Consider the following 56,054-nt stretch of genomic DNA (forward strand, 5'->3'; position numbering starts at 1 on the left):
CTCGCCACTGCGCAAGCTGCTGCGCGTACACCCCGTTCTTGCGGCACCAGGCGCTGCGCGCCGTCTCGTCCATGGCTGCCGTCGTGATGACCGCCTCCAGCCGGGCCGCAGCCGTCCAGATGCGCTCGCGCGCCGGCTTGGCCAATGCCTCGGAGCGCCAGCGCTCCAGCGTGTCGGCGTTCACGCCGATCTCCCCTGCCACGGCTTCCACCGCGGCGCTTTCGGGCGGCAGCAGCCTGGCCACCGCGCGATCCTTGAATGCTTGTCCGTATCGAGCCAATTCGTCCTCTTCAACGCCCCCGTGCTTCAAAAATCGGTGGGAAGGCGAGGCTGTGGATTTGTGGACGATGCGCTTCGCGCACCGGCCAGCTTGCCGTGGACAACGCTGGTGCGTTGCCCACCGCGCAGGCCTTCGCCCACAAGCTCCACAGCCACCTACCACCAAGGTAAGAGTCTTGAAGTCAGAGACTCAAGAATCTATCGGGGCGACAACTATTCTGACGCGGGGGGGTTCGCTTGCCAGAGCAGATACTACGTCATGAAAATGATTCTTATCCGCTTTATCCTGCGCATTTACGGCAAGCAGCCGGAAACACCGCAGCACACAAAGCTCGTTAATACCTTATTCACATTAATTATCGGCGGCTCGATAAAATATAAAACGTAATAGCGAGACACCATACGTTTTCTTGTGAGCCCGTCTCACATCAGGCCCTTCCAGGGCCTGAGAGCCCCCATGCGCCCGGTCGCCTCTCAACGTTGTTGCTTCCGAGCCCGTAAGATTAAGCACTTGGCGAGCACAGTCTTACAGTGGGTGCTGCACAACCTCAAAGTTGCGGCCACCACCCGGCCACCGCCTCAAAGTTGTCGCGACAAGTCGGATGTCTTCGTTTTCGGGACGACCCTCACCCGGAGACACTGCCCCTGAGAAGTACAAAAAGCGCCCCTTCCTCTATCCGCTGCGACCGGAAGACATTGATAGAGAGCGGCGTTGTGGGTGGATGGTCTCATCGCGCAATTTGAAGTCATTTCCGCGGTAGCGCACTGCGAAAACTAAAGACTGCGGCGGGACCGTCGATACTTCACATTGACCACCCGCGCCCCAGATTCATGACCGAGACCGTACAAGTGGAAGGCATCGCTCCTTCCCGACCTGAGCTTTTTACTGCCGCAGCGGTTTCGGCGGCCATTGTTGCCTTGGCATCTTTAGCCTTCAGCTACGCACGCGTCCTGCTGCCGGAAGTCAGGCCGTTCCTCCCTATCTTCCTCACGACGGTCGTCATCTTTGAAGGCTTGACCGGCTATCTTCTCCTGCAACGCGCCCGCTTGACGGGAGCCCCCTTCTACGGAGCACTTGCTGGCGCCTACGTGTTTGCTGCGGCCGGGGCCGCAGCGCAGCTCCCCACTTTTCCGGGCGTGTTTTCAGAAGGAGGCTTGCTCGGCGCCGGCGCCCAAACAGCCGTGTGGCTGTGGACGTTCTGGCATTCCGGCTATCCCCTTTTGGTGTTGCTAGCCGGACTGAGCCGAGGTCTCTATGCGCGCGCACAGCCGCAAACACGTATGTTCCCTGACGTTCAAGCTGTGCGCTGGGTCGGCCCAATCGCGGCGGCAGTCGTGGTGCCGCTTTCCATCTGGGGCACGAGCGTTTTGCCGCAACTCATTCAGGGCGGAACCTACGCAAACCTTGTTCACACTCTTGGCTTGCCCGTAATTGGCGCGAATGCCGCTGCCCTTGTCGGCTATGTCGTGCTGACCCGACTACGCCGCTCGGTGGATGTATGGGTTTGCGTGGCACTCGTGGCCAGCCTTGCTGACGCAGTACTGACCCTGCACGGCGGCGCGAGGTACACGTTAGGCTGGTATGCAGCCCGACTCCTGAGTGTTCTGTCATCGGGCGTGGTGCTCACAATGTTGATTGCGGAAATCACTCGCCTGTACCGCGCGCTCATTACTGCCAATCGGCAACTCGAAAAACAGGCACTCCTGGATGGTTTGACGCAGATAGCGAACCGCCAAGCGTTTGACACGCGTTGGGAAACGGAATGGCGGCGGGCCGAACGAGATGGAACTCCGCTGTCGGTTCTGATGATCGACATTGACCACTTCAAACGAATTAACGATACCTTCGGCCATGGCCGCGGCGATGCCTATCTGGTGGCGGTCGCGAGCATCCTCTCAGGCGTCGCCACACAGCGTGGGAGCGACTTCGTTGCCCGGTATGGCGGTGAAGAATTTGTCGTGCTGCTCCCAAACACCGAGCGCTCCGGTGCGCAACAGGTTGCCGAGAGGGTACGCAGTGATGTAGAGGGTGCGGCCTTGCCTGCGCCGTCTGCGGGTCGCGTTGTGACGATCAGCATTGGAGTAGCGACCTACATTCCAACCGAGCGCGACGTGGCCGGCCAGACTTACCAAGGCACCGCCGCACGGGTTACAGCAGAGGTCCTCGCCCGAGCTGATATGGCGCTCTATGACGCCAAGCGCGCAGGCAGGAACGCCGTCGCCATTCGCTAGAGCGAACGCGCTTCACAGCACTTTCCGCATGGTGCGCGACCTTCAAGGGTAGCCGGCACGATATTCAGGGCCTGGCAGGCCGACATCGTTCCCCGCAAAGCGCGGCGCATTTCTCTACTTCACAGATAAGCGCACATGCTGCAGCGGGTGCAACACAGCGCTCCATCGCCGACGAAAGACAAACTTGGCTGCAGGATGCTCGTCGACCGCGCTGATTGCCGCTGGCACGTCGCAGATATCGCTACATTCGCGGGCCGCTTGAACGATGTGCGCCGCCACGCTCGGCAGCAGTGCGAGGCATTCGCATTCCTGCGCGCGCCCTAAAAACGAGCCGACACCTAGACACCAGGACGGGCTGCGCGCCCGGAAGAAAAGTCCTGCGCGAAAGACATGGCGTGAAAAGAAACGTTCGTCAGACGCTCTTTCTTCAGCACCTTCCGCAATTTGCTCGCCGGCCTTGGATTACGTCTGCCGGCTATCTGGCCGCGCGAGAACGCCCCGCGACAGCGCGTCACATCCCAAGTCCGGCAAGGGGGGCTAAACTTTCATAAATTACTGAAAGTTGAGAAAGATCAAAACAATGCAACTCTCCCCCTTGAAACAGCGCTTCGTCCTGCATTTCGGCGAGATGGGCAGCCGCTGGGGCATTAACCGCACCGTCGGGCAGATCTACGCATTGCTCTACGCCGCGCGCGAGCCGATCAACGCGGACGAGATCGCCGAGGCGCTGGGCTTCTCCCGCTCGAACGTGAGCATCGGGTTGAAGGAGCTGGAGTCGTGGAAGCTCGTGCGGCTGTCGCACAAGCCGGGCGACCGGCGCGAATACTTCTCCGCCCCGGACGACGTTTGGACCATCTTCCGCACGCTGGCCGAGGAGCGCCGCAAGCGCGAGATCGACCCCACGCTCTCGCTGCTGCGCGACGTCATGCTCGAATCCCCGACCGATCCGGATGACCGCCACGCCCAGGCGCGCATGAAAGAGATGTACCAACTCATCACGCTCATGACCAACTGGTTTGACGACGTGCAGAAGCTCGACGCCGAATCGTTGCAGCAACTCATGAAGATGGGTGCCAAGGTGCACAAGCTGCTGGAGATGAAGAACAAGCTTGCCGTTGTCGTTGGCGGCAAATCGAAGTAGCCCGTATCAAGAAAAACCATGTCGCTCGATCCCGTTGTCCTGGCGCGCATCCAGTTTGGCGCCAACATCACGTTCCACATCCTCTTTCCCACCATCAGCATCGCGCTTGCATGGGTGCTGCTGTTCTTCAAGCTGCGCTATCGCAAGACCGGTGACGAGGCCTGGATGGCCGCATATCGCCTTTGGGTGAAGGTCTTTGCATTGACGTTCGCGCTGGGCGTGGTGTCCGGCGTGACGATGAGCTTCCAGTTCGGCACGAACTGGCCGGGCTATATGAATACCGTCGGCAACATCGCCGGGCCGCTGCTGGCGTATGAAGTGCTGACTGCGTTCTTTCTGGAGGCCAGCTTTCTCGGGATCATGCTGTTCGGAACAGGCCGTGTGAGCCCGCGCATCCATACATTTGCGACGTTCCTCGTCGCGCTGGGCACGACCATCTCGGTGTTCTGGATCATCGCGCTCAACTCGTGGATGCAGACACCCGCCGGCTACGTGATGATCGACGGCCGCGCTCATCCGCAAAGCTGGCTGGCGATCATCTTCAACCCGTCGTTCCCGTATCGGTTCACGCACATGCTGCTGGCCTCGGGGCTGACGGTGTCGTTCCTGCTGGCGGGGGTATCGGCTTACCGCTGGCTGCGCAACGACCGCGGTGGCGATGTGCGTGCAGCGCTCAAGACAGGCGTGGTGCTCGCCGCCATGCTGATCCCGCTGCAGATTACCGCCGGTGACGCGCACGGTCTCAACACGCTGGAGCATCAACCGGCCAAGCTGGCCGCGATGGAAGGCATCTGGCAAACCGAACGTGGCGTGCCCGCCGTGCTGTTTGGCATCCCGGATGCGGCTTCGCGCAGCAACCGCTACGAGATCGCGGTGCCGAAGTTGGCGTCGCTGTATCTCACGCACTCGCTCGACGGCAAGGTGCGGGGGCTCGATCAGTTCGACCAGCACCCGCCCGTGCTGCCGGTGTTCTTCGCCTTCCGCCTGATGGTGGGCGTGGGGCTGCTGATGCTGGCGGTGTCGTGGACCAGCGCCTGGCGCCTCCGCCGCAATGGTGAACTGCCGAACTGGCTGGCACGCGCCCTCGTCGCCATGACGTTCTCCGGCTGGGTGGCCGTGGTGGCCGGCTGGTACGTTACCGAGATCGGCCGGCAACCGTGGCTCGTCTATGGCGTGCTGACCACCGCGCAAGCTGCGTCGTCCGTGCCCGCGCGGATGATCGGCAGCACGCTGGCGATGTATCTCGCGCTATACGCGTTCCTCATCGCCTCGTATGTTGGCGTGGTCTTCTATTTGGCCCGCAAGGCCGGGGGCGCCATCGATCCGACGGATGCCGACATCCCCGCCAAGCACACCTCCCAACTTTCTGCGCCCGTCGCGAGCCACGCATGAGCACCATTCCTGACCTCACCCAACCTGCCGGCTGGCTGCCGGTGGTCTTCATGGCCCTGATGGGAATTGCCGTGCTCGCCTACGTGGTGCTCGACGGCTACGACCTGGGCGTCGGCATCCTGCTGCGCCGCGCGGACGACGCCGAGAAAGACACCATGATCGCCTCCATCGGCCCGTTCTGGGACGCCAACGAAACCTGGCTCGTGCTCGGGGTCGGACTGCTGCTGGTGGCGTTTCCGGCCGCGCATGGCGAGATTCTGGGCGCGTTGTATTTGCCGGTGGCGCTGATGCTGTTCGGCCTCATCCTGCGCGGGGTGGCCTTCGACTTTCGCGTCAAGGCGCGCGCGCACCACAAGCCGTGGTGGAACCGCGCGTTCTATGCCGGCTCCGTCATCGCCACCGCTGCGCAGGGCCTGATGCTGGGGCTGTACATCACGGGCTTCCAGTACGACGCGGCCAACGTCATCTTTGCGATCTGCACGACGGGCGGCCTGATTGCCGGCTACCTGCTGCTGGGCGCCACGTGGCTCATCATGAAGACGGAAGGTGCGCTGCAATTGCGCGCGGTGCAGTGGGCTCGCGGCAGCCTGTGGTTCACCGCGCTGGGCGTGGCCGCCGTGTCGCTGGCAACGCCGTGGGTCAGTACGCGCGTGTTCGACAAATGGTTTGCGCTGCCGAACATCATCCTGCTGGCGCCCGTGCCGCTGGTGACGATCGTGCTGTTCCTGCTGATCGACTGGGTACTGCGCCGCCTGCCACAGCAAATTGCCAAGGGCGACGAACACCTGATCTGGGCGCCGTTCGTCGGCACCGGCGCCATCTTCCTGCTGGCCTTCAATGGCCTGGCTTACAGCCTCTTTCCGTATCTTGTGGTGGACAGGCTCGACATCTGGCAGGCCGCCAGCGCGCCGGAATCGCTCGAGTTCATGCTGGTGGGCGTGGCCATCGTGCTGCCGACCATCGTTGGCTACACGGTCTATTCGTACAAGGTGTTCCACGGCAAGGCGACGGAGCTGCGTTACTACTGAGCACGCCGCCCGCATGCGGCATTGACCGGACTGCGGGCGGACGTTTAGGCTGGCGCGCTCACCCACACGCATGCACACGCCATGATCACCTGCCACGTCCGCTACATCATCAACCCGGCACGGCTCGCTGAATTCGAAGCCTACGGAAAGATGTGGATCCCGCTGGTCGAGAAATTCGGCGGCCAGCACCACGGCTACTTCCTCCCGTCGGAAGGGGCCAACAACGTCGCGCTGACACTGTTTTCGTTCCCGAGTCTGGCGGCTTACGAGGTCTACCGCGAACGCGCGAAGACCGACCCCGATTGCATGGCGGCCATCCGCTACGCCGAGGAAACCGGCTGCATCGTCAGCTACGAGCGCAGCTTCTTCCGCCCCGTGCTTTCTTGACGCTCGCCTAGCCCTGCGGCCTGCGCTGCGACAGCACCCAAAGCATCGCCCCCACGGCTTCTGCCTGGGAGCGCGTGCAGGTCTTCTCGAAGATGGCCCGCAGTTGCGAGCGCACGGTCGACATGGCGACGTTGGCGTCGGCCGCATATTCGTCGGGTGTCTTGCCGGCGATCAGCGCTTCGCCCACCGCCGCCTCTGCCGCCGACAGACCGAACGCCTGGCGCAACTGCATGGCTGTCACCGGCGCGGCATCGCCCTTGCGCCGGGCCGTGACCAGCATGGCGGCATCGCCAAACGCGGCCTGCGCGGCATTGGCGGGCAATTGGGAAATGCCGAGAAAGATCTCGTGTGGCGCCCCGAGCGCCGGCCGCACGGCAAAGCTCTCGCCCTTGCGTGACTTCGTCACCCGCGCCAGTGCGGCTTGCAGACCGTCGTTGTCGGCAGCAAACGCCGCAGCCAATCGGCCGTGCTCCAACCGCAGGCAAGTCGATGCGCGCAGCAACGCTTCGGCTTGCGCATTGGCAAACAGCACACGCTGGTCTCGCCCGAGCGCGAATACGGCCAAGCTGCTCCATCAATTCGGCGCCGAGTGCTGCATCGCGATGCAGCACGCGTGTATCCCGCCAGAGGTTGATCGTGCGCTGCAGGTGGTCGGTCATGCCGGCCGCGTTGAAGCGATCCTGGTCGGAAAATGGCGTCCGGCCGTGTGCTCGCAACATGCCGAGCAGGATGTCGCTGCTGCCGGGACGCTCCAAGCGCACGCCCATCAGGTAACGGAAGCCCGCCGGAATCTGATAGTCCTGGAAGAATTCGCTGCGCTCAACATACGCATCGGACAGGTGATCCTGGCAGAAGGCAAACTCGCGCACGCCCGCACGTTCGACAAAACTGCGGCGGGGGTCCAATGCGCCGTAGTACCTGTCATACAGTCCGATGGTGTCGTCCAGTCCCCGCTTCGGGGAGTAGACCGAAAGCTGAGGCGCATTGCGCACGGCGTCCCAACTGAACATGTGGAACAGGTCGGCACCAAGCGATTCGGTCACGCCCTGGAACACGTCCAGAAACCCTTCCTGCGTTACCGCAGCTTCGTACAGATCACCAATAAGCTGGTCTTTGAGCACGCGTCCCTCCCCCGAAGGATGGCTGTCTGGCCTTGGCGCCCGCCATGCTCACTCGGTGAGAGCCAAGTGGCTGCGGTCATGTTATGCGCGCAAACGTAACACGTGTGTGCGTTGCTCAACATCGTTCTTTTGGCGACGCTTTCCTCCAAATGAATGATGCGGGCGCGTGGTGCCCCCTTTGAGAATCTCCGTGCCGAATAACGGCGCCGCATGCACGGCGCACCCACGATCCAGCGGAGGACTCCATGAAACTCACCCCCATTGCAATCGCACTGGCCACGCTTGCCCTGTCGGGCTGCGGCGGCAGCGATTCCGGCAGCAGCGCCAGCACATCGCCCGGCACCAACGTTCCGGCAGCACAGACCGTCAGCGGCGTCGCCGCCGCGGGCGCGGCCATGCAAAGCGCGACGGTCACGCTGATGGACGCAGCCGGCAAGTCGGTCGACTGCCCGGCCAACGCCACCACGGGGGCTTTCCAGTGCACGGTCACGGGTCTTGCCGCGCCGTTCGTGCTGTCGGCGGCCGGCAACGTGGCCGACTCGCAAGCCACGCTGATCGCGCTGTCCGCCAGTGCCGGCAGCCAGACGATCAACATCACGCCCATCACCAATGCCATTGCCGCCACCATCGTGGGCGACAACCCGAGCAAGCTGCTGGGCAACACGGGCCTGCTGCAGAGCAAGGTGACCGCGCAAACCGTCTCAAGCACGGTGGCCGCCTATGCCGCCGCCCTGGCCGACCTGCTGGCCGCCACCGGCAACACCGGAGTGGATCTGATCTCGGGCCCGTTGACGGCCGGCGCACCGGGCCTCGACCGCCTGCTCGATCAGCTGAAGGTGAACGTGCTGCCGGACGGCAGCGTGCAGATCAGCTCCGTGGCAGGCGCGTCCAGCGATACGCCTGCGCAATTGCAGCTCGCGCCGGGCGTCGCTCCCCAGCCCAGCGACAAGGCGAGCCTGCCGAGCGTGGCGACCATCAATGGCAACCCCGTCGCCAATCTGCCGACCGCCTCGGACCTGGCCGCGTTGCAAACCGCGCTCAACCAGTGTTTTGCCGGCTCTACTGGCGCGGCGCGCACAGGGGGCAGCGTACCCGTTTGCGGCCAGATCTTCGTGGATGACGTGGCCAATGGCGCGCTCATCAACGGCGTGCCGTCGGCCTACTTGAACAACGGCATGACTGCCGACCAGGAATTCGGGCCCGCATCGGGTGGGGGCAACCCGGGCCTGTTTGCCGATGACGCGATGAACAACGCCAGCTTCAGCCTGCCGGAGATCATCCGCGTGGCGTCCAACAGCGGTGACACGCTGTGGGTCAAGCTCGCCTGGACCCGCGCCGATGGCCTTCGCGACGGCATGCAGCAGCATGTGCAAGTGGCGGTACAACCTGCCTCGCGCGCCAGCGGCGACAACGGCTGGCGCATCGTCGGCAACCAGCGCGCCGTGTTCACAAAAGTCAATGCCAATGCGCAGAAGTGGGACTGGCTGAACAGCGCCACCGCAATGACGGGCACCAACGCGTTTGTCGATTCGATCAACATGCAGGTGGGCGTCGTGGATGCCGCTGGCACGCCCGTCGACTTTGCGATTGTTACCGGCCCCGGCCTGCGCAATGGCGTGTTCCTGCAGCCGTCGTCAGGCACGTGCGACACACTCAACATCCGAGCCCAGGTTGGCGCGAGCCAGACGGCAGCACAGCTTGCCTTGCTGGCCAAGCAAAGCGCCTGCCGCAATAACTTCCGCCTGGCAGGCGTGGCACAAGACCTGGCCAACCAGGGCAGCTTCACGTGGCCCGGCGATGCACCGCGCAACAACACGGCCTGGGCCAAACCGCAACTGACGGCATCGGAGCTGGCGACCATCACGCCGTTCAGTGCGTACACGATCGCCATCTATCAGGGCGGTGTCACCAGCCAGCCGTCCAAGACGTACACGGTGCGGCTGCGCACGCCGTCGCCCTCGCCCGATGCGCTGCGCCAATACACGTGGCAGGACATCTCGCAGACCACGCGCGACATCCTCACCCCGGGCACGGCATCAACGTTTGCAGGCGGCGCCACCTTGCCCGTCACGTGGACGACCAAGGCGGGCGTGCCCTTCGTGAAGCGCGTCAACGTGCAGATTCGCGCAACGGCTTCGGGCCAGCCGACGGTATTCGTGAACGGGGTGGGCCGCGCCGCACCGGCCGCGCCCGGGACCACGCTCACCGTCAATGTAGCGGGCGACCAGGGGGTGGCTTTCCCCGCAGTGACGGGCTGGTCGGGCACGCAAGACATGTCGTTCACCAACATGTCGTGGGCAGACCCGCTGGATCTGAACTTCACCACGTCGGTCGAATACGACCGCTAATACGCAGGAACGCAGCAACGCAGGGCACACACGGGGAAGTGCGGTGATCGGGCCCGCAAGGCGTCATGCCGGGCGCCCTGCGGGCCACGATCAACCCACCGTCGCTTCGAACACGCGCCGGTAATTGCCACCCAGAATCTGGCCCGTTTCCACTGAAGTGAACCCCGCTTTCAGCAGCGCCGTGGCCAGCGTCGGCAACTGCGCGTAACTGGTGAACACCGGCGGCCGGGTAAAACCGCGCATGTCGGTGCCCAGCCCCACGTGCGCCACGCCCACCACATCGGCCATGCGCTTGATGCCCATCGCCATGGCATCGAGATTGGGAAGATCCGCCGTATTGGGCCACACGCCAATCACACCGCCAATGTCCGCTACCGCGCGCGCATGCGGCATTGACCGGACGGCGGGCGGACGTTTAGGCTGGCGCGCTCACCCACCCGCATGCACGCGCCACGATCTTCTACTACGTCCGCGCCATCATGGGCCGGGCGCCGCTGCCCGGTTCCAAGCCTACCAATCGACCTCAATGTTGGCATTGGTGGCGTTGTTCACGATGTTGTTGATCTGCGTCCAGACGGCGCGGTCGTAGTCATCTCGGTCGGTGTGCTCGACACGCATGATGGCGGGGCCGTTGGAGTAGAAGTGTCCGAGCAGATCGCGGAGTCCGCGCTCGTTGAGCCGAATACCGACGATGAAACGCTGATCACTCAGGGCGATGGGCGCAGCGTACGTCTGCAGATTGGTATGCAGGCTGCCGGCCGAGACGTTGTTCTGGGTGAATTCCAGTTGATAGATGCGCAATGCTTGGGGCATGGTGGGCTCCGCAAAGAGTGAAAGAAATGCCCCCGACAGACAGCAAACCGCAGAGGGCGAGACCACTCTATGGGCGCCATCGCTTCTGCCCTATAGCGCTTGCGTACCACGCGTTGGCCCGTGAGAAAGAGCACGGGCCCCGATCAACCCACCGTCGCCTCGAACACGCGCCGGTAGTTGCCGCCCAGAATCTGGCCAGTCTCGACTGACGGGTCAGCCTCAAGCGGCATCGCCCAGCCTTACATGTGGACGATCGTGTCTTGCAGCGCGCCGGGCTTGTACGTGGCGATGACGAACCAATCGATGAGCATGCGCACCCCGCAAAATTGAGCTGCGGTCTTGTGCGCGCGATCGGCCCATCGCTCTATCGCCGTTGCTTACACGCCCCTACAAAGCATGACGATCTTGACGTTCATGGCGCTCACCCCCAGAAGCCGATGTGCGATTGCGCGGCTTCGTCTTCGATGAGCGGGCCGTGCACGTCGATTTGGCGCTGGCCGCGTACAAACACCTCGCGGCACGGCAGCGAGAACGTCGGGTTTTCTGGGTGGTCGCCCGTAAGCGTCAACAGGTGATGCTCCGACAGCGCATAGACCACGCGGCCGATGTTGCACCAGTAGATGGCGCCCGAGCACATGCAGCAAGGCTCGGCACTGGTGTACAGCGTGCAACGCGCAAGCTGCTCAGGAGACAAGATCCTGGCTGCTGCCGCCGCGGCCGCCAGCTCGGCATGCTGCGTGGGGTCGCCTTCGGGCGGCATCGAGTTGTTGCCCGCGCTGGCGATCACGTTGCCGTGTTCATCGGCCACCAGTGCGCCGAACGGATGACGGCCGCGCTTGCGTGCGTCGTCGGCCACCGCAATCGCCTGGCGCAACAGTGCCATATCGAGATCGGTCAGTTGGGATGGCGTGTGGGGTTCACGTGCGTTCACGATGGAATCCTTGGTGTGAGACATCGACGAAAGAAGCCGGTGTCATTCAGCGAATGCTGTCTGGGCAAAATCGCGCACGATCTGACTGTCCGACACGCCACAAGATGCTGGAAAGCAGCCGCAACGGCAATCCCACCACGCTGTAGCGACGCCATTTGCGCTACGCTTACGGCCTTCCGCCCGACCTCGCTTTCATCGCTTTTGCGTCACCTCATGCCCACGCTGCAACACGTCGACCTACGCACGGACCCCGCCGCCCGCCCCTTCGTCAAGGACGAGACCGTCCACGTCGACTTTGCCACCGAAGCCGGCGAGCTGATGAGCCTGGAAGGCCCCAACCGCTATGCTCCCGACGATGCGCTGATCACCGGTTCAACGGGCGACCGCTGGGTGGTCTCGCGCGAACGTTTCGATGCGAAGTACGTCCCCGCCGATGCATCGCTCGCACATGGGCAGGCCGGCGCTTATCGCAACCGCCCGAGCGTGGTGCTTGCCAGGCAGATGAGCGAAGCGTTCTCGATGGCGCGCTCCGAAGCCGGCGATGTGCTGCACGGCCAGGCCGGTGACTGGGTACTCCAATACGCCCCCGGCGACTACGGGGTCGTGCAGGCGCAGCGCTTCGCCAAGGTCTACCGGCCCGTCTGAAGCGTTACTGCGCCGTCTGCTGGCGCTCGGCTTCGTGGCGCTTCATCTGCAGGTAGTCCTGCCGCTCCACTTCATGCAACTGGCGCGGGTACTGCTCGGTGGCGTTGAACCACGTGTTCAGCCGCTGCTGCAGGCGCTTGTCGGGCGGCGCCGACAGCGCCTTCAGATAGGCATCGATGGCGAGGTAGTAGCGCATTGTGTTGCGCTCAAGCAAGCCGCGCACCCCGCCCACGTATTCAGGTGTGGCGGCTGAGGATTCTGCCGTCTTTGTAAAACCCACTTTGTCGCTGCCGACCGTGCCCAGATACGTGCGCATGGCGAGCCGCCCTGCGGTGCCATAACCGTACGAGTACGTCAGATGCAGAAAGGTGTGATTGCCGCCGGCCGGGGCCGGAATGGCCTCCAGCATGATGCGGTAATCCTTCGTGCTGAACGGGCCGGACCCGGCATTCAGTTCCACGCGGAAGTAGCCCGCGCTGCTGGCAACGGGGCGGTAGTTGAACTCCAGCCGATAGCTGCTCGACAAGCTCTGCTCAACCTTGCGGCCCAGATTCACGTCGAGCACGGTGCCACGGGGCCCGGACCCGGCGCGGCAATACTTGATGTTCAGGTGCAGGATCAGCACGTCGCACCAGTTGCCGGGGCCTTGCGTCGCGTCACTCAAGGCGCCGCTCACGGTAGCGAACGGGTAATCGATCACGCTGTAGATGTCGCCCTGGAGCATGTTGGGCGTCTCGGTGGATTCCAACACCAGCGGGCGGTGGAACGGGTTGTCAGCCAACTGGGACGCCACGCTCTCATATTTGTCGCGCAGGCCCTGCGCAGTGTCTGCCGCGCGCGAGGCGGTGCTCAGGCATAGGCCGGCCACCAGCGCAAGCAGGGCAATCGGGCGCAGCCAAGCGGGATGTCGGTGCAAGGTCATAAATGGCGTTTTTGTAGAATTGGTCTTCATTCTAGGAGGCGCTAACGCCCACAGTCTCGCAACAAATGGGCCTGCGGATGCACATCGGCCATGCGGCGTTCTGTCATCACGACAGCCAAGGCGTGCTCCGATGCGGCTCGGTAAAATGAACGCTTCTTCGCCTCGTGCTTCCCGGCACTTCCGGCACCATGCCCTCGCCACTCGCCGCCATTCGCGAACGCATCGCCAACCAGGTCCGCGGCCTTACGCGTGCCACCGGCAGCCTCACCCTGGACATTGCCTCGCCGCCGGGCGATCCGGGCCTGTTCGGCCCCGACGCGGTCTGCTGGAAGGTGCATGCCGATTTTCCGGCGATGATGGCCGGTGGCATCAGCGCGCTATTGTTGCAGGCGCTGCACCCGCGCGCGCTGGCCGGCGTATGGGACCACTCGAACTTTCGCGAAGACCTGCAAGGACGCCTGGGCCGCACCGCGCAGTTCGTGGCCGGCACCACGTACGGCAGCCGGCATGATGCCTTGGCGCTCATCGAGCGCGTGAAGACCATCCACGACCGCGTGCAGGGCATCGCGCCCGATGGCCGGCCGTATTCAGCCAACGACCCAGACCTGCTCACCTGGGTGCACGTGGCCGAGATGTCGAGCTTCCTGGCGGGCTATCTGCGCTACGTGGATGGCAACCTGAGTATCACCCAGCAGGATCGTTATTTTGAAGAGACCGCGCTTGTGGCCGAGATGCTCGGCGCGCGCGACGTGCCGAAATCGCGGGCGGCCGTGCAGACCTATCTGAATGCGATGCGCGCCGAGCTGGTGGCCAGCGATCGCACGCGCACGGTGGTGGAGGTGTTGATGACGTGGCAGGCGCCGCGCCCGGGGTTGCGCCCGGCGGTACGCCTCTTCCTGGATGCGGGCATCCAGTTGCTGCCGCCGTGGGCAATACAAATGCTCGATCTCAAGCGGCCGCCGCTGCAGGCGGCCATTGCGTCAGCGGCCATGCGCACCGTGGCGCCCACGCTGCGCTGGGCGCTCTACGAGGGTAGCGTCGCGCGCCGGGCTCGACACCGCGCACTGGCGCCCGCCACGAGCTAGTGCGTCCAGGCGCTACTCGATGGCTTCGGCAAGCGACACCTTGCCGCGCAGCACCTTCTCTTCCAGCCGGATGATCAGCAGCGGCGAGACCACCGACACCGCAGCCGCAAAGAAGAACAGATGCCTGAAGGCGCTCTCGCCCGCGCGCTGCAAGGCCTCGGCATCGGCACCGCTGCTGGCAAGCGCTGCGTGAAAGAGGTCCATCAGCACATCGCCGCCGGCCGCCACATGCGCTTCAGGCGCAGCCTGACGCAGCAGCGCAATCAGCACGGAAGTCAGCACCGCCACACCCACCGCGCCACCCAGCAGACGCGAGAAGGCGGTAAGCGCCGTGGCCAGGCCCACCGTCTGCGGCGGCACCGCATTTTGCGTGGCCACCAGGCCGGTCGGAAACTGCACGCCAATCGCCAGGCCGAGCACGATCATCGCCAGGGTCAGCGGTAATACGCTGTGCGGGTCCAACAAACCCAGCGAAGCCACGGCAAACGGCACCACGCATGCGCCACCCAGCATGAGCGGCTTGTAGCGGCCGCTGTGCGTCATCCACTTGCCGGCAATGAAGGCGCCAAGCGGAATCGACAGCGTGAGCGGCACGAGGCGCAGCGCCGCAGCATCGGGGCTGGCACCCGCCACCATCTGGAAACGCAGCGGCATCAGCACCGACGTGGCAATCAGTTGGAAGAAGCAGAGGAACAGCGCCAGGCAGCAGATCGTGACCGTGCGCACCCGGAACATCGACAGCGGAATGATCGGCTCGACGGCACGGTTCTCTTGCCAGACAAATGCGCCCAGCAGCAGCACGGCTCCCGCCAGCAGGCCAAGGTTTTCGGGCTGCGTGAGCGGCGTGCCCTGCCCCACACGGGTAATCATCAACAACAGCGCAGTCAGGCCCCCGGCAAACAGCACCACGCCCGGCACGTCGATGGGGCGACGCTGATGCGCCACCGGCAGATGCCGCAGCGTGCGGCGCACGACCAGCAGCGCGACGATGCCCAGCGGCAGGTTGATCCAGAAAATCCAGCGCCACGACAGGTAATGCGTGAGATAGCCGCCGATCACCGGGCCGGCGAGGCTGGCCATCGCCCACATGCCGCTCACGTAGCCCTGATAGCGGCCACGCTCGCGCAGCGGCACCACATCGGCAATCGTGGCCTGCGATACCGAAATCAGCCCGCCGCCGCCCAGCCCTTGCAGCACGCGCGCGAACAGCAGCATCGGCATGCTGGTCGCCAGTGCACATGCCACCGAAGCCAGCACGAACAGGACAATGGCCGTCGTCAGCATGGCGCGGCGGCCGTAGAGGTCACTCAACTTGCCGTAGATGGGCGTCACCACCGTAGACGCCACCAGATACGCCGACACCAGCCACGCCATCAGCGCGAAGCCGTTGAATTCGCCCGCGATCACGGGCAACGCCACGGCAACAATGGTTTGCTCCAGCGCGCCCAGCAAGATGGCGAGCATCAGCCCGCCCATCACCGCCATCACCGGAATTTCAGCCACCGGTGGCGTATCCAGCGGGCTGGATACCGCTGCGATGGGCGCGGTAGGCGTATCTGGCTTGGGCGGTTCAAAGCTGGGGCGGGAAGACATGGGAATGTGCGCGAATGCCGCTCAGGCACCCGCGCCAATGGGAGAAGCGAAGCCATTGATGATACTGCCGATTCCCATTCGTTGCAGAGTCAACGATCGGGTTGCCGGACGATGTCCTCATAACAGCGGCTGACATTTGCCGTCATGCCGGGCAACTCTTCTGCGAGGAATTCGATGAACGCGCGCACGGCAGGCACCAGCCCGCGGCGTGACGGAAACACCGCGTGAAACTGGTGCACTGGCAAGCGATATTCCGGCAGCAGCACGACCAGCCGGCCATCGCGAACCGGCTCCGCGCACAGGTTGAACGGCAGTTGCGCAACGCCAATGCCGGCCAGCGCCGTCTGCCCCATCAGGTACAGATCATCCGTCACCAGCGCGGGGGTGTATTCGATATCGACTGTGCCGCCTTCCGGGGCGGTCAGGCGCCAGCGCGTGCGCTCGCCGGCCGCACCGTCAACGCCCACGCCAATCGCGCCGCGCATCGATTCCGGCGTCTCGAACGGGCCATGCTCGGCAACAAATGACGGGCTGGCGACGAGCACCTGATCGCTCACGCCAAAGCTGCGCACGACGAGGTTGGAGTCGTCCAACGACGAGCGCACGCGCAGCGCCACGTCGTAGCCGTCGCCAATCACGTCGACACGACGGTTTGTCACGTCCAGCTCCAGCCGCACATCGGGCTGCGCGCGCAGGAACTTCGACAGCACGGGCGCGATGAACACGTGCGCAACGCCCACCGGACAGCTCACGCGCAAGCGGCCGGAAGGTTTTTCGCCGGCGTGCTCGGCCACCTCAAAGGCAGCGCGGGCGGCCTGGGTCATCGATTCGCAATGCGTAAAGAACGCCGAGCCCACGTCCGTCACATGCACCGCCCGCGTTGACCGCTGCAGCAGCCGCACACCCAGACGCGTTTCCAGATCAGCCACGCGGCGGCTCACGCGCGATTTGGGAATCCCCAGCGCCCGCGCGGCGCCGGAAAAACTGCCGTGCGTCACCACACTGGCAAACAGGACGAGGTCGTTCAGGTCTTCCATGGCCGTTCTCCGAAGCACGGGCGCATTGTCTCACCGGTAGAACGATGTGTGCCGATTCGACCCACTACTGGAACTCGCTGCATCGCACTATCTTTCCAGCAACCCACCTTTTTCTTGGAGAGACACCATGCAAGTCCTTCACATTGATTCCAGCATCCTCGGTGACGCCTCGGCCTCGCGCATCCTGAGCGCCGCCATTGTCGACGAGCTGCGCCGCGAACACCCGAGCGCCACCGTTGTCCACCGTGACCTGTCGGTCGAAGCGATTCCGCACCTGGACGGCGCCATTGCCGCCGGCTTCCGCGCCACGGGCGCCGATGATTTTGACGACGCCACCCGCGCCGAGCACGCCCGCTCGGAAGCGCTCGTAAACGAACTGCTCGCCAGCGACGTGATCGTGGTTGGCGCGCCGATGTACAACTTCTCGGTGCCGAGCCAGCTCAAGGCCTGGATCGACCGCGTGGCGCAAGCCGGCCGCACGTTCAAATACACGGAAAACGGCCCTGTTGGCTTGGCCGGTGGCAAGAAGGTGATCGTTGCGTCGACACGCGGCGGCATGTACTCCGCCGGCCCCGCAGCCGCCATGGATTTCCAGGAGGCGTATCTGAAGACCGTGTTCGGTTTCTTCGGCATCACCGATGTGCAGTTCGTACGCGCAGAACGCCTGGCGATGGGCCCGGACGCCCGCACGCAAGCGTTGGAAGCAGCACACGCAGCCATGCGCGACGTTGTGAGCCAGGCCGTGGCTGCCTGAGCGAACGCGATTGCGGAGCAACGGGACGCGCCGCACTCCGCCTCGCAGAATGCCAAACGGGCGCCAGCAGCAATGCGGCGCCCGTTTTCGTTTTTACTGGCGTGGCTAGAAAGTGGGATCGGCGCAGATGGCCGATCGACAAATCACTCGTCGCGGTGTTCGCGTGCCTGGTGCATGGCTTCGAGCAGACGGCGCGTACGCAGCTTGCTCCACATGACCGGCACGATGATCGCAGTGGCAATCAGGCACGGTGCGACCCAGGCAATGGTGGATTCCAGAAAATTCGTCATGATGCGTCCCCCGATGTGTTGCCGATGCGCACGGTTGGGCGGCGCGCATCGCATAGTCCCCGCAGGGCTTTGCTGTCTCGACTGGGCCGAGACGCCCTGACATCTATATGAACGGCTATCGGCGCCGGGCGTTCAAACCTGAAGCCCAACGTTTGCCGTTTGTTGTATTTCCCGCCGATCTCGACGATCTGTCAATAGTGTGGCGGTAAGTTCGTGGAACATTGTGGCGCTGCGCTGACAGTGCCTGACCGCACCCGATCCGCTCCACAGTCTGATCGCAAAAGTAACGGCAAATTACGGCGGCCGCGGTGCGAGCGTTGCCAACCCTGGGGCAGACGGTGAATTACCGGCCTGGGCGTCACAGTTTTGCTTACAAACGGTAAAGCGCGGTTGCGAGCCGTTTCCATACAGTGAGGCCAAGTCCAACGATAACCACGGAGCCTCACCATGAAACGCACCATCGCCCTGCTCATCCTTGCTGCTGCCGCTGCCTCTGCGCTGAGCGCATGCGTGGTGGTGCCGGCTGGCGGCTATTACGAACGCCCGCACTACTACCATCCGTATTACCGCGGCTATTGATCCACGCATTGCGCGGCGCGGCCTGCATGCCCGCCGCTTATGCCTTGCGCGCCTGCAGCATGCGGATGCGCGCGACGGCCTGGTGGTCGGTCGTGGCGGCGTCGTAAAGGCGCGCCAGGTCGGCCTTCAATGCCGTGCGCGAGCCGCCGTCGAGGTACACCATGTGCCCCGATGGATAAAACCCCGCCGAGAGGTTCTTGCGCACACCCGCATCCAGCAACGGCATCGCCTTCAGGTCCAGCATGGTCTGGTAGAACGGCGTGACGAAGTCGTAGTAGCCGTTGGCTGAGAACACTTTCAGATCCACGTTCAGGCTCATCGTGGCGGCCAGGTCGCCGGCGGTGTAGAGCGCGACATTGCCGTTGGCGTCGAGCCCCTTTTGCGCGCCGGTGGGGTCGGTGTGGCGGAAGTCCCAATGGCGGAAGGCCTGGTCGTTCAGATCCGTGAAGGCCGAGTTGGACGTGAACTTCAGGTCGTCGTTCAGGTAGGCGTTCCACATGGCGGTGTAGACGCCGGACACCGCCGTCATGGTCGGATCGTTGCCGCCGGAGTTCGGATCAACACTGGCCGCAATGCCGGTGTGGATGCCCGTGACGCGGCCGTCGTACGCACCCAGCGACAAGCCCTTGTCCGCCAGCAGCGTGGTCAGGAACAGCGACGTGCCCGCGCCGTCAGACGCTGCCACATCCAGCCGCCAGCCTTGCAACGTAGCCGCATCGATGCCGGTGTAGGCAGACAACGCTTTCAGCACGGCCGGATCGGCATGCGTCGGTTTGGCGAGCGCTTTTTCGTAATCGGTGCTGGCAAATACGGCGGCAGCTTCGGCAAAGTCGCCCACGTCGGCGGGCAGCGGGCCGCCTTTGGGTGAAGTTGCACGCTTGTGGAACCACGCATCTGCGGCACACGTCGGCAAGAGCCCAACCGGGTTGCCCGCCTGCGTGTAGTCGAGGATGGACGACTGCAGCGTGATGCCGTTCAAGTCCACCCCGTCTTCATGCAGCACGTACGAGAGCACGCAGGAACGCGCCGTGCCATAAGACTCGCCAAACAGAAACTTGGGCGAATTCCATCGATCATTGGCCGTCAGCCAGCGCTTGATGAACTGCGCGATGCTGCGTGCGTCCTGATCGACTCCCCAGAAATCGAGGTTGCGCTTGGGCGCAATGGCCGTCGAATAGCCGGTGCCGACCGGGTTGATGAAAACAAGGTCGGAGCGATCAAGCAGGCTGTCGGGGTTGTCTTCCATGCGATACGGCGCGGGCGGCGTGAACGACGGCATCGACGTCACGATGCGGCGCGGTGCAAACGACCCCAGCAGCACGAACACCGCCGAAGACCCCGGCCCGCCGTTATAGAAGAACGTCACCGGCCGCGCCTGCGCGCCGCCCGCGGGCGTATCCGCCACAAATGCCACGTGGAACATCTTGGCCACGGGCTGCGAGCTGCTCGGGTCTACCGTGACGAGGTGGCCGGCATGCGCGGTGTAGGCGATGTCGCGTCTGCCAATGCGCACGGTGTGGTGCGTGATCGCCATGCCCTCGCTGGTGTCGGTCACGCTGTCGTCGGGGCCGTTGCCGTAAGCGGTCGGGTCGAAGAACGGCTGGTCAGTGGTAGTCATGCGTGCCTCGCTGCTAGAAAAGGTTCGCGATCGCGTCGCCTTTGGGGCTGCCCAGGCCTGTGCAGGCGTCCCAACCGGGCGCGGCGGCAAAGGTGCCGTTGTTGCCCTGCTTGATGTCGTTGAACGCACCGGGGTTCTGATACAGCCGTGCATGCAGATAACCCGCCGGCCGCCCCTTGATGGCGTTGATGCGTGCGATGAGCGCGGCCCACAGCGGTGCCGCGGCGCTGGTGCCACCCACCACGCCGGACTCGCCATCCACGCGGACGGCATAGCCGGTCAGCGGGTCGGCATCGGCCGAGACATCGGGCACGCCGCGCCGCGCCAGCGGCACACTCTCGCCGCCGGTCTGCTGCGCGGCCAGGCCCTGCTGCCAACTCGGCAACGCAAAGACGGTGCTCACCCCGCCGCCGCCCGCACCGCCTCGTGCGCCGTCGTTCCAGACGGTTTCCTCTGCGATGCGGTTTCCGCTGGCGCGCACGCTGGTGCCGCCGCATGCCAGCGCGTACGGGCTGGAGGCGGGAAAGTCGACGTGATCAGCGCGATCAGGCTGGCCGTCACTGGAGCCGCTGTCGCCCGAGGCCACACACACCGTCACGCCCATCGTTGCGGCGCTCTGCAACGCGGCGTTGACGGCCTGCATGGCCTGCGGCGTCCAGGCGCTCTCAGGCGCGCCCCAACTGATGGACACCACCGAGGGCCGCAGCTTGGTGTCATGGATGGCGGCGTTGATGGCCTGCACAAAACCGGCGTCGGTATTGACGGTGAAGTACACGGCCAGCGTGGCGCCCGGCGCCGCGGCGCCTGCCACTTCCAGGTCGAGCATGACTTCGCCGTCGGGCCCGCTTGGGTCGCCCGTTGGGCGGTTGGCGCCCTGCCCGACCGGTATGGCCGTCACTTTGGGCGTCGGCACGCCCAGCTCTTGGAAATACGCACGCAGATCGTCTTCCCGATAGCCACCGCCAAGCTCAACAAACGCAATGCACTGACCTGCGCCGTCGCCCTGCGGAAAGCCGTAGAGCTGCGCGAGCTGCACTGGCGTGTACGACGCGGCGGGCGCCGCGCGCGCGGGCCGGATGCCTCCCGGCTCCATCACCCCTGTTGGCAACGGCACAAAGCGAAAGTGCGGCGCCGCCTGCGGCCGCGAGTCGAGCCCCAGCACGGCCACGACCACGTCCTGCAACGACTCCGGCAACCGCAGCGGGCCGGAACGCCCACGGTATTCGCTGCCGCCATGTGCCACGCGATGCAGGTGCGTATCGAACGCCCGGCAGAACTGTTCGACGGAGCCTTCGAGCATGACGGTAGCGGCGGCCACGTTCACTTCGACCACTTGCAGGCCATGTTCGCGGGCAAACGTGCGGATGGCGTCGATGTCGTCCGTGGTGGCGCCAAACTGGGCGGCCCACTCTTCGCGGGTCAGGGGTGTGGGCGATGGCGTCCCGGCGGCATGCACGTGGACAAATCCGGATAGGCGCGCATTGAGTTCAGCCTCGTTGGGGCGGCGCAATTGCACGAGCGCCCGGATCTGTTCTGCCGGATGCGCATCGCCGAGGATGCGTGCGTCTTCAGGAATGGTGCGCTCGCTGCCGCGCAGGGGGTGCCGGACCATGGGCCATCTCCATGTAGGTAGGTGGCCCGTGCGTCGCAACCGGCGTGCCGAGGGTGCCGACAGGATGCGGCGCCACCTCCAATCACGTTAGGCGATGACTCGTCCGCTTGACCTACGGGGTTCGTCAGTCGGCGAAATCTGGGCCGCTGGCACCTTCTGCGGCATGCTGCGGCTTGCCCTCGGCAAAGGCGCGGCGGATCAGTGCGCCGCATGCCGCGCTGCGCACATAAGCCCGGGGGGCAAGGGTCTCGCGCACGAGCATGCCGTAGTGGCGCTTGTCAGCGGTGATCCACGGGTAGAAGCCGAATGCGCCGGCCGAGCTGAACGCGCCGTCGCCGCCGGGCTGGTCCTCGATCCAGTAGTTGAGCGCGTAATGCCACGGCAGCGCGGCCGGGGTGCTGACAGCGGTCGAGCACGTGCCCGGCTCGGTGCACACGGCATGCTGGCCGAGCATCTTGCCGAGCTGGTATTCGCCGCGAATAAGGCGACGCAGGAACTGGCCATAAGCCGCCGGCGTGGCGATCATTCCGCCCGCCGGCTCGGGTGCGAGGTAGCGGATGCCGAGCGGCCGGCCGGCATCGCGCAGGCCCGGCGCATTGGCAAGCTGGCGGTCGAGGTCGTTGTTGAGTGCCTCGGCGTCGGCCCGGCCCAGACCGAGATCCATCAGCAGCTTCTGATCATGGCCGCCGTTGTAGCTGAAACGGCCGACGTGGCCCGGCGTGAAGGTGGCGTTGCGACCGCGCCCAAAGCAGCTTTGCACGGTGTCGTTGCGATTGCACAGCAACGGATTGAGCCCGTCGTAGCCAGAGCGCATGGTGAGGGCGTCGATTTCGGCAGGTGTGGGCTTGCCTTGCGCACGCTCCACCACGTAGGCACCAAACACCCATTTGGATGCCGATGCCAGCCGCACCGTCTTGTTCGGGCCGATCCGCTGGCCCCGCTGCCCGTGCATCAGCTCGCCATGGGCGTCACCGATTTCCCAGTAGTAATCGCCCAGACGCTGACAACTGCCGGCATTCGCGAGTGTGGATTCCACGGCGGCACGGCGCATTGCCAGGCTCGGCGCGGCAGCGTGCGCGGCGGCCGTTGCCACCAACGCTGCCAATGCCATCAAAGCGGCGCTCCCCCCTCGCCCGAATCCTGCGAACGCCCTGCTATTTCGGGCGCGTCTTGCTTGCGTCATGTCGATGTCCTGCTCGTTCTCTGGTGCCTTGCCAGCCCGGCGGCACTGTACCGCAGCGCGCGCGGCATTTCGCTGTTTTACGCTGGGGCGCCTGTTGCTGTGCAGTCTTGCAACATATGGGACCCGGACGCGCATGACTGTATCGACGGTACCTTGCAGGCAGGTTGCGAGGCACGCTCGGCGTGCGTTTCAAACGTAAGCGTTTGCGCATCGATTAATCATCCTGGCAGGTGATGAAAATCGCTTCATATTTGAACCCCCAATATGTCCTAAACCTCCCGTTATGAGCCAAATGGAGGATAAGAATCATGCCAAGGGTCGCTAGCGGTCTGCGTAGAGTGTCCTAGAATGCAACCCAAGAATAGTAGAGTTAAATATAAGTAAATACGCGGCAGCGGCGAGCTTTCGGGAGCGGGCCATGGGAACAATCAAACGGGGAACAGTGAGCTTGAGTGCTCGCCTGGGGTGGGAACGTCACCCTGCTAATTGGCAGGTAATTCCTACGCGTCGGCGCCTTTTTCAAACACGCCTTCCGGCGACGCGCGCCTCCACCGTTTTGCTTTGGCTTCTGGCCATCTCGATTACCGTCGGTGTCGGGCTGATGCACCAATTGTGGTAACCAAAAAAACATAACGGAATTTTGTACGGGGAAGGTCGCAGCGCGAGAGCGAACCCGCAGTCAACTACCGAATTGACAGACCGTATAACGGCACCGAGGGATAGTCCGACCCGCTTCACTGGGTCAATCGCATCCGGATGGATTCAACATCTGGAGCATCGTCATCCCTCCATTCGGAAATAACGCTCCTGCATGTGGCCACTGCGCCGCGAAAGCGGCATGTGGGGCACGCCGCTCAAACGGCACGCCTGATCAATGGGGGAGCATCATGAACATTTCATTCACCGGCAAGACCTTCAGGTCCGTAGGCGACCTGTTCTTCCAAGCCATTGTCGACGGCAAGGTCGTGAGTTGTTTCGTCACGTCCGAAGCGCTGTCGCTCTGCGATTGCGCGCATCAGAAGATCACGGCCGAGGAGGTCTACCGCAATTACCGCGACTGGATCGAACTGGCGGCGTCGGACCTGATCCGCGCCGGCTCGCTCGCCCCGGTCATCGTGCGCGGCCGCGACCTGGCCGCTTCACGTGCATCGCTGCCGCACGGTGGCGTGCCGGCTTACGATCTGGATCGCGCGCGTCAACTGCGCCTGGTCCCACGCTCGTCGCGCTGATATCCGTCAGCGCTGGCGCAGCGGAACGTGCGGTCGGGGGGCCGCACGTTCCGTGGGTGCCAAAGCGCAACGCTCGGATCAATCGGCCGGGAAATCCTCTTCCCAATATTCCTGCAGGTTGCGTACGCCCGCGGCGCTTTCGCTGCGCGTGGCTTCACGCATGCGCAATTCGACGCGCCGGATTTTGCCCGAGATGGTTTTCGGCAGATCGGCAAATTCGATGCGGCGCACGCGCTTGTAGGAAGCCAATCGGCTGCGGCAAAACCGGAGGATGTCGCGCGCCAGCTCCGGGCCGGCTTCGTGTCCTGCACGCAGGACCAGGAACGCTTTCGGCACGGCCAGGCGCAACGGATCGGGGCTTGGCACGACGGCGGCTTCGGCGATGGCCGGGTGTTCGATCAGCACGCTCTCCAGCTCGAATGGGCTGACACGGTAATCCGATGCCTTGAACACGTCATCGGCGCGGCCGACGTAGGTCAGGTAGCCGCTGGCATCACGCGCGGCAATGTCGGAGGTGTGATACACACCGCCGCGCATGGCTTCGGCGGTTTTGTCCGCATTGCCGGCGTAGCCCTCCATCAGGCCGGTCGGGCGTGAATTCAATTCGATGCAGATCTCGCCCTCTTCCGCCTCGTGGCCGTCGGGGTCGCGCAGCGTGATGCGGTAGCCCGGCAGCGGCCGGCCCATCGAGCCTGCCTTGACCGGTTGCCCGGGGCTGTTGCCGATCTGGCAGGTGGTTTCGGTCTGGCCGTAGCCGTCGCGGATGGTGATACCCCACGCCGCGCGCACGCGTTCGATCACCTCGGGATTGAGCGGCTCACCGGCGCCCACGAGTTCGCGCAGCGCGGGCTTCCATGCGGCCAGGTCTTCCTGGATCAGCATGCGCCACACCGTGGGCGGTGCGCACAGCGTCGTCACCTTGGCGCGGCAGAGCACATCCAGCGCCGCCTTGGGCTCGAAGCGCGCGTAGTTGTAGATGAAGACGGTGGCGCAGGCATTCCACGGCGCGAAGAAGCAGCTCCACGCGTGCTTGGCCCAGCCCGGCGAACTGATGTTCCAGTGCACATCACCCGGGCGTAAGCCGATCCAGTACAGCGTGGACAAATGCCCGACCGGATAGCTCGCATGCGTATGCATCACGAGTTTGGGTTTGGACGTGGTGCCGGAAGTGAAGTACAGCAGCAACGGATCGTTGGCCTGCGTTGGTGCATCGGGCGTGAATTCGGCGGATGCCTCATAGGCATCTTCAAAGCGGTGCCAGCCGGGCGGCGCCTTGTCCGCACCGATTGCGATGCGTGTGAACGTGCCCGATACGGCGTCCAGCTTGGCGCAATCCGATGCGCCCGCCACCACGTGGCTCACCTCACCCATGGCAATGCGCTCACGCAAGTCTTCAGCGGTGAGCAGTGTCGTGGCCGGGATGATGACCGCGCCGATCTTGATGCTGGCGAGCATCACATCCCAGAGCCCCGGCACGTTGCCGAGCATGAGCAGGATGCGATCACCGCGCTGCACACCAAGCGCCCGCAAGTGGTTGGCCACGCGCGCCGAGCGCTCGGCCATCTGCGCGAACGACAGCCGCGTCTCGTTGCCCTGATCGTCGACCACCCAGAGGGCGATGCCGTCGTTGCCGCGCGCCATGGCGTCGAAATAATCCAGCGCCCAGTTGAAGCGGTCCAACTCGGGCCACGCAAAATCGCGCACAGCGGTGTCGTAATCCTCACGGTGCGCGAGCAGAAAGTCGCGGCACCGCAGGAAGGCGTCCAGCGATGTCATGCCTGTCTCCTGGGGTTCGGAGCGTGTTGTGCACGCTCTAACTGCACGCGCCTCGTCCGGGCGCTACGGAAACGCACCTGCAACCGACATCGCCACTTATAGGAGGAATTCTTCCGCCAGACCAGCCCGGATTCTCCTGAGCCATGCACTCATTGCGAGCGCGGCGGAAAACGCAGCGAGCGGCCGCCACCCAGGCTCAGCCACGCCCAGGCCGTTGCGGCAACCACGACACCCAGCACGACGATCCACTGGGCGCTGACCAGCATCAGCTCAATCGTGCCGGCCATGTCCGGGAGAATCTGCGGCCAGGCGGGCGCAAGCCAGCCGTCGGCGTCGAACCATGCACCGCGTCCGGCACCCGTGGCCAGCTCCACCGCCAGCAGCGCCGCATTGATCGCCGCGAACGCCATGCCGCTGTGTGCCAGCAGGCGGCTGAACACCGGCAGTTCATACAGGGGCTTCAGATATTGGATGTGCCGCGTGAGCGACCACGCGCACACGATGAGCAACGCAACGCTGATGGCCGCCATGGGCGCCGGAGTGCGCAGGCACACGCCCAGCGCGATCCACGCCAGCGCATTGATCTCGTGGCGCCGATAGATGCGCAACGCACGCGCCGCGTGCAGCAGGCCAATCGGCGGAACACCAGGGGGAACACCGGCAGACGCCATGATGTGCTCCATGAGCGGAGGGTTGGTGCGGCACCGCACGTCTATGGCGCTGTGCGGCCCGCAACTGCTTGCAGTGTACCGACGCGTTTTCACCCGCGCGAGTTCAAACAGCATCCCTCCGCCAAATGACGGACGCGCCACGCACTCAGGCCTCGCGCAAATGCTCGATCAACTGGCGTGCGAAGGCGGGCAGATCATCGAAATGGCGCACGCAGATGCGCAGCAGGCGCGTCGCCCAGGCGTCGGTCAATCGCACGCGGCGGATGCCCATGGAACGCTGCAGGCGGATTGCCGCATGCTCGGGAATGACGCCCACGCCCACGTTGCGCTCCACCATGCGGCACACGGCGTCGAAACTGCGCAGCCGCACGCGGTATTTGAGCCGATGGCCGGCGCGCGCGGCATGCCCCGCCAGATAGGCCTGCAAGGCGTTATCGCCTGTCAGCCCAACAAAATCTTCCTGCAAGGTTTCAACGAAGGCCAACTCGCGGCGCTCGGCCAGCGGGTGGTCGCGCGCGGTCACCAGCACGAGGCGGTCGTGGCGGAACGGAAAGGTCTCCAGCCCGGACAAGTCGACCGCATCGTTGACGATGCCGATGTCTGCCCGCCCCTGCGCAATCGCTTCGACAATCTCATGGCTGACCAGCTCTTCCAGGTCGATGTCGACTTCAGGATGTGCAGCCAGGAAAGCGCTGAGCGTTTCCGGCAAGAACTCGGTCATGGCCGCCGTGTTGGAAAGCAGCCGCACGTAGCCCTTGAGGCCACGCGCGTATTCGCCAAGCTCACCGCGCATGCGATCCATCTGCTGCAGGACAACGCGCGCGTGGTGGACGAGCGTGCGGCCGGCGGCGGTCGTTTCCACGCCGCGCCGGTTGCGCGTGAGCAGCGGCACGCCGAGCGTGTCTTCCATGCCGCGGATGCGTGCGCTGGCCGACGCCAATGTCAGGTGCGCACGCTCGGCCCCCGCAGTGATGCTGCCGGCTTCGGCGGTATGGAGGAAGAGTCGGAGGTCGGTCAGGTCAAAGCGCACGATGCATCTCAAAATTGGCATGAGCCTCAGTTTCGTGCTGAGGCAAGGTCAATTTATCGCAGATTGCAGCGTAACCACCAGTGCCGGAAACTGAGGCATCTCAAAAACAAAACATATCCAAATTCGCCCCCCATGGAATCCGCCACGCTGCTGCTTTTTGGCGCGGGCCTGCTCGCCGGCATGATGAATGCGCTGGCGGGCGGTGGCTCGTTTGTCACCCTGCCTGCGCTCATGTTCGCGGGTGTGCCGTCGGTGTTTGCCAATGCGTCGAGCACGGTCGCGCTGTTACCCGGCGCGGCCACTTCAGCGTGGGCGTATCGCGCGGACTATCGCGGGTTCGGGCAGGTCTCGATGCGCGCCATGGTGGGGATCAGCCTGGTGGGCGGGCTGCTCGGCGCGCTGCTGTTGATGAACACGTCGTCCCGCGCGTTCGATTTCATCGTGCCGTGGCTTCTGCTGATCGGCTCGCTCGCATTCACGTTCGGCAAACAGGCCGGTGTGTGGCTGCGCCAGCGCATGCAGATCGGGCGGACAACACTGCTCGTCGCGCAAGGTGCGTTGGCCATCTATGGCGGCTATTTTGGTGGCGCGGTGGGAATCATGATGATGGCGGTCTGGGCACTGTTCGGCCACGACGACATCAAAGCATTGAACGCCTCGCGCACGCTGCTGGTGGGCGCGACGAACCTGGTGGCCGTAGCCTGTTTTGCACTTGCCAGGATGGTGTGGTGGCCACAGACGCTGGTCATGCTGGTGGCTGCCGCGCTGGGCGGTTATCTGGGCGCGCACGTCGGCAAGCGTTTGCCGGTACCGGTTGTCCGGGCGTTGATTTCCACCTTCGGCTTTTCGATGACAGCGCTGCTGTTCTGGCGCGCCTGGTCACACGTTTGAGCATGAGGAGAACCGCCATGTCGCACATGCAGCCTCATCCGACGCACCGCACGCACGCACCACGCGCCTATCGTGATCCGCTGCCCCATCGGGATCGGGCCACGCGCAATACCTGGCACGCCCATCTTGGTGATACCCCATCTGACAAGCCGGAAATGGCCGGTGCGCAAGCGGTGTTCTACATCGCGCGTGGTGTTGCTCTCTTGCTGGCCGCCGTGGCGGTGGGCCTGGGTGCGGCATCCAATGATGCGGAGCGCGCGTCCGAGCAATACCCCCCTTCTTCGCACGCGACAACGCGCTGAGGGCGCGCTATCATCCGCCCCCCGCAGCACAGGCCCGTTCAATACAAATCCAGTATCGACCGGGCAAAGAAAAAGCCCGCGGGCCGGGGGGCGGGCGGGCTTAACATCTTCAGCCTTTGACGACGAAAGATGGTCGGGTGTGCTTTGTGAACGAGCAATGCGCCGGAATTCACAAAGCGAGGCCATTATAAAAAGTGCGCGCCCCCCGCCATACCCCAACAACGAGGGGGGTCCGCGTCGTTTTCTGATTAATCCCTGAGCGCCGTGTCCAGCGCCTGCAGCGTCAGCAACCCGCTCGATGCGTGACGCTTGCCGTCAGGACGCAGGATGATCGTGCGCGGCATCTCGCCCTGCCAGCCAGGGTCGAGCGCAGCACGCAGACGCTCCGGCATGTCTTCGGCATTGGCGTATTGCGGCACACGTGTAATGCCGATCTTTCCGTCGCGAGCCAGCGGCGCCAGCGCGCGGTTCAGCATCTCGGCCTGGTCGGGGCCGTCCATCGACACCATCACCACATCCACATCTTGCTTGGCGGTGCGCCGCCATTGCGCGATACGGGCGATGTTCTCGCGGCAGTAGCTGCATTCCAATGACCAGATTTCGACGATGAGCGGGCGCGCGTGCGGCGTCTGCAGCAGCGCAGGCACATCGCGCGCACGCAGCGGCTGGAACTGCAGCGCGCCTGCAGCCTGTGCGGCGAAGGTGGCGGTGAAGGCGGTGGCGGATAGCACCACGCCCATCGCAAAAGATTTCCATCGAATGTTCATTTCGATGCCTCCAATGATGGATTGGACAGGGCGACATTACTGACATCGATCAGCCGATAGCCCTCGGCCTGCGTGCGCCACGACAGGTAGACATGGCCATCGCGCGCGAGCAGTTGCGGGTGATCGCTGCCGCCATCGGTGTTTGCAATGCTGGCCGGCGCTGTCCAGTGCGTGCCGCCGTCGGTGGATTTGCGCAGCAGGATCTGCATGCGGTCTTCGGCAAACTGTTTCCACACCAGCCACAGTGCGCCGTCCGCCGCCAGCAGCGCGGGGTGCGATGCCTGCGCACCGGCCTGTGCCGAACCGGCAAAGGACCATGCGCCGCCGATCGGCTTGCCGTCGGCGGAGAGCCGGCTGTAGAACAGGCCAGGCTTGTCCTGCAGCACCGAGAACCACGCCATATGCCGCACGCCATCGGCCGTGACGGCCAACGCGGGGCCATGGTGCGGACACGCATCGACGCGCCATTCCGAGAACGTTGCGCGCGTGACGGCAAGCGGCGTGTTATCGATCGGTAATGTCGCCAATGCGTGGTCGCGAATCTGCCCGGCAAACACGTTGCGCCACAGCGCGAGCATGTGGCCGTCGGCATCGGGCGCCAGCGCAATGCGGCAGCATTCGCAGGTCTGGTCGATGACCTTGCGTTCGGGCGCGAAGGTGGCGCCGCGGTCGGTCGAAACGGTGTAGTACACCGCCGCGCCGTCGTACGGCTGTTTGGCCGCCTGCGCGCGCAGCAGGTCGCGCTTGTCGATCCACGTGATGAAGATGTGGCCCGCGCTGTCGACCGCGATCGAATCGAAGCGGTGCGTGATCGGCTGGCGGTCGTGGTGGACGGTGATCGGCGCGCTCCACGTCGTGCCGCCGTCAAGCGAGCGCGAGAAACGCACGAAGCCCGTGTACGGCGCATCGAGCGGGCGCGACCAGCTCACATACAACGCACCGTCCGGGCTGACGATGACCTTCGGACGGTTCTCGCCGTCGGTATAGATCGGCTCGGGTTGGGGGTTGATGCGCTGCGGCCTGGAGAACGTCTTGCCGAGATCGTCGGACGAGGCGATCACTACGTGCTGGCCTTCCGCCCAGGTCACCCACAAGCGCCCTGCCTTGTCGAACGCCGCGGTCGTCGCAAGCTGCGGTTTTGCGGCAGCCTTGCCTGCCATGGCGCCGTGGTCATGGCCTTCGTGCGCAAGCGCCACCGTTGCCGCAAGAGCCAGCAGCGCACCGGCAAGGAATCGAGGAATCGACTGCATTACAGGCGCCATTTCAGTTGTCCATAGAGGGTGCGTGACGGATACGGGTGGTACACGAAGTACCGCCGGTCGGTCAGGTTGTCGACGCCCAGCGCCAGCGTGATGTGCTTGTCGATGCGGTAGCTGGCCTTGAGGTCCACGGTGAAGAAGCTGCTGGTGCCACCGTAGACGTTCGGCAGCACATCGGTGTTGTCGAGGGTGCCGTATTGCCGCCCCGAATAGCGCACGCCTGCGCCCACCGTCCAGTCCTGCGTGGCGTGCCAACTGGCAAACAGGTTGGCACGCACGCGCGGCATGCGTGGCCAGGTCTTGTCGACGTAGGTGGGGTTGGCGGCGTCGGCCAGCGTTTTCGATTGCGTGAAGGCGACGTTGGCTTCAACGTCCACGCCGCGCACACCCGCATCCTGCAGAACGTCCTGCCCCGAATACGCCAGTTCGATGCCGCGCGTGCGCACGTGGTCCACGTTCTGTACGTTCGTCACGTTGGGCGTGACCGTGATGTTGGTCTGCGTGTAGATGCTGTCGCGCACGTCGCTCTGGAACAGGCTGGTACGCAGCACGCCGTAGGGCACGGCCTGTTCGACGGTGAAGTCGAGATCATTGGCGCGTTCAGGCTTGAGGTTCGGGTCGTTGTTGACGATCGTGCTGCCGCTGATCGTGCCCTGGAACAGTTCGGCCACCGTCGGAAAACGCACCGCACGGCCGTACGACAGGCGCAGCAGCGTGTCTTGCGTGGCCCGCCATTGGATGGCGGCCTTGGGCGAGAACGCGTCTTCGGTGCGGCTGGCGTAGCCCAACGTGCTCGTGCCGTTGCCCAGTCGACCGTTGTGCGCGCGCCAGCTTTCATAGCGCAGGCCCAGCGTGGCGAGCCAGCGCGGTGCAAACGCCCACGCATCCTGCATGAAGACGGCCTGCGTTTGCGTGTCGCCCTGGTAGCTCGATTTGAGCGTCGATAGCGTTTCCGTCGACCAGTTGGTCGCGTTGAAGGTCTGGTTACGCAGGTGGTATTGGTCGTAGTGGTAGCCGGTCGTGAAGGTATGGCCGGACACCGTGGGCGACGTCGCCTTGATGTCGAAGTTGGACCAGCCCGTGCCGTCGCCGTAGAACACCGTGCCGGGCCCATTGCCAGCCGCCGTGTTGGACGCGCGCAGGATGTCGCGCGTGACGTTGTAGGCCGACGCGTTGGTGTCGATCTTCCAGCCACCGATCTTGCCTTTCACGCCCAGGCCGTAGAGCCAGTTTTCCTGATCGCCGTTTTGCGGGGCAAAGGTGTTCGGGGCGATGGTGTACGGCGTGCCGTTGATCAGCACATTGCCGCCCGTGACAGTGTTGCCGGCGGCATCGCGCAGGAAGCTGAGCGCCTGATCGTTGAAGTGGTTCTCCCAATGGCCCAGTGTGAGCGACGCCTCCAGGCTGTCGCTGAAGACGTAACCCAGGCGCACCGTCTCTTGCAGTTGCTGGGTCCGCTCCAGCATCTGCGGCCCGAGAATCATGCGCGGCTGGCCGTTGGGGCCCACATCCTGCCGCGCACCCGTGACCGGCACCGGCGTACCGCCTGCCGTGAACCTGGAGTTGGGCGTGGCGTATTGCATCGGCTGGCTATCGTTCTCCAGCCGGTCGACCGACAGCGCATACCAGAACTTGCCGACGCGGTCGCCCAGCGATGCGCTTTCGTGGTTTCCGGTGACGTTGCGCGAAAAGCCATATGCATCGTTGTAATGCTGGCTCATCACCTGCGTCTGCGCGGCGGCCTCGGATTTTTCGGGGCGGCGCAACGTCATCGCGATGGTCGTGCCCATCGAGTTGCCCGGCAGCAGCGCCGAGAACGGCCCATACAAAATATCTACGCGCGCAAGGTCATCCGGCCCGACCATCGACCAGCGCGGCGGGTAGCTGTAGCTGGAGCCAAGCAGGTTCGAGAGCAGGATGCCGTCGGCATACAGCAGGCCGCGTGCACTTTGAATCTCGTTGAAATCGCGGCCGGCAAAGATGGAGTTGCGGTCGCCGATGAAGCGGCGGCGCACCATCACGTTGGGCTGGTATTTGACCGCGTCTTCGGTGGTGACGACGTTGCGGTCAGCCAGTTGATCGGCCGTCACGTTTTGCACGACCGCCGGCGTATTGCGGGCGAATAGAGTGGGGTTGGCGTTGGCCCGCACCACGGTGGGCGCGAGTTCCTGTGTAACAGGCACGGGCACGGGGGCCGCGTCTTCAGCAGCGACAACAGACAACGGTGCCGCCGCGCTCAGGGCGAGCGCAGCACGGCACACCAGCGTGCGCTTAGGGGCGGCGGCCCCGGCGCGCTTGTGGAATGACATCGGAAAGGTCTCCGGATTGCGATGGCGTTGACCCCAGGCAGGGCCAGACGCAAAGGCGCCACGGAGCTCATCCCCGCAGGCGCGTCAGATCGACAACGACGGAGACACAGGAGGCGCGCGCGACTCGGCCACGCGCAGCGCACTGCGCGCGTAGACGGGCGCCGGGGTGGCCGGCTGCCGCACGCGAAAGACGAAATGGGCGGAAGGAACATCCAGCGCCGGCAACGAGGCCAGCGCCAGCCCGGCGGCAAACCCCGGGCAATACAGACAGTGCGCCACGCTGTGGTGGGCAGCCGAATCGTCGGCGGAGCCATCGCCTTGGAGGTCGATGGCAACCTGCACGGTGGTGCCATGCGGTGCCGTTGCGCTGCACAGCTCGACGGCAAGCGTGCCCGTGGCCGCCGCGCGAGCGGAAGCGAGCACCGGCGACAGTACATTCAGTACGATCGCAAGCCAGACGAGGAAGAGCCAGCGGCGAGAGAACATGGAGACGGGTGGCAAGCTGCGCGAGTATAGCGCTACACAAGATTCCACAATTTGCCTGCGACGGACTGCCACGCAGATCAAAGAACGTTCAATTCGAGCCGAATTAGGCCTAATTATAGATTCGACTATAATTTATACCGATTTCCATAATCAGGTCTAAAACAGGGCTTTCCATGGATTCCCGAATCGACTCCGGCGACACCGGCCGCTTCAACTTCCACCGCCAGGACCTTGCCAACACGCTGTGCGACAGCCTGGAAGGTAAGGGCCTGGCCGATGCGCGTTCGGGGCTCTTCCTGGCGGCGCCCCGGCGCACGGGCAAAAGCACGTTCCTGCGCGAAGACCTGGTGCCCGAGGTCGAGCGCCGCAAGTGGATCGCCATCTACGTGGATTTATGGGCCGACCGCGCGCGCGACCCCGGCCTCCTGATCGCCGATGCCATCAAATCGAAGCTGGCCCAGTTCGACGGGCCGATCGCGAAGCTCGCCAAGCAGGCCGGCATGGAAAAGGTCGACGTGCTGCGCACCTTCACCTTCAACCTCGGCAAGATTGGGCTGCCGCCGGGCATCACGCTGGCCGACGCGCTGGATGTGCTCTACAAGGCGGTGCAGCGGCCCGTCGTGCTGATCATCGATGAGGCGCAGCACGCGCTGTCTACCGAGGCAGGCACCAACGCCATGTTCGCGCTCAAGGCCGCGCGGGACCAGATGAACCAGGGTGTGGACGAGCCCCGCCTGTTCCTCGTCTTTACAGGGTCGAACCGCGACAAGCTTGCCAACCTGCTGCTCAATCGCACGCAGCCGTTTTTCGGCTCGCGCGTGACCAACTTCCCGCTGCTGGGCCGGCCGTATGTGTCGGCGTACACGGCGTGGGTCAACCAGCACCTGGCGCCGAATAACCAGTTCAAGGAGGACGACATGTTTGCCGCCTTCCAGTTGGTCGGCCACCGGCCGGAGATGCTCAAGGGCATCGTCAGCGAGATCGCCCTGGAGCTGGGCGAAGCCGCCAGCCTGGGCGAGTTGCTCAAGCGCGGCGCGCAGGGTTTTCGCGATCGCATCTGGGGCGAGATCGAAAGCGATTACAGCGCGCTGACGGAAATCCAGCGTGCCGTACTGGCGGTGCTGATCGAGCGCGGGCAAGGCTATTCGCCTTTTTCTGAAGACTCGATGAAGGCGTATGCGGCAAAGCTGGGCCACAGCGAGTTTTCCACCGCCACGGTGCAAGCCGCGCTTGACGCGCTGCGCGACAAGAACCTGATCTGGAAGGAGTCACGCGGCGCCTACGCGCTGGAAGACGAAAGCCTGGCGCTGTGGTTTCGCGAGACGCGGGGCGCCCATGCCGTGCCGCCGCGGTTGAGCAAGTAGCGCCTCTGATCGTCAAACCGCTGCCACCGGCACCGCCTGCGTGCGGCCGAGCAGGCCCCACACCACCGCCGCCGACACCACCGATACGACGGCCAGCGCATGGGCAATCTGCGCAAACGCGGCAACGTAGGCCGAGATGAGCGTCGGCGCCGATCCGGCCGGCAGCAGCGCCAACGCTGCGGGCACGTTGCCCATGGCGGTGCGGTGTGCGGCCTCCATCCAGGTCGCCACGTTCGCGCTGCCGGACGCACCGGCCTGCGAAACGATGAGCGCCGTCAGCACTGCGCCCACCACGGCCAGCGTAACCGCTTCCCCAGCCACGCGCGTGGTGCTGAAGATGCCGGTGGCCATACCCGCGCGCTCATTGGGCACCACGCTCACCGACAGGCCATCCATCAGCCCCCACGCGAAACCGGTGCCGAAGCCCGTGAGCAGCATCGGCAGAATCCACGCGGCTGCCGGCTGACCTGGCGCGACCTCGCCCAGCCACCAGAAGCCCATCGCCGCCACCAGCAGCCCGCCACACGTGAGCGCCGCCGCGGACCACCGATGCGCGAGTTGCACCGCCAGCAGCGGCACCACCAGCAACGGGAGCGACAAGGCAATCATCGTGATGCCTGCCTCGGTTTCGCCCTGCCCCTCGATGCCGATGAGGCGCGCTGGCAGCAGCACCAGCATCGCCACATAGCACGCCGTGGCGAGCGGCAAGAACTGCACGCCGACAAAACGACGGAAACGGAAGAGCGAAAGATCGAGCATCGGCCTGACCACGCGCTGCTCGATGGCGACGAACACGGCCAGCCCAAGCGCTGACGCAGTGAACAACGCCAGCACCACGCCATCGCCCCAACCGCGCTCGGGCACTTCCATCAGCGCCCACGTGAGCAGGACAAGCGTGGCCGTAAAGCTTGCGGCGCCGGCCCAATCCACGCCGCGCGCATCGGGATCGCGCGTTTCCCGCATGCGCGGCACGCCAAACACAAAAGCCAGCGCGCCCACCGCCGCGCACAGCACGAAGATGGCGCGCCAGCCTTGCGTCTGCACCAGCGCGCCCGCAATCAACGGCCCGAAGGCCAAACCCACGCCAAAGGTCGTCCCCAGCAGGCTGAAGGCGCGAATGCGCGCATGCCCATCAAACTCCTGTGCCAGCGCAGCCGAGCCACCCGCCAGCGACATCGCCGCCGCCACGCCCTGCAGCGCGCGCAACCACCCGATGGCGTTCACGCTGGGCGCCAACGCGACGCCAATCGATGCCAGCACGAACAGCGCGATCCCGCTGGCGAACACGCGCTTGCGGCCATACGAATCGGCCATCGCTCCTGCCACCATCAGGCAACTGCCGAAGGCCAGCATGAAGCCGTTGACGACCCAGTTGAGTGCCGTGGCACTGCCGCCCAGCGCACGTCCGATGGCCGGCGTGGCCACCGCCGCACCGGTGAAAGACAGCGGCAGGACCAGCCCCGCCATGCAAACCGCCGCGAGCACCAGCCAGCGCCCGGCGTGCTCTGGGCGATGCGAAATCGTCGTATTCAAGGGAGCCTCTTATTTTTGTATCGATCGGTATACAAATTAACGAGGCGACACGACCGGCGTCAAGGATTAATATATTGACCGGTACAGAAATAGGGATTTCAGGACTTCATCATGGCGACACGAGGACGCCCCCGCACCTTTGATCGCGACGAAGCCTTGCGCCAGGCCATGACCGTGTTCTGGGCGCGCGGCTACGAAGGCACCACGCTCGACGAACTCAAGCTGGCGATGGGCGGCATCACCGCGCCGAGCTTCTACGCGGCATTTGGTTCGAAGGAAGCGCTCTTTCGCGAGGCCGTTGCGCTGTACCGGCAGACGGCGGGCAGCACCACGGCCATCGCCCTGACGGAACCTGCCACGGCGCGCGAATCCATCGACGCGCTTTTGCGCAGCAACGCCGTTGCCTTCAGCCAGCCCGACGCGCCGCGCGGATGCATGGTCGTGCTCGGCGCGCTGCTGTGTTCGGCCCCCAATCGGCAGGTGCAGGAGGACTTGCGCACGATCCGGCTGGAAACCATCGAGGCCATCCGAACGCGCATCCGCCGCGGTATGGATGAAGGCGACGTGCCTGCCACGGCCAACGCCGATGCACTTGGCGGTTACTACGCGACCGTGCTCAACGGCCTGTCGATCCAGGCGCGCGACGGCGCCCCGCGTGAAGCATTGATCGCGACCGTCGATTGCGCGATGGCCGCGTGGGACGCGATGGTCTGCGCCCGCTAAACTGCACAGACGACCACAACAATATTTCGGGGAGCAGCCAAATGGCAGGCAATCGCACCACGTGGCGCGCGCTGGCGGCCGCGTTTTTTCTGCTGACGGGCGCAGGCGCCGCCCTCGCGCAAGACGCAACGCCCGCACAAACACAAACACAAGCACAGGCCCCGGCCACGAACTGTCCGCCCCCGGCCTCCAGCTTCATCCCCAAGGACGGCTGGGCCGCCGCCGCGCAACGCGCGACCGACCACGGCCTGCTCTGGCGTATCGAAAAGAACGGCCACACATCGTGGCTCTACGGGACGATCCATGTCGCGCGGGCCGACTGGATGCTGCCCGGCCCCACCGTGCGCAGCGCACTGCAGCAGGTGGATACCATCGCGCTAGAACTCGACCTGCTCGACAAGGACACCAACCGCAAGCCGCTCACCACGAGCAACCCCGCCGAAGACCGCCGCCTCATGGCGGGCCGGCGCGGTGAACGCTTCAACAAGCTGCTCTCTGCGGCGTGCCTGCCCGACACGGCCCTCATACAGATCCGCAAGTTCCAGCCGACCATGCAGTTGGCCTCGCTGGCGGTGCTGGGGGTGCGCACGGACGGGCTCTATCCCGATTTCGGCATCGACCTGTTTCTCACGACCTACGCCAAGAGCGTGCACTTGCCCATCGTGCCGCTCGAAACGCTGGCGCAGCAGGTGCGCGTGCTCAACGAGATCGTGCCGAAGAACGAGGTTGCGCAGCAATTCGATACCGTGCTCGACGCGATTGAATCGGGCGAGGCGCGCACGCAGACGCTCACGCTCGCCAATGCCTGGGCCGACAGCGACATCAGCACGCTGGAGCACTATCCGCAGTGGTGCGATTGCCTGAAGACGGCGACGGATAAACGCGCCTTCCAACGCCTGGTGACGAACCGCAACCGCGCCATGGCTGAAAACATTGCACGCGTGCACAACAGCGGCCAGCGCGTGTTTGGCGCTGTGGGCGCGTTGCACATGATCGGGCCCAAGGGGATTCCGGCGCTGCTGGCCGCGCGCGGATACAAGGTCACGCCGGTGTTGCCGCCGGCCGTATCGCGTTAGCCCGTACGCGTTATCCGGTCAGCGCCTTTCCGGCGGCGTCGATCCGACAGCCGCTGCCAGTTCGGCATGCGCGGCCAGGTCGGCCCGACGATGCTTGACCATCGTGCTGGCCGGGTGCCCGCCGAGGAAATTGCCGTTCTTCCAATCTTTCGACGGGCGGATCGGCCGTGCCGTAAAGCCGCCCCCGCAGTTCGGGCACACATTGCCGAACACGCCGTCCGCGCACGTCGTGCAGAACGTGCATTCGAATGAGCAGATGCGCGCGTGGGTCGCATCGGGCGGCAGCGCCGTGTTGCAGTGTTCGCAGGTTGGGCGGAGTTCCAGCATCACGTCCTCGGTGGGGTGAGTTCAGTCCGTTGCAGCCAGCATCCGCTGCGCACACGCTTCGTCGGTCACAAGACCGGTCAGCCAGCCGCCTCGCAACGCCGCCCCGATCGCGCCCGCCTTGGCCACGCCGCCAGCAATGGCGATTACCAGGCGAGATGGCATCGGCTTGAGCGGCAAGCTGGTGATGCGGGTCTGCAGTGGCACATCCAGCAAGCGCCCCTGGGCGTCGATTGGCCGGCCAATCAGCTCGCCTGCCGCGCCATGGGCAAGCAGATCTTCCACATCCTTCGCGCTGATGAAGCCATCGACCTGCAATGCGCAACCGGGGCCGATCGTGCCGACACCAATGAAGGTGACATCCGCCTGCGCAGCCAAATCGGCCACCACGCCGTAGAGCCTGTGCTGGCACCACTGCCGTGTGTCTTCGGCGCTGTCGGCAACGAGCGGCGCAGGGAGCAGGTAATAGCGGCTGCGGGTTTTCTCCGCCGCGGCAAGTGCGACGTCGTAGCGGTTGGACGAGCCATCCGCCGCAATCGCCCCGACCATCGAGACGATGCGATGCTGCGGCCGGTCAAGGTCCGGCAATTGGTCGATCGCGGCGCGCAGCGTGCGGCCCGAGCCGACATTCACCACGCGCGGCGCGTCGGCCAACAGGTGGCGCTCCATGATTTCCGCGGCGGCCACTGCAATCATGCGTTGTGCGGCGCCTGCATCGTCGGCACTGGCCGGCACCACATGGCAGGTCTCCAGCCGGAAACGGCTGCGCAGGTTCTCTGCCAACTCCAGACACGCTGACACCGGGTGCGTCACACGCACCTTCACCAGCCCATGCTCTACCGCATAGGCAATCAGCCGCTGGGCGATCTGGCGCGACACGCCCAACTGCTCGGCGATGTCGTGTTGCGTGTGGTTGCCCACGTAGTAAAGCCACGCCGCGCGCGCGGCCTGGTCTCGTTTTTCCTGCTGCTTGGACACGCAGCGCCTCCTCTAGAACCCTGGCGATATCGCATGCATCGTAGCGTGCTTTTGCCCTTTCACCGAGCATTTGCTTGACAAGCGCAAACTCACATCCGATTATTTGCTCACAACACGGACAATTGCTCAAATCCTGAAGCAAGTCCAGGCGGTGCGCCCGCATCGCCAAATTCCAAGAAAGGAGACGACTGCATGTTCCGCACGCTTCTGCGCGGGATGGCCCGCCCATCCCAACTACTCAAGCTGACCGCCCTCGCTGCCCTCCCCGCTCTCTGCGCTGTCTCTGCGCACGCCGCGCCCACCACGCTCACGATCGCCACGATCAACAACCCCGACATGATCGTGTTGCAGAAGCTGTCGAGCCAGTTCGAGCAGGCGCACCCCGACATCAAACTGCGCTGGGTCACGCTGGAAGAAGGTGTGCTGCGCCAGCGCGTGACCACCGACATCGCCACCGGCAGCGGCCAGTTCGACCTGATGACGATCGGCGGCTACGAAGCGCCGCTGTGGGCCAAGAAAGGCTGGCTCGCCCCGCTGGACATGCCCGCCAGCTACGACACGGCCGACCTGCTGCCGACCGTGCGCGACGGGCTCTCGCAGGGCGGCAAGCTCTTCGCCGTGCCGTTCTATGCCGAAAGTTCGATGACGTATTACCGGCGCGATCTGTTCAGCGCGGCGGGCCTGAAGATGCCCGAGCAGCCCACGTATGACGACATTGCCAAGTTCGCCGCCAAGCTGCACGACCCCGCCAAGGGTGTGTACGGCATCTGCCTGCGCGGCCGGGCGGGCTGGGGCGAAAACATGGCGCTGGTGTCCACCATGGTCAACACGTTCGGCGGCCGCTGGTTCGACGAGAAATGGCAACCGACCATCGACACGCCGCAGTGGAAACAGGCGGTCAACACGTATGTCGACCTGCTGAAGAAGTACGGCCCGCCTGGCGCAAGCAGCAACGGCTTCAATGAAAACCTCGTGCTGTTCTCGGGCGGCAAGTGCGGCATGTGGATCGACGCCACCGTCGCCGCGGGTATGGTCAGCAGCGCGAAGGATTCCAAGGTGGCCGACAAGGTGGGCTTTGCGAATGCACCCATCGCCAGCACACCGAAGGGCTCGCACTGGCTGTGGATCTGGGCGCTTGCGGTGCCGAAATCGTCGAAATCGCCGGAGGCCGCCAAGACGTTTGCGGCGTGGGCGACATCCAAGGAATACATCCGCGCCGTGGCCAAGGCACAGGGCTGGGGCGAGGTGCCGCCGGGCACGCGCGCATCGACGTATGACGACCCGGCCTACCAGAAGGCCGCGCCGTTCTCGAGCTTCGTGCGCCACGCCATCGAGACCGCCAACCCGAACGATCCGTCCGCGCAGAAGGTGCCGTACACCGGCGTGCAGTTCGTGACGATTCCTGAGTTCCAGTCGCTGGGCACGGTGGTTGGCCAGGCGATTGCCGGCGCGCTCACGGGTAAGACGACCGTGGACGACGCGCTCCGTGTCTCGCAATCGCAGGCACAGCGGGCGATGCGCCAAGGCGGCTATCTGAAGTGATGCAGCCGCTGCTGCGCCCCGGAGGTTTCATGGAAAACGTATTGGAGTCGCACCCGAAATCGCAGATGAGCGGCGTGGGTGGCACGCCCTCACCGGCATCGGTGCCAGCCCAACGCGCCCGGCACTGGCTGCCAACGCTGCTGGTGTCGCCGTCGGTGCTGGTCCTGCTGTTGTGGATGACGGTGCCGCTGGCGATGACGCTGTATTTCTCCGTCAGCCGCTACAACCTGCTCAACCCTGATCAGACCGGCCTGGCAGGGCTCGACAACTACCGCTTCCTGATCGAAGACCCCGCCTTCTGGCCGGCCATCGGCAACACGCTGGTGCTGATCGGCTCGGTGTTGGTGATCAGCGTCGTGGCGGGCACGTTGCTGGCCGTGCTGTTCGACCTGCCGTTTGCGGGGCGCGGTGTGGCGCGCATTCTGGTGATCAGCCCGTTCTTTGTCATGCCGACGGTGGCAGCACTCATCTGGAAGAACATGATGCTGCACCCCGTGTACGGTCTGGCCGCGTGGGTGGCGCGCCTGTTCGGCGTCGAGCCGGTGGATTGGCTCGCGACACAGCCGATGCTGTCCGTGATCATCATCGTTGCGTGGCAGTGGACGCCATTCGCCTTCCTGATTCTGTTGACGGCGTTGCAATCGCTCGACCCCGAGCAGAAGGAGGCCGCGCAGCTTGACGGCGCGAGCCCCGTGCGCATCTTCTGGCACATCGTGCTGCCGCACCTGAAGCGCGCGATTGCCGTGGTGGTGATGATCGAGACCATCTTCCTGCTCTCGATCTTTGCCGAAATCCACACCACCACCGCAGGCGGCCCCGGCACGGCCACGACCAACCTCGCCTACTTCGTCTACAGCCTCGGCCTGCAGCAGTTCGACATCGGCATTGCGTCGGCGGGCGGCATCGTGGCAGTCGTGCTGGCAAACGTGGTGGCGTTCTTCCTCGTCCGCATGCTGGCCCGCAACCTGAAGGGAGTGCACGAGCAATGAGCGCCCTCACCTCAACCTGGCGCACGCGGCTTGCCGGCGTACTGGCCTGGGCGATCGCCCTGGTGCTGTTCTTCCCCATCGCGTGGGCAGCGCTGACTGCCTTCAAGACCGAGCAGGACGCCTATACGCCCACGCTGTGGTTTACGCCCACGCTCGACAGCTTCCGCGAAGTGCTGGAGCGCGCGCACTACCCGAGCTTTCTCGGCAACTCGCTGGCGGTTTCGATCCTCTCCACGCTGCTGGCGCTGGCAATTGCCATTCCGGCGGGATATGCGATGGCGTTCTTCCCGAACAAGCGCACGCAGCAGGTGCTGCTCTGGATGCTGTCGACCAAGATGATGCCGGCCGTGGGCGTGCTGCTGCCGGTGTACCTGCTGGCGAAGACGGCCGGGCTGTTGGACTCCATCACCGCGCTCGTGATCGTCTATACGCTCGCCAACCTGCCGATTGCCGTGTGGATGGTCTTCACCTACTGCAACGACGTGCCGCGCGAGATTCTGGAGGCCGCGCGCATGGACGGCGCCAACCTCTGGCAGGAACTGGTCTACGTGTTGCTGCCGACGATGCTGCCGGGGCTGGCCTCCACCGCGCTGCTCCTGCTCATCCTGTCGTGGAACGAAGCGTTCTGGAGCCTGAACCTGACCAGCATCGACGCTGCGCCGCTCACCGTGTTCATTGCGTCGTACTCCAACCCCGAGGGGCTGTTCTGGGCGAAGCTGTCGGCGGCCTCGGTACTGGCCATTGCGCCGATCCTGGTGTTGGGTTGGCTGGCACAACGGCAACTTGTGCGCGGCCTGACATTCGGGGCCGTGAAATGACGCCACACGCCAACGAATATGCCAACGAACGCGCCCCCGCCTACCTGATCTGCGACTGCGACGGCGTCTTGATCGACAGCGAGTCGGTGGCGTTGCGCGCGCTGATCCGCACGCTGGGTCCGCACATACCGCATCTTTCATCCGCCGCGCTGGAAGACATGCTTGAACCGCGCCTGGGCATGAACACCATGGCACTGCTGAGCGAGTTGCAGAGCAGCATCGGCTTTCATCTGACCGACGCGCAACTGGCCACCGTGCTGGCCGATGTCGAACACGACTGCGCCACGCAATCGCAGCCGGTGCCCGGCATTGCAAACCTGCTTGCCACACTGCCGCAGCCGAAGGCCGTTGCCAGCAACAGCAGCCGCCCGCGCATTGAAGCGAGCCTGCGGCGCGCCGGGCTGCGCGAGCTGTTTGGCGACCATATCTATAGCGCCTACGAAACACCGCGGCCCAAACCGGCACCCGACGTGTATCTCGCCGCGTGTGCGGGCCTGGGTGCCAGCCCCGCGCAATGCCTGGTCATTGAAGACAGCGACGCCGGCGTGCGTGCCGCGCGAGCCGCCGGCCTGACCGTATTCGGCTTTGCCGGCGTCGCGCATGTGCCGGCTGTCGCCACGCAGCGTCTGCTGGCCGCCGGCGCGCGGCACGTCTTTACCGACATGCGGGCACTCGCCGACGCGCTTTCGTCGACCCTCGCCACGCCCGCCTGATCCGCACACCGAACACGCACAAGGAGACCTCGACATGGCCAGCCTGACCCTGCGTCACCTGCAAAAGCGCTACGAACAGAACACCGTCCTGCACGACATCAACCTCGACATTGCCGATGGCGAATTCGTCGTCTTCGTCGGGCCTTCGGGCTGCGGCAAATCGACATTGCTGCGCACGATTGCAGGCCTGGAAGGCATCGACGGCGGCGACCTGCTGATCGGCGATACGCGTGTGAACGATGTGGTGCCCGCCAAGCGCGGCATTGCGATGGTGTTCCAGTCGTACGCGCTGTATCCGCACATGAGCGTGTACGACAACATGGCCTTCGGGCTAAAGCTGTCGGGCATGAAGCGCGAGGCCATCGACGCTGCCGTGCGCCGCGCTGCCGAAGTCCTGCACATTGATGTGCTGCTCGATCGCAAGCCGCGCCAACTCTCCGGCGGTCAACGCCAGCGCGTGGCCATCGGCCGTGCCATCACCCGCGAACCGAAGGTCTTCCTGTTTGACGAGCCGCTCTCAAACCTGGATGCCGCATTGCGCGTGAAGATGCGTCTGGAGTTCGCCCGCCTGCACAACGCACTGAAGACCACCATGATCTACGTCACGCACGATCAGGTGGAAGCCATGACGCTGGCCGACAAGATTGTCGTGCTGCGTGACGGACGCATCGAACAGGTGGGCTCTCCGCAAACGCTGTATCACCACCCGGCCAGCCAGTTTGTGGCGGGCTTCATCGGCTCGCCGAAGATGAACTTCCTGCGCGGCACCGTCGCGCGTGCCGATGCCTCGGGCGTGGCCGTGGCGCTCGCTGGCGGCCAACAGCATGTGGCCGTATCGCCGGGTGAGCTGCGTGAGGGGGATGCCGTCACGCTCGGCATCCGTCCAGAGCATCTGCATCTGGACGCGGCCGGCGCGCTACAAGGCACCGTTACGCATATCGAGTCCCTGGGCGACGTGGCTTATCTGCACGCCGATTGTGAGGCAGCACCCGACGGCCTTGTGCTGCGCGTACCGGAATCCACCAGGCTCGCGCACGGCGGCGCCATCACGTTGTCTGCGGATGCCACGCACTGCCACCTGTTCGACGCCGAGGGCCGCGCGCTGCCGCGCCTGCAAGCGCAACTGGCCGCCTGAGGCCCATACCCCAACGTTGCACACGATCATGCCTTCCCCCAACTCCTCCACGTGGCTGCACCTGGGTGCCGGCTCCTTCCATCGCGCGCACCAGGCGTGGTATCTGCATCGCCTTCGCGAGAGCGGCGACACGTCGTGGCGCCTGGCGCTTGGCAATATCCGCGACGATGCCGGCACGCTGCTGCGTGACCTTGCCGCCCAGCACGGCGCCTACACGCTGGAGACCATCGATACCGCCGGGCATCGCGCGTACACGCGCATCCAGTCCATCGATACCGTCGTGTCGTGGGATGCCGAACTCGCGGCGCTGTGCGAGATCGGGGCGGCGCCCGACACGCGGGTGATCTCCTTCACCGTGACGGAGGGCGGCTACTACCTCGACCAGCAGCACCAACTCGACGCAACACAGCCGGACATTGCCGCTGACCTGCGCGGCGGTACCGGCACGCTCTACGGTGCACTGGCCCGTCTGCTGCACCTGCGCTTGCAGCGTGGCGGCGCGCCCCTCACGCTACTCAACTGCGACAACCTGCGCCACAACGGCGAGCGCTTCCGCAGTGGCCTGCGCCAGTTCCTCGCGTTACGCGGCGAGCCTGGCGACAGCGGCCTCGTTGCATGGCTCGACGCACATGCAAGCACGCCCAACACGATGGTCGACCGCATCACACCACGCCCAACCGACGCCCTGCGCAATCGCGTGGCCGCACAGACCGGCTGGCAAGACCGCTGCCCCGTGATGGCCGAAACCTTTGCGCAATGGGTGGTGGAAGATGACTTCCGTGCCGGGCGGCCTCCGCTCGAACGCGTGGGCGTCGAGTTCGTCCCTTCGGTGCTGCCGTACGAGGAAGCGAAGATTCGCGTGCTCAACGCCAGCCATAGCTGCATCGCCTGGGCCGGCACGCTGCTGGGGCTGCACACCATTGATGAGAGCGTTGCTGTGCCGTCCATCCACCGCATGGCGGGCGACTACGTGACCGACGATGTCATCCCGTGTCTCACCGCCAATCAGCCCAGCCCCATCGATTTGGCCGCCTACCGCGACACAGTGCTCGACCGTTTCGCCAATCCGCACATCGGCGACACCAACCAGCGCGTGGCAGCAGACGGCTTTTCGAAAATTCCCGGGTTCATCACGCCCACACTGGCGGAGTCCTTCGCTCGCGGGCATGTGCCGCTTGCCACGGCGATGCTGCCGGCGCTGTTCTTCGTATTTCTGGAGCGCTGGCATGCGGGCGCCCTGCCGTATGTCTACCAGGATGGCCAGTTCGATCCGGTTGCCGCGCAAGCCATGCTCTCCGCAGATGACCCGGTTGCGGTGTACTGCCGGAACGCCGCACTGTGGGGCAACCTCGCGGGCACGGAAGCGCTCACCGGCCTTGTTCGCAACGCCATCGAGCGTGTGCGGGCGTGGCTGGCAGTCGAGCAAGCCGCCACGGCCGGTTAGTTGCCAACAAACGTATCAGCGGATTCGCGCGACAATCCACGGTTCAAGCAACCGGACCCGGCGGCCCCATGTACCTCGGCATCGATCTCGGAACCTCGGAAGTCAAAGTGCTGCTGCTTGATGCAGCGGGCGCCATCCTCGGCACGGCGGGCGAGCCGCTCACCGTATCGCGACTGCACCCGGGCTGGGCCGAGCAGACGCCGGAAGATTGGTGGCAGGCCACTGGTGCCGCCATCGGCAAACTGCGCGAGGCCGCACCGGAAGCTTTTGCCGCCACACGCGCGATCGGCCTGTCGGGCCAGATGCACGGCGCGGTGCTGCTCGACGCACGCAACCGCGTGCTGCGTCCCGCCATGCTCTGGAACGACACGCGCAGCACCGCCGAATGCCTTGAACTCACCCGCCGCGTGCCCAACCTGCACACCGTCGCCGGCAACCTGGCGATGCCCGGTTTTACCGCGCCGAAGCTGCTGTGGAGCGCACGCCATGAGCGCGATGTGTTCAACGCCATCGATTGCGTGCTGCTGCCCAAGGATTACCTGCGCCTTCGCCTGACGGGCGAGCGCGCATCCGACCCATCCGATGCGGGCGGCACGCTGTGGCTGGACGTTGCACGGCGGGGGTGGTCCGACGAACTGCTCGCCGCGACGGGCTTGTCACGCCGCCAGATGCCAAGCCTGGTGGAAGGCAGCGCGCCCAGCGGCACACTGCTGCCCGAGGTGGCCGATGCGTGGGGTCTGGCGCATGGCGTCATCGTTGCCGGCGGCGGTGGCGACGGCGCGGCCAGCGCTGTGGGCATCGGCGCAACACAGCCCGGCGATGGCTTCCTCTCGCTGGGCACGTCGGGCGTGATCTTTGTGGTCAACGACCGGTTCCGCCCGAACCCTGCCCAAGCCGTGCACGCGTTCTGCCATGCACTGCCGGGGCGTTGGCACCAGATGAGCGTGATGCTGTCTGCGGCAAGCTGCCTGCGCTGGTTCTGCCGGCTGACGAGCGTGCCGGAAGCCACGCTGCTGCCGGAGATTGCCGCGCTGGCCGAATCCGAACGCCAGGCAGCGCCGTTCTTCCTGCCCTACCTCTGCGGTGAGCGCACGCCGCACAACGATGCGTTTGCGCAGGGCCATTTCCACAACCTCACACACGCCAGCGACCGTGCCGCACTCGGTTACGCCGTGATCGAGGGCGTCGCCTTCGGCATGGCGGATGGCCTGGACGCATTGCGCGCAGCGGGCACGCAGGTCGCATCGCTCTCGTTTGTGGGCGGCGGCTCGCGCAGTCCATTTTGGGCGCAGTTGCTGGCCGACACGCTCAACACCGAACTGACAACGCATATCGGCAGCGAAGCCGGTGGCGCGCTCGGTGCCGCGCGCCTGGGCTGGATGGCCGATGGCGGCATCGAAGCAGCCGTCTGCGCCAAACCACCCGTGCAAGCCACGTATCGGCCCGATGCCGCACGCCACGCGCGCCTTGCTGAACGGCTGACGACATTCCGTGCGCTGTATCGGCGTGCCTCGCCGCTGCCGGTTACGCCTTCCGCCCACACGACTGACCTGCCCTTGCCCGCATGACCGACGCCCTGCCATTGCCCCGCCTCGTCGTCTTTGGCGAAGCGCTGACCGATTTTCTGCACCAGGGCAACGGCCAGTGGCTCGCCCGGCCGGGCGGCGCGTGCTGGAATGTGGCGCGCGTGGCGGCGCGTCTGGGTGTGCCCACGGGCTACGCGGGCGCCATCAGCAACGACGTGTTCGGCGATGCGCTCTTCGCAGATTCCCAGGCGGCTGGCCTCGACCTGCGCTTTCTGCAGCGCGTCGACCGCTCGCCGCTGCTGGCAATGGTCACGTCCACCCAGCCGCCGCACTATTTCTTCGTGGGCGATGACAGCGCCGATCTGCATTTCGATGCGCAAGCCCTGCCCGCCGGCTGGCAAACCGCCGTGGAGATCGCCCACTTCGGCTGCATCAGCCTCGCGCGCGAACCGCTGGGCAGCCGCCTGGTGGCGCTGGCCGAGACGCTGGCCGCGCAAGGCACGCGCATCACCTTCGACCCGAACTGGCGCACGGCGATGGACGCACCGCACTACGCGCCGCTGCTGCTGCGCATGGCCGCCATCGCGTCTGTCATCAAGGTGTCCGATGAAGATCTGCGCCAGCTTTTTCCCAGGGATGCCGATCCGCTGAGTACGCTGCGCACCCTCGCGCCGCAAGCCGACATCCTGCTCACGCTCGGGGCCGATGGCATGGAATGGCTGGCAGCGGCGCACCGAGGGGAAGACGATGCCCGCATCCCGCAACCGGCCATTGCCGTGCCGGTGGCGGACACCGTCGGCTGCGGCGATGCCGCCATGGGAAGCTGGCTGGCGAGCCTGCTGCAATCGCCCGACGCGCCCGTGCAAGCGCACTTGCGCCAAGCCGCTGCAGCGGCCGCCCTCACCGCCACGCGCGCCGGCGCGTATGCGGGCACGCAAGAGGAAGTCGATGCGCTGCTGCAGGCGCACGCCGCCTCGCACGCCTAAGACCACGTGGCATCGTGGCGGCGCATGCCACAATCTGCGCCGTCCGCGTTTTGATTGCTTCGGGGCCCGCTTTGGAACTGCTTCGCATTGCCATGCTGTTTGCCGTCACCGCCGTGGCGGAAATCGTCGGTTGCTATCTGCCCTGGCTCGTGCTGCGGCAGGGCAAGCCGGTCTGGCTCTTACTGCCGGCGGCCGCCTCGCTGGCGCTTTTTGCATGGTTGCTGACATTGCACCCGACCGCAGCCGGCCGCACCTATGCCGCATACGGCGGCATGTATATCGCCGTGGCGCTGGTGTGGCTGCGCCTGGTCGACGGGGTGACGCTCACGCGCTGGGACATCGGCGGCGCGGCCATTGCGCTGACGGGCATGGCGGTGATCGCCCTGCAACCGCAGGCCAACTGATCGAATTGCGCAGATATTTAGGTTTTCCTGAGCGAAACGGAACCCTAAGCCACCGCCAGGATCGGAGGGGGGATCATGGCTGCGGCCATCGCGCTGCGCGCCGGTCACCTACTCACCCAACCGTTCTGTTCTGGAGGCCACGATGCCTGCCAACACCCTCAAACACCTTGTCGTGGCCGCCACGCTGATGTCGGCAGCAATGTCCGCTTCGGCCCTGACCACGTCGACCTTCACGTTCACCGATCAGGACTTGCAAGGGATGCTCGCGCACAGCCAGCCGGCCCAGCCGATCCAGCCCGCCAAAGCCGCCGAACCGGCATCTCCTGACCGGCTACGCGTCGGTCTGAGTGATCCGGGCACGCAGCTCGTGCTGCCCTGGTTCCTGGCGGACCTGGTGGAGGCCGTCAACCGGCGGGCTTCACCGCAGGATTTCGCGAAGACGCTGCGGGACGGGATCTGATCGTCTCCTCCATTCACCGCCCTCACTTTCCGAAAGCAGGCGACACAGTGCTGTATATTCATACAGTTATTTTTTGTGACGCCCTGCCGTGCTTGCCGCCTCCTCCACCCCAGACACCGCCAATGCCCCGGCCAGCCCCGGTTACCTGGCCCAACTGAACGACCAACAGCGCCAGGCGGTCGAGTTCGGTATTTCCGGGGCGGACGCGGCGGAAACCGGGCCGCTCCTCGTGCTGGCCGGTGCCGGGTCCGGCAAGACGCACACGCTGGGCTGGCGCGTGGCGCATCTGGTAGCCAACGGGGCCGATCCGCAACGCATCCTGCTGCTGACGTTCTCCCGCCGGGCGGCGAGCGAGCTGTCCAACCGCGCCGGCCACCTGCTGGCGCGCGCCATGCAGGGCGAGCGATTGAACAACGCCCTCAATTCGGCCGGCACGTCCTACAAAACCACCCTGCCCTGGGCCGGCACCTTCCACGGCATCGGCGCGCGCCTGCTGCGTGAATACGCCGAGCGCGTCGGCCTCGCGCCCGATTTCACCATCCATGACCGCAGCGACTCGGCCGATCTGCTCAACGTCGTGCGCCATGAGCTGAACCTGTCGACCAAGGAGCGCCGCTTCCCGCTCAAGCAGACGTGCATCGCGATCTACTCGCGCGCCATCAACGCCGAGAGCCCGCTGAATGCCGTGCTCAAGCACCACTTTCCGTGGTGCGCGATGTGGGAAACGCAGTTGCGCACGTTGTTCGATGCGTATGTCGAAGCCAAGCAGGCGCAGCATGTGCTCGATTACGACGACCTGCTGCTCTACTGGCACGCGATGGTGTCCGACGCGGAACTGGCGGCCGAGATTGGCGCACGCTTCGACCACATCCTCGTCGACGAATACCAGGACACGAACCGGCTGCAGTCGTCCATCCTGCGTGCGCTGCGACCCGACGGCCGCGGCGTTACCGTGGTGGGCGACGACGCGCAATCGATCTACGCATTTCGCGCGGCGACGGTGCGCAACATCCTCGACTTTCCGCGCCACTTTTCGCGGCCCGCGCACACGGTGCTGCTGGAGCGCAATTACCGTTCGACGCAGCCGATTCTGGATGCCTCCAACGGCGTGATGCGCTTCGCAACGGAGCGCTTTGCCAAGACGTTGTGGACGGACCGCGCATCGACGCATCGTCCGCGTTTGATTTCGGTGCGCGATGAAGCCGAGCAGGCGCGTTGCGTGGCCGAGCAGGTGCTGCATCACCGGGAAGGCGGGCTGACGCTGAAATCGCAGGCGGTGCTGTTTCGCACCGCGAGCCACAGCGCGCCGCTGGAGATCGAGCTCACGCGCCGCAACATCCCGTTCGTGAAATACGGCGGCCTCAAGTTTCTGGAAGCCGCGCATGTGAAAGATGTGCTCTCGGTGCTGCGCTGGGCCGAGAACCCGCGCAACCGCATCGCCGGGTTTCGCGTGATCCAGCTGCTGCCGGGTGCGGGCCCTGCCACGGCGGCACGCGTGCTCGACGCCATGGCCGAAGCGGCGGACCCGATTGCCGCTCTGCTTGCCTACGAGCCACCGGCACGCCTGGCCGGCGACTGGTCTACGCTGATCGCGCTCATGCAAATCCTGCGCGCGCCCAAAGACAGCCTGCAATGGGCCGGCGAACTCGAAGCCGTAGGCGCCTGGTACGCGCCGCACATGGAACGCCTGCACGACGACGCAGCCGTGCGCCAGGGCGATCTGGATCAGCTCGCCCGCATGGCCGCCACGTACGCCACGCGCGAGCGCTTCCTGACCGAGATGACACTCGACCCGCCCGAGCTGACCAGCGATGAATCGGGCGACCCGTACCGCGATGAGGACTACCTGATCCTCTCGACCATCCACTCATCGAAAGGCCAGGAGTGGAAGGCGGTGTATGTGCTGAACGCCGTGGACGGCTGCATGCCGGCCGATCTGGGCGCCGGTTCGCATGAAGAACTGGAAGAAGAACGCCGGCTGCTCTACGTGGCGATGACCCGTGCGCGCGAGCACCTGGACATCCTGGTGCCCCAGCGCTTCTACGTCACGCAGCAAACACCCAATGGCGATCGACACATCTACGCGTCGCGCACGCGGTTCATTCCGCCTGCGCTGCTGCCGATGTTCGAAGCGTGTGCATGGCCGGAACCGGAGCCCGGCGCGGACCCTGCGGCAGAAGCGCGTGCCGCAGCCAAGGTAGACCTGAGCCAGAAGATGCGCGGCTACTGGAAAAAGTAGCCAGCGCGGCGGCCGAAGCGCGCAATCAATGCACTTCCATCTCGGGCCGCTTGACGACGTGCGTTGACTCGAAGCGCGAGAGCTGCGCGAAGATCCACGCGGCCGCGCAGGTCATGACGCCCACGCAGACGAACGTCTTGTGGAATGCAGCCAGCGTGTCGCGCCCTTCCGGCCCGGCGGTGAAGTCGGTAAAACCCGTGAGCAACGCGCCCGCTGCGGCCACACCCAGACTCATCGACAGCATCATCACCATCGAGAGCATGCTGTTGCCCGCGCTGGCCAGCGGGCCGCTCAGGTCTTTGAGCGTGAGCGTGTTCATGGCCGTGAACTGCATCGAATTGAACGTGCCAAAAACCGCCAGTTGCACGATGCGCAGCCACACCGGCACATTGGGCGTCATCACGGCAAAGCTGGCCATCATCAGGCCGACCATGACCGTGTTGACAGAGAGCATGCGGCGATAGCCATAGCGCTTGATGGCCCACGTGCCCAACGGCTTGGCGGCCATGCCGGCAGCGGCCACCGGCACCATCATCAGCCCGGCCTGCAGTGGCGTGTACCCCAGGCTCACCTGCAGCAGCAGTGGAATGAGGAACGGCATCCCGCCGCTGCCGATGCGCGCAAACAGGTTGCCCAGCACACCAATGGAAAAGCTCGGAATGCCGAACAGCGTGCGCGGAAAGAGCGGCCCGGCCACGCGCCCCGCGTGCAGCCAGTACGCCGTGAGCGCGGCCAGGCCGAAGACCAGCAGCACCAGCACCGTCGCGTGCTGGAAGCCCAGTTCCGAGAGCCCGTCGAGCGAGAACGACACCGCTGCCATGCCGAAGGCCAGCATCAGGTAGCCGGACCAGTCGAAACCGTTGTCATCTTCAGCGTGCACATCGGGCATCACCTTGAGCGTGACGAGCGCACCGATCACGCCCACGGGAATGTTGATCAGGAAGATCCAGTGCCACGACACCGCCTCCACCAGCCAGCCCCCCAAGGTCGGGCCGATCAGCGGGCCGATCAGCCCCGGGATGGTGACGAAACTCATGGCGGGCAAGAACTGCTCGCGCGGCACCACGCGCAGCACCGTCAGCCGCCCCACAGGCATCAACAGCGCGCCGCCCACACCCTGCACCACGCGCGAGGCAATCAGCATGTCGAGGCTGCGTGATTCCGCGCAGAGCAAGGAACCAATGGTGAACAGGAAGATCGCGGCGAAGAACATCTTTCGCGTGCCAAAGCGATCGGCCAGCCAGCCTGAAGCCGGCATCAGCATGGCGGTCGTCAGCGTGTACGCGATGATGACCGACTGCATCTTCAGCGGGCTTTCGGACAGGCTGCGCGCCATGGCCGGCAGCGCGGTGTTGACGATGGTGGAATCGAGCGTCTGCATGAACAGACCCATCGCCACCAGCCAGAGGAGCGGTTTCAGCGATTTGTCGACGGAGGCGGAGGGCGTGGTGGGCATGTGGCGGGGCAGGGGCAGCACGGTGTGCGAGGCAGCCGTCATTGTGGCGTGCCTCGCCCGAGCCCGCAAACGCTGTACCCGGCCGAGCAGACGTATCCGCCCTACCGCCAACAAGGGCACTGGGCTCTGCCTATACTGGAGCGTTCATCCCAGTCACCTCGTGCCTTTCCTTCTGCCATGACCACCCGTACCGAACGCGACACTTTTGGCCCCATTGAAGTCCCTGCCGACCACCTGTGGGGCGCACAAACGCAACGCTCGCTGCAGAACTTCGACATTGCCGGCGACCGCATGCCGCGCGAGCTGATCGACGCGCTCGCTCGCATCAAACGTGCCAGCGCCGTCGTCAACCAGCGGCTCGGGCTGCTGCCCGCGGAGAAAGCCAACGCCATCGTGGGTGCAGCCGATGAAGTCATCGCCGGCAAGCACCCGAATGAATTTCCGCTGGTGGTCTGGCAAACGGGCTCGGGCACGCAGACCAACATGAACATGAACGAGGTGCTAGCCAACCGCGCCAGTGAACTGCTCGGCGGCGAGCGTGGCGAAGCGCGCCTCGTGCATCCGAACGATGACGTGAACCGCAGCCAGTCGTCCAACGACGTGTTCCCCACGGCAATGCATGTGGCGGCCGTGACGGCCATCACCCAGCACCTGCTGCCCTCGCTGCACACGCTGCGCGAGACGCTCGCCAAGAAAGCCGAGGACTTCAACGACATCATCAAGATCGGCCGCACGCATCTGCAGGACGCGACGCCGCTCACGCTGGGCCAGGAGTTCTCCGGCTACGTCGCGCAGTTGCAGCACAACGAGACGCACCTGAACGCCGCCCTGCCCCACCTGTGCGAACTGGCGCTGGGCGGCACGGCCGTCGGCACGGGCCTGAACGCCCCGACCGGCTACGCAGAACAGGTGGCGGCAGAACTGGCGGAACTGACCGGCCTGCCCTTCATCACCTCGCCGAACAAGTTCGAGACCATGGCATCGGCCGACGGCCTCGTGCATGCGCACGGCGCGCTGAAGACGCTGGCCGCCAGCCTCACCAAGATTGCCAACGACATCCGTTGGCTGGCCAGCGGCCCACGCAGCGGGCTGGGCGAGATCTCCATTCCCGAAAACGAGCCGGGCTCGTCCATCATGCCGGGCAAGGTCAACCCCACGCAGAGCGAAGCCGTAACGATGCTGTGTGCACAGGTCTTCGGCAACGACGTTGCAGTGAACATCGGCGGCGCGTCGGGCAACTTCGAACTGAACGTGTTCCGCCCGATGATCGCCTACAACTTCCTGCACAGCGTGCGCCTGCTGGCCGACGGCATGCGCAGCTTCAACGACCATTGCGCGTTGGGGATCGAGCCGAACCGCGACCGCATCGACGAGTTGGTGCAGCGCTCTCTGATGCTGGTGACGGCGCTCAACCCGCATATCGGTTACGACAAATCGGCGCAGATCGCCAAGAAGGCGCACAAGGAAGGCACGAGCCTGCGCGAAGCCGCTCTGGCGCTGGGCTATGTCACGCCCGAGCAGTTCGATGCGTGGGTGCGGCCAGAGAACATGGTCGGCCGCTAACGTGATGTATGGCGGGCCTGCGGCTTGCTATGCGTGGGCGATCCCTCTCCCATTGCCCGTTTCAAGCGCGCCGGCCCGACCGGCGCCCCCCCCCTGCGCATGAAACCCGCCCCCATTCCGGATAACGAAGCACAACGTCTGGCCTCCCTCCAGGACATGCTGTTGCTGTCCACGCCGGATGAGGAACTGTTCGACCGCGTCACGCGCACGACCAAGCGGGTGTTTGACGCCCCCACGGTGCTCGTGTCGCTCATCGACGCCCAGCGCCAGTGGTTCAAATCGTGCATCGGTCTGAGCGTGCGCGAGACCCCGCGCGACATCTCGTTCTGCGGACATGCCGTGGCCGAAGACCAGATGCTGGTCATTCCCGACACCATGGCAGACCCCCGCTTTGCCGATAACCCGCTCGTTACCGGCGCGCCGCACATCCGCTTCTATGCCGGGCGGCCCGTCAGGAACCTCGCGGGCTACGCCGTCGGCACGCTCTGCGTGATCGACCAGAAGCCGCGCGCATTTGGCCACGCCGAGCAAGAACTGCTCAACGACTTGGCCAGTTGGGTGGAATCGGGTTTTCGCGAACGCGAACTGAGCGAAACGCAGCGGTCCATCCTGACCGAGCTGCAGGTCGCGCGCCATGAGAGCCTGACCGATCCGATGCTGAGCATCTGGAACCGGCGCGCCGCAATGGAACTGCTCGCGCGCGAATGCGGCCACGCGATGCTGCATAGGCAGCCCCTTTCATTGCTGGTGGTGGACGTTGACCACTTCAAGCGCGTGAACGATACCTACGGCCATCCCGCAGGCGATGCGGTCTTGATTGAGATCGCACGCACGCTGCGGGTGAATTCGCGCCCCATCGACTCGGTGGGCCGCTACGGCGGCGAAGAATTCCTGGTGGTGCTGCCCGATACGACCACCCTGCAGGCCACCAGCATTGCGGAGCGCTTGCGCAGCACGGTGGAGGCTCTGGAGATTGCCACACTGGAGGGCCCCATCCGCTGCACCATCAGCCTGGGCCTGGCGAGCTGCGAGCCGGGGCGCAACCTCTGCACACCCACAGACCTCATCATG

General features: G+C 65.0%; 52 protein-coding genes (1 of these 52 running past the window's edge). 29 read left to right on the forward strand and 23 right to left on the reverse strand.

Features of this window, described 5'->3' with window-relative positions; all coding sequences use genetic code 11:
* The coding region (locus DOD19_RS22600) for a transposase (protein ID WP_162634449.1) at nucleotides 1-280 on the reverse strand (280 nt) is incomplete at its 3' end.
* A gap of 830 nt (nucleotides 281-1,110) precedes the next feature.
* Here DOD19_RS22600 and DOD19_RS22605 point away from each other — a divergent pair.
* The 5 genes from DOD19_RS22605 (at nucleotide 1,111) to DOD19_RS22625 (ending at nucleotide 6,459) form a co-directional block, all read left to right on the forward strand.
* The gene (locus tag DOD19_RS22605) at nucleotides 1,111-2,511 is read left to right on the forward strand and encodes a sensor domain-containing diguanylate cyclase (RefSeq protein WP_112188263.1); all 1,401 of its coding nucleotides are present in this window, start codon (nucleotides 1,111-1,113) and stop codon (nucleotides 2,509-2,511) included.
* Nucleotides 2,512-3,091: 580 nt separating this feature from the next.
* A complete protein-coding gene (locus DOD19_RS22610) occupies nucleotides 3,092-3,652 on the forward strand; it encodes a GbsR/MarR family transcriptional regulator (protein WP_024978557.1) in 561 nt (186 codons plus the stop codon).
* Nucleotides 3,653-3,670: 18 nt separating this feature from the next.
* On the forward strand, nucleotides 3,671-5,044 hold the full coding sequence (locus DOD19_RS22615; protein ID WP_112188265.1) for a cytochrome ubiquinol oxidase subunit I: 1,374 nt from the start codon (nucleotides 3,671-3,673) through the stop codon (nucleotides 5,042-5,044).
* Complete coding sequence (locus DOD19_RS22620; protein WP_112188267.1) at nucleotides 5,041-6,072, forward strand: cytochrome d ubiquinol oxidase subunit II; 1,032 nt, start codon at nucleotides 5,041-5,043, stop codon at nucleotides 6,070-6,072. The genes DOD19_RS22615 and DOD19_RS22620 overlap by 4 nt, the downstream gene beginning before the upstream one ends.
* Nucleotides 6,073-6,153: 81 nt before the next feature.
* Nucleotides 6,154-6,459 (forward strand): NIPSNAP family protein, encoded by a 306-nt coding sequence (locus DOD19_RS22625; RefSeq protein WP_024978554.1) that lies wholly within the window; start codon nucleotides 6,154-6,156, stop codon nucleotides 6,457-6,459.
* A gap of 7 nt (nucleotides 6,460-6,466) precedes the next feature.
* On the opposite strand, the gene DOD19_RS28270 is transcribed toward DOD19_RS22625, so the two are convergent.
* The gene (locus DOD19_RS28270; protein ID WP_343226202.1) at nucleotides 6,467-7,024 is read right to left on the reverse strand and encodes a hypothetical protein; all 558 of its coding nucleotides are present in this window, start codon (nucleotides 7,022-7,024) and stop codon (nucleotides 6,467-6,469) included.
* Between the two features lie 801 nt (nucleotides 7,025-7,825).
* Here DOD19_RS28270 and DOD19_RS22635 point away from each other — a divergent pair.
* Complete coding sequence (locus DOD19_RS22635) at nucleotides 7,826-9,928, forward strand: hypothetical protein (RefSeq protein ID WP_112188269.1); 2,103 nt, start codon at nucleotides 7,826-7,828, stop codon at nucleotides 9,926-9,928.
* Between the two features lie 90 nt (nucleotides 9,929-10,018).
* On the opposite strand, the gene DOD19_RS22640 is transcribed toward DOD19_RS22635, so the two are convergent.
* The 3 genes from DOD19_RS22640 to DOD19_RS22650 all read right to left on the reverse strand — a co-directional run bounded on the left by DOD19_RS22640 (nucleotide 10,019) and on the right by DOD19_RS22650 (nucleotide 11,624).
* The gene (locus tag DOD19_RS22640) at nucleotides 10,019-10,321 is read right to left on the reverse strand and encodes a membrane dipeptidase (RefSeq protein ID WP_112188271.1); all 303 of its coding nucleotides are present in this window, start codon (nucleotides 10,319-10,321) and stop codon (nucleotides 10,019-10,021) included.
* 117 nt (nucleotides 10,322-10,438) lie between these two features.
* Nucleotides 10,439-10,741, reverse strand: a complete 303-nt coding sequence (locus DOD19_RS22645) for a hypothetical protein (RefSeq protein ID WP_024978550.1) — start codon at nucleotides 10,739-10,741, stop codon at nucleotides 10,439-10,441.
* A 421-nt stretch (nucleotides 10,742-11,162) separates the two neighbouring features.
* On the reverse strand, nucleotides 11,163-11,624 hold the full coding sequence (locus DOD19_RS22650) for a nucleoside deaminase (protein WP_239498103.1): 462 nt from the start codon (nucleotides 11,622-11,624) through the stop codon (nucleotides 11,163-11,165).
* A gap of 261 nt (nucleotides 11,625-11,885) precedes the next feature.
* On the opposite strand from DOD19_RS22650, the gene DOD19_RS22655 reads away from it, so the two are divergent.
* Nucleotides 11,886-12,317 (forward strand): PGDYG domain-containing protein, encoded by a 432-nt coding sequence (locus tag DOD19_RS22655; protein ID WP_024978548.1) that lies wholly within the window; start codon nucleotides 11,886-11,888, stop codon nucleotides 12,315-12,317.
* A gap of 4 nt (nucleotides 12,318-12,321) precedes the next feature.
* Here DOD19_RS22655 and DOD19_RS22660 read toward each other — a convergent pair whose 3' ends face one another.
* Nucleotides 12,322-13,239, reverse strand: a complete 918-nt coding sequence (locus tag DOD19_RS22660) for a hypothetical protein (RefSeq protein WP_112188274.1) — start codon at nucleotides 13,237-13,239, stop codon at nucleotides 12,322-12,324.
* 188 nt (nucleotides 13,240-13,427) lie between these two features.
* On the opposite strand from DOD19_RS22660, the gene DOD19_RS22665 reads away from it, so the two are divergent.
* Nucleotides 13,428-14,324: an oxygenase MpaB family protein gene (locus DOD19_RS22665; protein ID WP_024978546.1), complete on the forward strand. Its 897-nt coding sequence runs from the start codon at nucleotides 13,428-13,430 to the stop codon at nucleotides 14,322-14,324.
* Nucleotides 14,325-14,336: 12 nt separating this feature from the next.
* On the opposite strand, the gene DOD19_RS22670 is transcribed toward DOD19_RS22665, so the two are convergent.
* Nucleotides 14,337-15,917 (reverse strand): MDR family MFS transporter, encoded by a 1,581-nt coding sequence (locus DOD19_RS22670; RefSeq protein ID WP_112188276.1) that lies wholly within the window; start codon nucleotides 15,915-15,917, stop codon nucleotides 14,337-14,339.
* Between the two features lie 89 nt (nucleotides 15,918-16,006).
* The gene (locus DOD19_RS22675; RefSeq protein ID WP_112188278.1) at nucleotides 16,007-16,954 is read right to left on the reverse strand and encodes a LysR family transcriptional regulator; all 948 of its coding nucleotides are present in this window, start codon (nucleotides 16,952-16,954) and stop codon (nucleotides 16,007-16,009) included.
* Nucleotides 16,955-17,081: 127 nt separating this feature from the next.
* On the opposite strand from DOD19_RS22675, the gene DOD19_RS22680 reads away from it, so the two are divergent.
* Nucleotides 17,082-17,708, forward strand: a complete 627-nt coding sequence (locus DOD19_RS22680; RefSeq protein ID WP_024978543.1) for an FMN-dependent NADH-azoreductase — start codon at nucleotides 17,082-17,084, stop codon at nucleotides 17,706-17,708.
* Between the two features lie 143 nt (nucleotides 17,709-17,851).
* Here DOD19_RS22680 and DOD19_RS27755 read toward each other — a convergent pair whose 3' ends face one another.
* Nucleotides 17,852-17,998: a hypothetical protein gene (locus DOD19_RS27755; RefSeq protein WP_037032136.1), complete on the reverse strand. Its 147-nt coding sequence runs from the start codon at nucleotides 17,996-17,998 to the stop codon at nucleotides 17,852-17,854.
* A 447-nt stretch (nucleotides 17,999-18,445) separates the two neighbouring features.
* On the opposite strand from DOD19_RS27755, the gene DOD19_RS28200 reads away from it, so the two are divergent.
* Nucleotides 18,446-18,577, forward strand: coding sequence for a hypothetical protein (locus tag DOD19_RS28200; protein ID WP_275426894.1), 132 nt, complete (start codon nucleotides 18,446-18,448; stop codon nucleotides 18,575-18,577).
* A 37-nt stretch (nucleotides 18,578-18,614) separates the two neighbouring features.
* Here DOD19_RS28200 and DOD19_RS22685 read toward each other — a convergent pair whose 3' ends face one another.
* The 3 genes from DOD19_RS22685 to DOD19_RS22695 form a co-directional block, all read right to left on the reverse strand.
* Nucleotides 18,615-20,324 carry a peptidase S1 gene (locus DOD19_RS22685; protein ID WP_239498085.1) on the reverse strand — a complete coding sequence of 570 codons (1,710 nt, stop codon included), beginning with the start codon at nucleotides 20,322-20,324 and terminating at the stop codon, nucleotides 18,615-18,617.
* Complete coding sequence (locus DOD19_RS28015) at nucleotides 20,209-21,807, reverse strand: S53 family peptidase (RefSeq protein WP_112188282.1); 1,599 nt, start codon at nucleotides 21,805-21,807, stop codon at nucleotides 20,209-20,211. Before DOD19_RS28015 ends, DOD19_RS22685 begins: the two co-directional genes overlap by 116 nt.
* A gap of 124 nt (nucleotides 21,808-21,931) precedes the next feature.
* Nucleotides 21,932-22,990 (reverse strand): hypothetical protein, encoded by a 1,059-nt coding sequence (locus DOD19_RS22695; RefSeq protein ID WP_112188285.1) that lies wholly within the window; start codon nucleotides 22,988-22,990, stop codon nucleotides 21,932-21,934.
* An 887-nt stretch (nucleotides 22,991-23,877) separates the two neighbouring features.
* Between DOD19_RS22695 and DOD19_RS22705 the strand changes: the two genes are divergently transcribed.
* Nucleotides 23,878-24,219: a DUF1488 family protein gene (locus DOD19_RS22705; protein ID WP_004627574.1), complete on the forward strand. Its 342-nt coding sequence runs from the start codon at nucleotides 23,878-23,880 to the stop codon at nucleotides 24,217-24,219.
* Nucleotides 24,220-24,297: 78 nt separating this feature from the next.
* Here the strand turns inward: DOD19_RS22705 and DOD19_RS22710 are convergent, their stop codons facing one another.
* The 3 genes from DOD19_RS22710 to DOD19_RS22720 all read right to left on the reverse strand — a co-directional run bounded on the left by DOD19_RS22710 (nucleotide 24,298) and on the right by DOD19_RS22720 (nucleotide 27,696).
* On the reverse strand, nucleotides 24,298-25,995 hold the full coding sequence (locus DOD19_RS22710; RefSeq protein WP_112188287.1) for an AMP-binding protein: 1,698 nt from the start codon (nucleotides 25,993-25,995) through the stop codon (nucleotides 24,298-24,300).
* A 149-nt stretch (nucleotides 25,996-26,144) separates the two neighbouring features.
* Entirely contained in the window at nucleotides 26,145-26,666 is a 522-nt protein-coding gene (locus DOD19_RS22715; protein WP_024978536.1) for a hypothetical protein, read from the reverse strand.
* A gap of 145 nt (nucleotides 26,667-26,811) precedes the next feature.
* Nucleotides 26,812-27,696 carry a LysR substrate-binding domain-containing protein gene (locus DOD19_RS22720; protein WP_024978535.1) on the reverse strand — a complete coding sequence of 295 codons (885 nt, stop codon included), beginning with the start codon at nucleotides 27,694-27,696 and terminating at the stop codon, nucleotides 26,812-26,814.
* Nucleotides 27,697-27,828: 132 nt separating this feature from the next.
* Here DOD19_RS22720 and DOD19_RS22725 point away from each other — a divergent pair, with 132 nt between their 5' ends.
* Both DOD19_RS22725 and DOD19_RS22730 read left to right on the forward strand, forming a co-directional pair.
* Entirely contained in the window at nucleotides 27,829-28,587 is a 759-nt protein-coding gene (locus DOD19_RS22725) for a sulfite exporter TauE/SafE family protein (protein ID WP_024978534.1), read from the forward strand.
* Nucleotides 28,588-28,604: 17 nt separating this feature from the next.
* A complete protein-coding gene (locus DOD19_RS22730; RefSeq protein WP_024978533.1) occupies nucleotides 28,605-28,889 on the forward strand; it encodes a hypothetical protein in 285 nt (94 codons plus the stop codon).
* A gap of 248 nt (nucleotides 28,890-29,137) precedes the next feature.
* Here DOD19_RS22730 and DOD19_RS22735 read toward each other — a convergent pair whose 3' ends face one another.
* The 4 genes from DOD19_RS22735 to DOD19_RS22750 all read right to left on the reverse strand — a co-directional run bounded on the left by DOD19_RS22735 (nucleotide 29,138) and on the right by DOD19_RS22750 (nucleotide 33,710).
* Nucleotides 29,138-29,656: a redoxin domain-containing protein gene (locus DOD19_RS22735; protein ID WP_112188289.1), complete on the reverse strand. Its 519-nt coding sequence runs from the start codon at nucleotides 29,654-29,656 to the stop codon at nucleotides 29,138-29,140.
* A complete protein-coding gene (locus DOD19_RS22740) occupies nucleotides 29,653-30,906 on the reverse strand; it encodes a sialidase family protein (RefSeq protein WP_112188291.1) in 1,254 nt (417 codons plus the stop codon). Before DOD19_RS22740 ends, DOD19_RS22735 begins: the two co-directional genes overlap by 4 nt.
* Entirely contained in the window at nucleotides 30,906-33,224 is a 2,319-nt protein-coding gene (locus DOD19_RS22745) for a TonB-dependent receptor (RefSeq protein WP_112188293.1), read from the reverse strand. The genes DOD19_RS22740 and DOD19_RS22745 overlap by 1 nt, the downstream gene beginning before the upstream one ends.
* Nucleotides 33,225-33,308: 84 nt before the next feature.
* On the reverse strand, nucleotides 33,309-33,710 hold the full coding sequence (locus DOD19_RS22750) for a DUF2946 domain-containing protein (RefSeq protein WP_112188295.1): 402 nt from the start codon (nucleotides 33,708-33,710) through the stop codon (nucleotides 33,309-33,311).
* Nucleotides 33,711-33,883: 173 nt separating this feature from the next.
* On the opposite strand from DOD19_RS22750, the gene DOD19_RS22755 reads away from it, so the two are divergent.
* Nucleotides 33,884-35,074, forward strand: a complete 1,191-nt coding sequence (locus DOD19_RS22755; protein ID WP_112188297.1) for a hypothetical protein — start codon at nucleotides 33,884-33,886, stop codon at nucleotides 35,072-35,074.
* Nucleotides 35,075-35,086: 12 nt separating this feature from the next.
* On the opposite strand, the gene DOD19_RS22760 is transcribed toward DOD19_RS22755, so the two are convergent.
* Entirely contained in the window at nucleotides 35,087-36,607 is a 1,521-nt protein-coding gene (locus DOD19_RS22760; RefSeq protein WP_239498086.1) for an MFS transporter, read from the reverse strand.
* 111 nt (nucleotides 36,608-36,718) lie between these two features.
* Here DOD19_RS22760 and DOD19_RS22765 point away from each other — a divergent pair, with 111 nt between their 5' ends.
* Both DOD19_RS22765 and DOD19_RS22770 read left to right on the forward strand, forming a co-directional pair.
* Complete coding sequence (locus DOD19_RS22765; RefSeq protein WP_112188302.1) at nucleotides 36,719-37,330, forward strand: TetR/AcrR family transcriptional regulator; 612 nt, start codon at nucleotides 36,719-36,721, stop codon at nucleotides 37,328-37,330.
* 41 nt (nucleotides 37,331-37,371) lie between these two features.
* Nucleotides 37,372-38,406, forward strand: a complete 1,035-nt coding sequence (locus DOD19_RS22770; protein WP_112188304.1) for a TraB/GumN family protein — start codon at nucleotides 37,372-37,374, stop codon at nucleotides 38,404-38,406.
* Nucleotides 38,407-38,424: 18 nt separating this feature from the next.
* On the opposite strand, the gene DOD19_RS22775 is transcribed toward DOD19_RS22770, so the two are convergent.
* Nucleotides 38,425-38,733, reverse strand: coding sequence for a DUF1272 domain-containing protein (locus DOD19_RS22775; protein WP_112188306.1), 309 nt, complete (start codon nucleotides 38,731-38,733; stop codon nucleotides 38,425-38,427).
* A gap of 21 nt (nucleotides 38,734-38,754) precedes the next feature.
* Nucleotides 38,755-39,708 carry a sugar-binding transcriptional regulator gene (locus DOD19_RS22780; RefSeq protein WP_112188308.1) on the reverse strand — a complete coding sequence of 318 codons (954 nt, stop codon included), beginning with the start codon at nucleotides 39,706-39,708 and terminating at the stop codon, nucleotides 38,755-38,757.
* 192 nt (nucleotides 39,709-39,900) lie between these two features.
* Here DOD19_RS22780 and DOD19_RS22785 point away from each other — a divergent pair, with 192 nt between their 5' ends.
* The 11 genes from DOD19_RS22785 to DOD19_RS22835 all read left to right on the forward strand — a co-directional run bounded on the left by DOD19_RS22785 (nucleotide 39,901) and on the right by DOD19_RS22835 (nucleotide 51,964).
* Entirely contained in the window at nucleotides 39,901-41,250 is a 1,350-nt protein-coding gene (locus tag DOD19_RS22785; protein ID WP_239498087.1) for a sugar ABC transporter substrate-binding protein, read from the forward strand.
* A 65-nt stretch (nucleotides 41,251-41,315) separates the two neighbouring features.
* Entirely contained in the window at nucleotides 41,316-42,239 is a 924-nt protein-coding gene (locus DOD19_RS22790) for a sugar ABC transporter permease (RefSeq protein ID WP_112188936.1), read from the forward strand.
* The gene (locus tag DOD19_RS22795; protein WP_024978520.1) at nucleotides 42,236-43,057 is read left to right on the forward strand and encodes a carbohydrate ABC transporter permease; all 822 of its coding nucleotides are present in this window, start codon (nucleotides 42,236-42,238) and stop codon (nucleotides 43,055-43,057) included. Before DOD19_RS22790 ends, DOD19_RS22795 begins: the two co-directional genes overlap by 4 nt.
* Nucleotides 43,054-43,770 (forward strand): HAD family phosphatase, encoded by a 717-nt coding sequence (locus DOD19_RS22800; protein ID WP_112188310.1) that lies wholly within the window; start codon nucleotides 43,054-43,056, stop codon nucleotides 43,768-43,770. The genes DOD19_RS22795 and DOD19_RS22800 overlap by 4 nt, the downstream gene beginning before the upstream one ends.
* Before the next feature lie 34 nt (nucleotides 43,771-43,804).
* Entirely contained in the window at nucleotides 43,805-44,905 is a 1,101-nt protein-coding gene (locus tag DOD19_RS22805) for an ABC transporter ATP-binding protein (protein ID WP_112188312.1), read from the forward strand.
* Nucleotides 44,906-44,933: 28 nt separating this feature from the next.
* Nucleotides 44,934-46,349 carry a D-arabinitol 4-dehydrogenase gene (gene dalD, locus DOD19_RS22810; protein ID WP_112188314.1) on the forward strand — a complete coding sequence of 472 codons (1,416 nt, stop codon included), beginning with the start codon at nucleotides 44,934-44,936 and terminating at the stop codon, nucleotides 46,347-46,349.
* A 68-nt stretch (nucleotides 46,350-46,417) separates the two neighbouring features.
* Complete coding sequence (gene xylB / locus DOD19_RS22815) at nucleotides 46,418-47,917, forward strand: xylulokinase (protein ID WP_112188316.1); 1,500 nt, start codon at nucleotides 46,418-46,420, stop codon at nucleotides 47,915-47,917.
* The gene (locus DOD19_RS22820) at nucleotides 47,914-48,861 is read left to right on the forward strand and encodes a carbohydrate kinase (RefSeq protein ID WP_112188318.1); all 948 of its coding nucleotides are present in this window, start codon (nucleotides 47,914-47,916) and stop codon (nucleotides 48,859-48,861) included. Before xylB ends, DOD19_RS22820 begins: the two co-directional genes overlap by 4 nt.
* Before the next feature lie 71 nt (nucleotides 48,862-48,932).
* Entirely contained in the window at nucleotides 48,933-49,265 is a 333-nt protein-coding gene (locus DOD19_RS22825; RefSeq protein WP_092972077.1) for a YnfA family protein, read from the forward strand.
* Between the two features lie 142 nt (nucleotides 49,266-49,407).
* Nucleotides 49,408-49,725 (forward strand): hypothetical protein, encoded by a 318-nt coding sequence (locus DOD19_RS22830; RefSeq protein WP_024978513.1) that lies wholly within the window; start codon nucleotides 49,408-49,410, stop codon nucleotides 49,723-49,725.
* A gap of 88 nt (nucleotides 49,726-49,813) precedes the next feature.
* Nucleotides 49,814-51,964: an ATP-dependent helicase gene (locus DOD19_RS22835; RefSeq protein ID WP_112188320.1), complete on the forward strand. Its 2,151-nt coding sequence runs from the start codon at nucleotides 49,814-49,816 to the stop codon at nucleotides 51,962-51,964.
* A 25-nt stretch (nucleotides 51,965-51,989) separates the two neighbouring features.
* On the opposite strand, the gene mdtD is transcribed toward DOD19_RS22835, so the two are convergent.
* Nucleotides 51,990-53,462, reverse strand: coding sequence for a multidrug transporter subunit MdtD (gene mdtD, locus DOD19_RS22840; RefSeq protein WP_112188322.1), 1,473 nt, complete (start codon nucleotides 53,460-53,462; stop codon nucleotides 51,990-51,992).
* 135 nt (nucleotides 53,463-53,597) lie between these two features.
* On the opposite strand from mdtD, the gene fumC reads away from it, so the two are divergent.
* Together fumC and DOD19_RS22850 are read left to right on the forward strand one after the other, a co-directional pair.
* Nucleotides 53,598-54,983 (forward strand): class II fumarate hydratase, encoded by a 1,386-nt coding sequence (gene fumC, locus DOD19_RS22845; protein WP_112188324.1) that lies wholly within the window; start codon nucleotides 53,598-53,600, stop codon nucleotides 54,981-54,983.
* Between the two features lie 99 nt (nucleotides 54,984-55,082).
* On the forward strand, nucleotides 55,083-56,054 hold the 5' portion of the coding sequence (locus tag DOD19_RS22850; RefSeq protein WP_112188326.1) for a sensor domain-containing diguanylate cyclase. Its footprint extends 75 nt past the window's final position; the window shows 972 of its 1,047 coding nt (coding positions 1-972); it begins with the start codon at nucleotides 55,083-55,085; its stop codon lies beyond the right edge, outside the window.

The organism is Ralstonia sp. GX3-BWBA, assembly GCF_003290055.1.
Classification (GTDB): domain Bacteria; phylum Pseudomonadota; class Gammaproteobacteria; order Burkholderiales; family Burkholderiaceae; genus Ralstonia; species Ralstonia holmesii.

What these genes read in the sequence shown, in the direction of transcription:
- DOD19_RS22740 (WP_112188291.1), bottom strand. Translation starts at nt 30,906, where the DNA reads ATGCAGTCGATTCCTCGATTCCTTGCCGGTGCGCTGCTGGCTCTTGCG.
- DOD19_RS22730 (WP_024978533.1), top strand. Translation starts at nt 28,605, where the DNA reads ATGTCGCACATGCAGCCTCATCCGACGCACCGCACGCACGCACCACGC.
- DOD19_RS22725 (WP_024978534.1), top strand. Translation starts at nt 27,829, where the DNA reads ATGGAATCCGCCACGCTGCTGCTTTTTGGCGCGGGCCTGCTCGCCGGC.
- DOD19_RS22705 (WP_004627574.1), top strand. Translation starts at nt 23,878, where the DNA reads ATGAACATTTCATTCACCGGCAAGACCTTCAGGTCCGTAGGCGACCTG.
- DOD19_RS22615 (WP_112188265.1), top strand. Translation starts at nt 3,671, where the DNA reads ATGTCGCTCGATCCCGTTGTCCTGGCGCGCATCCAGTTTGGCGCCAAC.
- DOD19_RS22785 (WP_239498087.1), top strand. Translation starts at nt 39,901, where the DNA reads ATGTTCCGCACGCTTCTGCGCGGGATGGCCCGCCCATCCCAACTACTC.
- DOD19_RS22710 (WP_112188287.1), bottom strand. Translation starts at nt 25,995, where the DNA reads ATGACATCGCTGGACGCCTTCCTGCGGTGCCGCGACTTTCTGCTCGCG.
- DOD19_RS22625 (WP_024978554.1), top strand. Translation starts at nt 6,154, where the DNA reads ATGATCACCTGCCACGTCCGCTACATCATCAACCCGGCACGGCTCGCT.
- DOD19_RS22635 (WP_112188269.1), top strand. Translation starts at nt 7,826, where the DNA reads ATGAAACTCACCCCCATTGCAATCGCACTGGCCACGCTTGCCCTGTCG.
- DOD19_RS22640 (WP_112188271.1), bottom strand. Translation starts at nt 10,321, where the DNA reads ATGCCGCATGCGCGCGCGGTAGCGGACATTGGCGGTGTGATTGGCGTG.
- dalD (WP_112188314.1), top strand. Translation starts at nt 44,934, where the DNA reads ATGCCTTCCCCCAACTCCTCCACGTGGCTGCACCTGGGTGCCGGCTCC.
- DOD19_RS22675 (WP_112188278.1), bottom strand. Translation starts at nt 16,954, where the DNA reads ATGGAAGACCTGAACGACCTCGTCCTGTTTGCCAGTGTGGTGACGCAC.
- DOD19_RS22660 (WP_112188274.1), bottom strand. Translation starts at nt 13,239, where the DNA reads ATGACCTTGCACCGACATCCCGCTTGGCTGCGCCCGATTGCCCTGCTT.
- mdtD (WP_112188322.1), bottom strand. Translation starts at nt 53,462, where the DNA reads ATGACGGCTGCCTCGCACACCGTGCTGCCCCTGCCCCGCCACATGCCC.
- DOD19_RS22655 (WP_024978548.1), top strand. Translation starts at nt 11,886, where the DNA reads ATGCCCACGCTGCAACACGTCGACCTACGCACGGACCCCGCCGCCCGC.
- DOD19_RS22670 (WP_112188276.1), bottom strand. Translation starts at nt 15,917, where the DNA reads ATGTCTTCCCGCCCCAGCTTTGAACCGCCCAAGCCAGATACGCCTACC.
- DOD19_RS22735 (WP_112188289.1), bottom strand. Translation starts at nt 29,656, where the DNA reads ATGAACATTCGATGGAAATCTTTTGCGATGGGCGTGGTGCTATCCGCC.
- DOD19_RS22750 (WP_112188295.1), bottom strand. Translation starts at nt 33,710, where the DNA reads ATGTTCTCTCGCCGCTGGCTCTTCCTCGTCTGGCTTGCGATCGTACTG.
- DOD19_RS22795 (WP_024978520.1), top strand. Translation starts at nt 42,236, where the DNA reads ATGAGCGCCCTCACCTCAACCTGGCGCACGCGGCTTGCCGGCGTACTG.
- DOD19_RS22775 (WP_112188306.1), bottom strand. Translation starts at nt 38,733, where the DNA reads ATGCTGGAACTCCGCCCAACCTGCGAACACTGCAACACGGCGCTGCCG.
- DOD19_RS22765 (WP_112188302.1), top strand. Translation starts at nt 36,719, where the DNA reads ATGGCGACACGAGGACGCCCCCGCACCTTTGATCGCGACGAAGCCTTG.
- xylB (WP_112188316.1), top strand. Translation starts at nt 46,418, where the DNA reads ATGTACCTCGGCATCGATCTCGGAACCTCGGAAGTCAAAGTGCTGCTG.
- DOD19_RS22620 (WP_112188267.1), top strand. Translation starts at nt 5,041, where the DNA reads ATGAGCACCATTCCTGACCTCACCCAACCTGCCGGCTGGCTGCCGGTG.
- DOD19_RS22790 (WP_112188936.1), top strand. Translation starts at nt 41,316, where the DNA reads ATGAGCGGCGTGGGTGGCACGCCCTCACCGGCATCGGTGCCAGCCCAA.
- DOD19_RS28200 (WP_275426894.1), top strand. Translation starts at nt 18,446, where the DNA reads ATGAAACGCACCATCGCCCTGCTCATCCTTGCTGCTGCCGCTGCCTCT.
- DOD19_RS22665 (WP_024978546.1), top strand. Translation starts at nt 13,428, where the DNA reads ATGCCCTCGCCACTCGCCGCCATTCGCGAACGCATCGCCAACCAGGTC.
- DOD19_RS22755 (WP_112188297.1), top strand. Translation starts at nt 33,884, where the DNA reads ATGGATTCCCGAATCGACTCCGGCGACACCGGCCGCTTCAACTTCCAC.
- DOD19_RS22605 (WP_112188263.1), top strand. Translation starts at nt 1,111, where the DNA reads ATGACCGAGACCGTACAAGTGGAAGGCATCGCTCCTTCCCGACCTGAG.
- DOD19_RS22770 (WP_112188304.1), top strand. Translation starts at nt 37,372, where the DNA reads ATGGCAGGCAATCGCACCACGTGGCGCGCGCTGGCGGCCGCGTTTTTT.
- DOD19_RS22830 (WP_024978513.1), top strand. Translation starts at nt 49,408, where the DNA reads ATGCCTGCCAACACCCTCAAACACCTTGTCGTGGCCGCCACGCTGATG.
- DOD19_RS28015 (WP_112188282.1), bottom strand. Translation starts at nt 21,807, where the DNA reads ATGGTCCGGCACCCCCTGCGCGGCAGCGAGCGCACCATTCCTGAAGAC.
- DOD19_RS22800 (WP_112188310.1), top strand. Translation starts at nt 43,054, where the DNA reads ATGACGCCACACGCCAACGAATATGCCAACGAACGCGCCCCCGCCTAC.
- DOD19_RS22610 (WP_024978557.1), top strand. Translation starts at nt 3,092, where the DNA reads ATGCAACTCTCCCCCTTGAAACAGCGCTTCGTCCTGCATTTCGGCGAG.
- DOD19_RS22650 (WP_239498103.1), bottom strand. Translation starts at nt 11,624, where the DNA reads ATGGCACTGTTGCGCCAGGCGATTGCGGTGGCCGACGACGCACGCAAG.
- fumC (WP_112188324.1), top strand. Translation starts at nt 53,598, where the DNA reads ATGACCACCCGTACCGAACGCGACACTTTTGGCCCCATTGAAGTCCCT.
- DOD19_RS27755 (WP_037032136.1), bottom strand. Translation starts at nt 17,998, where the DNA reads ATGACGAATTTTCTGGAATCCACCATTGCCTGGGTCGCACCGTGCCTG.
- DOD19_RS22745 (WP_112188293.1), bottom strand. Translation starts at nt 33,224, where the DNA reads ATGTCATTCCACAAGCGCGCCGGGGCCGCCGCCCCTAAGCGCACGCTG.
- DOD19_RS22715 (WP_024978536.1), bottom strand. Translation starts at nt 26,666, where the DNA reads ATGGCGTCTGCCGGTGTTCCCCCTGGTGTTCCGCCGATTGGCCTGCTG.
- DOD19_RS22680 (WP_024978543.1), top strand. Translation starts at nt 17,082, where the DNA reads ATGCAAGTCCTTCACATTGATTCCAGCATCCTCGGTGACGCCTCGGCC.
- DOD19_RS22645 (WP_024978550.1), bottom strand. Translation starts at nt 10,741, where the DNA reads ATGCCCCAAGCATTGCGCATCTATCAACTGGAATTCACCCAGAACAAC.
- DOD19_RS22695 (WP_112188285.1), bottom strand. Translation starts at nt 22,990, where the DNA reads ATGACGCAAGCAAGACGCGCCCGAAATAGCAGGGCGTTCGCAGGATTC.
- DOD19_RS22805 (WP_112188312.1), top strand. Translation starts at nt 43,805, where the DNA reads ATGGCCAGCCTGACCCTGCGTCACCTGCAAAAGCGCTACGAACAGAAC.
- DOD19_RS22820 (WP_112188318.1), top strand. Translation starts at nt 47,914, where the DNA reads ATGACCGACGCCCTGCCATTGCCCCGCCTCGTCGTCTTTGGCGAAGCG.